The sequence below is a fragment of the Brevibacillus fulvus genome (assembly GCF_016908525.1).
GTDB lineage: Bacteria > Bacillota > Bacilli > Brevibacillales > Brevibacillaceae > Brevibacillus_G > Brevibacillus_G fulvus.
Genome location: NZ_JAFBEB010000012.1, coordinates 1 through 57,671, shown reverse-complemented (window position 1 = coordinate 57,671; position 57,671 = coordinate 1). Strand labels below are relative to the sequence as shown.

52 protein-coding genes (1 of these 52 running past the window's edge) are annotated in these 57,671 nt (G+C 50.0%); 44 read left to right on the top strand and 8 right to left on the bottom strand.

The window, feature by feature from the left end; all coding sequences use genetic code 11:
* The 4 genes in view from JOD01_RS15350 to JOD01_RS15335 are tightly spaced (at most 15 nt apart) and all read left to right on the top strand, a layout consistent with a single transcriptional unit that may run on beyond the window.
* On the top strand, window positions 1-444 hold the 3' portion of the coding sequence (locus JOD01_RS15350) for an SDR family NAD(P)-dependent oxidoreductase (RefSeq protein ID WP_239565486.1). 300 nt of this gene lie to the left of the window's left edge; only the last 444 of its 744 coding nucleotides appear in the window; its start codon lies beyond the left edge, outside the window; it ends in the stop codon at window positions 442-444.
* On the top strand, window positions 441-1,838 hold the full coding sequence (locus tag JOD01_RS15345) for an AMP-binding protein (RefSeq protein ID WP_204519193.1): 1,398 nt from the start codon (window positions 441-443) through the stop codon (window positions 1,836-1,838). The genes JOD01_RS15350 and JOD01_RS15345 overlap by 4 nt, the downstream gene beginning before the upstream one ends.
* Before the next feature lie 4 nt (window positions 1,839-1,842).
* Complete coding sequence (locus tag JOD01_RS15340; protein ID WP_204519192.1) at window positions 1,843-2,907, top strand: LuxE/PaaK family acyltransferase; 1,065 nt, start codon at window positions 1,843-1,845, stop codon at window positions 2,905-2,907.
* A 15-nt stretch (window positions 2,908-2,922) separates the two neighbouring features.
* The gene (locus tag JOD01_RS15335; RefSeq protein WP_204519191.1) at window positions 2,923-4,155 is read left to right on the top strand and encodes an acyl-CoA reductase; all 1,233 of its coding nucleotides are present in this window, start codon (window positions 2,923-2,925) and stop codon (window positions 4,153-4,155) included.
* Between the two features lie 77 nt (window positions 4,156-4,232).
* Here JOD01_RS15335 and JOD01_RS15330 read toward each other — a convergent pair whose 3' ends face one another.
* Window positions 4,233-4,436, bottom strand: a complete 204-nt coding sequence (locus JOD01_RS15330; protein ID WP_204519190.1) for a polyribonucleotide nucleotidyltransferase — start codon at window positions 4,434-4,436, stop codon at window positions 4,233-4,235.
* A 174-nt stretch (window positions 4,437-4,610) separates the two neighbouring features.
* Between JOD01_RS15330 and JOD01_RS15325 the strand changes: the two genes are divergently transcribed.
* From JOD01_RS15325 to JOD01_RS15305, 5 genes are all read left to right on the top strand, one after another.
* Window positions 4,611-5,426 carry a motility protein A gene (locus JOD01_RS15325; RefSeq protein WP_204519189.1) on the top strand — a complete coding sequence of 272 codons (816 nt, stop codon included), beginning with the start codon at window positions 4,611-4,613 and terminating at the stop codon, window positions 5,424-5,426.
* The gene (locus JOD01_RS15320) at window positions 5,416-6,195 is read left to right on the top strand and encodes an OmpA/MotB family protein (protein ID WP_204519188.1); all 780 of its coding nucleotides are present in this window, start codon (window positions 5,416-5,418) and stop codon (window positions 6,193-6,195) included. Before JOD01_RS15325 ends, JOD01_RS15320 begins: the two co-directional genes overlap by 11 nt.
* A 304-nt stretch (window positions 6,196-6,499) precedes the next feature.
* The gene (locus JOD01_RS15315) at window positions 6,500-7,345 is read left to right on the top strand and encodes a basic amino acid ABC transporter substrate-binding protein (protein ID WP_204519187.1); all 846 of its coding nucleotides are present in this window, start codon (window positions 6,500-6,502) and stop codon (window positions 7,343-7,345) included.
* An 84-nt stretch (window positions 7,346-7,429) separates the two neighbouring features.
* Window positions 7,430-8,104 carry an amino acid ABC transporter permease gene (locus JOD01_RS15310; protein ID WP_204519186.1) on the top strand — a complete coding sequence of 225 codons (675 nt, stop codon included), beginning with the start codon at window positions 7,430-7,432 and terminating at the stop codon, window positions 8,102-8,104.
* 92 nt (window positions 8,105-8,196) lie between these two features.
* Window positions 8,197-8,394, top strand: coding sequence for a cold shock domain-containing protein (locus JOD01_RS15305; protein ID WP_204519185.1), 198 nt, complete (start codon window positions 8,197-8,199; stop codon window positions 8,392-8,394).
* A gap of 80 nt (window positions 8,395-8,474) precedes the next feature.
* On the opposite strand, the gene JOD01_RS15300 is transcribed toward JOD01_RS15305, so the two are convergent.
* Window positions 8,475-9,548 (bottom strand): HD-GYP domain-containing protein, encoded by a 1,074-nt coding sequence (locus tag JOD01_RS15300; RefSeq protein WP_204519184.1) that lies wholly within the window; start codon window positions 9,546-9,548, stop codon window positions 8,475-8,477.
* Window positions 9,549-9,696: 148 nt separating this feature from the next.
* On the opposite strand from JOD01_RS15300, the gene hpf reads away from it, so the two are divergent.
* From hpf to argH, 15 genes are all read left to right on the top strand, one after another.
* Entirely contained in the window at window positions 9,697-10,245 is a 549-nt protein-coding gene (hpf, locus tag JOD01_RS15295; protein ID WP_204519183.1) for a ribosome hibernation-promoting factor, HPF/YfiA family, read from the top strand.
* 156 nt (window positions 10,246-10,401) lie between these two features.
* Window positions 10,402-12,921: an accessory Sec system translocase SecA2 gene (gene secA2 / locus JOD01_RS15290; protein WP_204519182.1), complete on the top strand. Its 2,520-nt coding sequence runs from the start codon at window positions 10,402-10,404 to the stop codon at window positions 12,919-12,921.
* A 157-nt stretch (window positions 12,922-13,078) separates the two neighbouring features.
* A protein-coding gene (gene prfB / locus JOD01_RS15285; protein WP_204519181.1) for a peptide chain release factor 2 occupies window positions 13,079-14,198 on the top strand; the annotation gives its coding sequence in 2 pieces (ribosomal slippage) (window positions 13,079-13,159 and window positions 13,161-14,198; 1,119 coding nt in all).
* Window positions 14,199-14,224: 26 nt separating this feature from the next.
* Window positions 14,225-14,500, top strand: a complete 276-nt coding sequence (locus JOD01_RS15280) for a YciI family protein (RefSeq protein WP_204519180.1) — start codon at window positions 14,225-14,227, stop codon at window positions 14,498-14,500.
* Window positions 14,501-14,582: 82 nt separating this feature from the next.
* Window positions 14,583-14,984 carry a cytochrome c551 gene (cccB, locus tag JOD01_RS15275; protein ID WP_204519179.1) on the top strand — a complete coding sequence of 134 codons (402 nt, stop codon included), beginning with the start codon at window positions 14,583-14,585 and terminating at the stop codon, window positions 14,982-14,984.
* A 156-nt stretch (window positions 14,985-15,140) separates the two neighbouring features.
* Window positions 15,141-16,178 carry an N-acetyl-gamma-glutamyl-phosphate reductase gene (argC, locus tag JOD01_RS15270; protein ID WP_204519178.1) on the top strand — a complete coding sequence of 346 codons (1,038 nt, stop codon included), beginning with the start codon at window positions 15,141-15,143 and terminating at the stop codon, window positions 16,176-16,178.
* 13 nt (window positions 16,179-16,191) lie between these two features.
* Window positions 16,192-17,001 (top strand): acetylglutamate kinase, encoded by an 810-nt coding sequence (gene argB / locus JOD01_RS15265; protein ID WP_204519177.1) that lies wholly within the window; start codon window positions 16,192-16,194, stop codon window positions 16,999-17,001.
* Window positions 16,998-18,185, top strand: coding sequence for an aspartate aminotransferase family protein (locus JOD01_RS15260; RefSeq protein ID WP_204519176.1), 1,188 nt, complete (start codon window positions 16,998-17,000; stop codon window positions 18,183-18,185). Before argB ends, JOD01_RS15260 begins: the two co-directional genes overlap by 4 nt.
* A 156-nt stretch (window positions 18,186-18,341) precedes the next feature.
* The gene (locus JOD01_RS15255) at window positions 18,342-19,448 is read left to right on the top strand and encodes a carbamoyl phosphate synthase small subunit (RefSeq protein ID WP_204519175.1); all 1,107 of its coding nucleotides are present in this window, start codon (window positions 18,342-18,344) and stop codon (window positions 19,446-19,448) included.
* Window positions 19,441-22,683: a carbamoyl phosphate synthase large subunit gene (locus JOD01_RS15250; RefSeq protein WP_204519174.1), complete on the top strand. Its 3,243-nt coding sequence runs from the start codon at window positions 19,441-19,443 to the stop codon at window positions 22,681-22,683. Before JOD01_RS15255 ends, JOD01_RS15250 begins: the two co-directional genes overlap by 8 nt.
* Window positions 22,628-23,599 carry an ornithine carbamoyltransferase gene (gene argF / locus JOD01_RS15245; protein ID WP_204519173.1) on the top strand — a complete coding sequence of 324 codons (972 nt, stop codon included), beginning with the start codon at window positions 22,628-22,630 and terminating at the stop codon, window positions 23,597-23,599. Before JOD01_RS15250 ends, argF begins: the two co-directional genes overlap by 56 nt.
* Before the next feature lie 426 nt (window positions 23,600-24,025).
* The gene (locus JOD01_RS15240) at window positions 24,026-24,577 is read left to right on the top strand and encodes a DUF5317 family protein (RefSeq protein ID WP_204519172.1); all 552 of its coding nucleotides are present in this window, start codon (window positions 24,026-24,028) and stop codon (window positions 24,575-24,577) included.
* A complete protein-coding gene (locus JOD01_RS15235) occupies window positions 24,561-25,901 on the top strand; it encodes an HD-GYP domain-containing protein (protein ID WP_204519171.1) in 1,341 nt (446 codons plus the stop codon). Before JOD01_RS15240 ends, JOD01_RS15235 begins: the two co-directional genes overlap by 17 nt.
* Before the next feature lie 100 nt (window positions 25,902-26,001).
* Window positions 26,002-27,258: an argininosuccinate synthase gene (locus tag JOD01_RS15230; protein ID WP_204519170.1), complete on the top strand. Its 1,257-nt coding sequence runs from the start codon at window positions 26,002-26,004 to the stop codon at window positions 27,256-27,258.
* A complete protein-coding gene (gene argH, locus JOD01_RS15225) occupies window positions 27,255-28,700 on the top strand; it encodes an argininosuccinate lyase (protein WP_204519169.1) in 1,446 nt (481 codons plus the stop codon). Before JOD01_RS15230 ends, argH begins: the two co-directional genes overlap by 4 nt.
* A 125-nt stretch (window positions 28,701-28,825) precedes the next feature.
* Here the strand turns inward: argH and JOD01_RS15220 are convergent, their stop codons facing one another.
* Window positions 28,826-29,983, bottom strand: coding sequence for an iron-containing alcohol dehydrogenase (locus JOD01_RS15220; RefSeq protein WP_204519168.1), 1,158 nt, complete (start codon window positions 29,981-29,983; stop codon window positions 28,826-28,828).
* 447 nt (window positions 29,984-30,430) lie between these two features.
* On the opposite strand from JOD01_RS15220, the gene ftsE reads away from it, so the two are divergent.
* The 5 genes from ftsE (at window position 30,431) to JOD01_RS15195 (ending at window position 36,225) form a co-directional block, all read left to right on the top strand.
* Complete coding sequence (gene ftsE / locus JOD01_RS15215; RefSeq protein WP_204519167.1) at window positions 30,431-31,117, top strand: cell division ATP-binding protein FtsE; 687 nt, start codon at window positions 30,431-30,433, stop codon at window positions 31,115-31,117.
* Entirely contained in the window at window positions 31,107-32,003 is an 897-nt protein-coding gene (gene ftsX / locus JOD01_RS15210) for a permease-like cell division protein FtsX (protein WP_204519166.1), read from the top strand. The genes ftsE and ftsX overlap by 11 nt, the downstream gene beginning before the upstream one ends.
* Window positions 32,004-32,028: 25 nt before the next feature.
* Entirely contained in the window at window positions 32,029-33,225 is a 1,197-nt protein-coding gene (locus tag JOD01_RS15205; RefSeq protein WP_204519165.1) for a murein hydrolase activator EnvC family protein, read from the top strand.
* 91 nt (window positions 33,226-33,316) lie between these two features.
* On the top strand, window positions 33,317-34,792 hold the full coding sequence (locus tag JOD01_RS15200; protein WP_204519164.1) for a S41 family peptidase: 1,476 nt from the start codon (window positions 33,317-33,319) through the stop codon (window positions 34,790-34,792).
* Window positions 34,793-34,950: 158 nt separating this feature from the next.
* Window positions 34,951-36,225, top strand: coding sequence for a PDZ domain-containing protein (locus JOD01_RS15195; RefSeq protein WP_204519163.1), 1,275 nt, complete (start codon window positions 34,951-34,953; stop codon window positions 36,223-36,225).
* Window positions 36,226-36,280: 55 nt separating this feature from the next.
* Here JOD01_RS15195 and JOD01_RS15190 read toward each other — a convergent pair whose 3' ends face one another.
* On the bottom strand, window positions 36,281-37,609 hold the full coding sequence (locus tag JOD01_RS15190; protein WP_204519162.1) for an MFS transporter: 1,329 nt from the start codon (window positions 37,607-37,609) through the stop codon (window positions 36,281-36,283).
* A 175-nt stretch (window positions 37,610-37,784) separates the two neighbouring features.
* A complete protein-coding gene (locus JOD01_RS15185; protein ID WP_204519161.1) occupies window positions 37,785-38,699 on the bottom strand; it encodes a flagellar hook capping FlgD N-terminal domain-containing protein in 915 nt (304 codons plus the stop codon).
* 173 nt (window positions 38,700-38,872) lie between these two features.
* On the opposite strand from JOD01_RS15185, the gene uvrB reads away from it, so the two are divergent.
* The 15 genes from uvrB to hisIE all read left to right on the top strand — a co-directional run bounded on the left by uvrB (window position 38,873) and on the right by hisIE (window position 53,866).
* Window positions 38,873-40,849, top strand: a complete 1,977-nt coding sequence (gene uvrB, locus JOD01_RS15180) for an excinuclease ABC subunit UvrB (RefSeq protein WP_204519160.1) — start codon at window positions 38,873-38,875, stop codon at window positions 40,847-40,849.
* Window positions 40,850-40,865: 16 nt separating this feature from the next.
* Window positions 40,866-43,733: an excinuclease ABC subunit UvrA gene (uvrA, locus tag JOD01_RS15175; RefSeq protein ID WP_204519159.1), complete on the top strand. Its 2,868-nt coding sequence runs from the start codon at window positions 40,866-40,868 to the stop codon at window positions 43,731-43,733.
* Between the two features lie 25 nt (window positions 43,734-43,758).
* Entirely contained in the window at window positions 43,759-44,400 is a 642-nt protein-coding gene (locus tag JOD01_RS15170) for an HD domain-containing protein (protein WP_204519158.1), read from the top strand.
* Window positions 44,401-44,412: 12 nt separating this feature from the next.
* Window positions 44,413-44,772, top strand: a complete 360-nt coding sequence (locus JOD01_RS15165; protein ID WP_204519157.1) for a phage holin family protein — start codon at window positions 44,413-44,415, stop codon at window positions 44,770-44,772.
* A gap of 148 nt (window positions 44,773-44,920) precedes the next feature.
* Window positions 44,921-45,853: an HPr(Ser) kinase/phosphatase gene (hprK, locus tag JOD01_RS15160; protein WP_204519156.1), complete on the top strand. Its 933-nt coding sequence runs from the start codon at window positions 44,921-44,923 to the stop codon at window positions 45,851-45,853.
* A gap of 16 nt (window positions 45,854-45,869) precedes the next feature.
* A complete protein-coding gene (locus tag JOD01_RS15155) occupies window positions 45,870-46,364 on the top strand; it encodes an acyltransferase (protein ID WP_204519155.1) in 495 nt (164 codons plus the stop codon).
* 108 nt (window positions 46,365-46,472) lie between these two features.
* The gene (locus JOD01_RS15150) at window positions 46,473-47,156 is read left to right on the top strand and encodes a hypothetical protein (protein ID WP_204519154.1); all 684 of its coding nucleotides are present in this window, start codon (window positions 46,473-46,475) and stop codon (window positions 47,154-47,156) included.
* A 192-nt stretch (window positions 47,157-47,348) separates the two neighbouring features.
* Window positions 47,349-48,524 (top strand): ATP phosphoribosyltransferase regulatory subunit, encoded by a 1,176-nt coding sequence (locus JOD01_RS15145; protein ID WP_204519153.1) that lies wholly within the window; start codon window positions 47,349-47,351, stop codon window positions 48,522-48,524.
* Complete coding sequence (gene hisG / locus JOD01_RS15140; RefSeq protein ID WP_204519152.1) at window positions 48,524-49,174, top strand: ATP phosphoribosyltransferase; 651 nt, start codon at window positions 48,524-48,526, stop codon at window positions 49,172-49,174. The genes JOD01_RS15145 and hisG overlap by 1 nt, the downstream gene beginning before the upstream one ends.
* Before the next feature lie 24 nt (window positions 49,175-49,198).
* Window positions 49,199-50,500, top strand: a complete 1,302-nt coding sequence (gene hisD / locus JOD01_RS15135) for a histidinol dehydrogenase (protein WP_239565485.1) — start codon at window positions 49,199-49,201, stop codon at window positions 50,498-50,500.
* A 1-nt stretch (window position 50,501) separates the two neighbouring features.
* Complete coding sequence (gene hisB / locus JOD01_RS15130; protein WP_204519151.1) at window positions 50,502-51,098, top strand: imidazoleglycerol-phosphate dehydratase HisB; 597 nt, start codon at window positions 50,502-50,504, stop codon at window positions 51,096-51,098.
* Window position 51,099: 1 nt separating this feature from the next.
* On the top strand, window positions 51,100-51,720 hold the full coding sequence (gene hisH, locus JOD01_RS15125) for an imidazole glycerol phosphate synthase subunit HisH (RefSeq protein WP_204519150.1): 621 nt from the start codon (window positions 51,100-51,102) through the stop codon (window positions 51,718-51,720).
* Window positions 51,717-52,454 (top strand): 1-(5-phosphoribosyl)-5-[(5-phosphoribosylamino)methylideneamino]imidazole-4-carboxamide isomerase, encoded by a 738-nt coding sequence (gene hisA / locus JOD01_RS15120; protein ID WP_204519149.1) that lies wholly within the window; start codon window positions 51,717-51,719, stop codon window positions 52,452-52,454. Before hisH ends, hisA begins: the two co-directional genes overlap by 4 nt.
* A gap of 3 nt (window positions 52,455-52,457) precedes the next feature.
* Complete coding sequence (gene hisF, locus JOD01_RS15115) at window positions 52,458-53,216, top strand: imidazole glycerol phosphate synthase subunit HisF (RefSeq protein WP_204519148.1); 759 nt, start codon at window positions 52,458-52,460, stop codon at window positions 53,214-53,216.
* Window positions 53,213-53,866 carry a bifunctional phosphoribosyl-AMP cyclohydrolase/phosphoribosyl-ATP diphosphatase HisIE gene (hisIE, locus tag JOD01_RS15110; RefSeq protein WP_204519147.1) on the top strand — a complete coding sequence of 218 codons (654 nt, stop codon included), beginning with the start codon at window positions 53,213-53,215 and terminating at the stop codon, window positions 53,864-53,866. The genes hisF and hisIE overlap by 4 nt, the downstream gene beginning before the upstream one ends.
* A gap of 67 nt (window positions 53,867-53,933) precedes the next feature.
* Here hisIE and JOD01_RS15105 read toward each other — a convergent pair whose 3' ends face one another.
* From JOD01_RS15105 to JOD01_RS15095, 3 genes are all read right to left on the bottom strand, one after another.
* Window positions 53,934-54,959, bottom strand: a complete 1,026-nt coding sequence (locus JOD01_RS15105) for an NADH:flavin oxidoreductase/NADH oxidase (protein ID WP_204519146.1) — start codon at window positions 54,957-54,959, stop codon at window positions 53,934-53,936.
* Window positions 54,960-55,106: 147 nt separating this feature from the next.
* Window positions 55,107-56,594, bottom strand: coding sequence for an aldehyde dehydrogenase family protein (locus JOD01_RS15100; protein WP_204519145.1), 1,488 nt, complete (start codon window positions 56,592-56,594; stop codon window positions 55,107-55,109).
* 207 nt (window positions 56,595-56,801) lie between these two features.
* Window positions 56,802-57,059 carry a hypothetical protein gene (locus JOD01_RS15095; RefSeq protein WP_204519144.1) on the bottom strand — a complete coding sequence of 86 codons (258 nt, stop codon included), beginning with the start codon at window positions 57,057-57,059 and terminating at the stop codon, window positions 56,802-56,804.
* Window positions 57,060-57,671 lie beyond the last annotated feature (612 nt).

Here is a 57,671-nt window from a genome sequence, read left to right as displayed (position 1 = left end):
ATGGTTACGCAAGCGCAATTCCAAAACACGATGAACGTGAATGTGCAAGCCGCCATTTTTCATATGCAATATGCGGCCCGCTTGATGATGAGAAAAAAAAGCGGCTCGATTATTAATATCAGCTCGATTATGGGACAAGTCGGAAACGCCGGACAAGTTGTCTATGCCGCCAGCAAAGCGGCTGTCGTCGGGGCGACGCGGTCAGCTTCGAAAGAACTGGCGCCGTTGAATATTCGGGTAAACGCCGTTGCGCCCGGTTTTATTGAAACGGATTTGACCAACCAGCTTTCCTCGCAAAAATACGCGGAAAAAGTGAACGGGATCAAAATGGGCAGGGTTGGTACGGCCGAAGAAGTCGCCAAAGTCGTTTTATTTCTCAGCAGCGATTGGTCCTCTTATGTAACCGGACAGGTGATCGGGGTGGACGGAGGGATGATCGTATGAGTTTTTGGCTGCTGCAGCACGATCAGGGGCGGCCGGCGCTTATTGACGAAACGTCGGGCAACCGCTTTTCATACGGCGAGTTGGCTGCCTGCGTTCAACAATTTGCCCGTCAATGGCCGAGTTCTGAAGGGAAAAAGCTGGGTTTTATTTTGTGCAGAAATGAGTGGGAACCGATTGTTGCCTATCTGGCCAGTCTTCAAGCCGGTCATGCGGTTTCATTGTTGAGTGATTCCATTCACCCTGATTTGCTGCAGGTCTTGCTTGAGCAATACAAGCCCGATTGGATATTTGCCCCGAACGAAATCGGTTTGGACGCGACATATGAAAGAGCCAACCTTTCGGAACGGTATACGATGTGGAATCGGCTGTCTTCAGAGCAGAGCAAAACGGGTATTCATGAACAGTTGGCGGTCTTGCTGTCCACCTCGGGGACGACCGGCAGTCCCAAATTGGTGCGTCTTTCTCACCGCAATATTCAGGCGAACGCCGAATCAATCGCTCAATATTTGGGGCTCACACCGCTTGAAAGACCGATTACCACGCTGCCCATGCAATATTCGTACGGACTTTCCGTCATTAACAGCCATTTGCAGGCGGGAGCAACCCTATTGCTGACGAATCATAGTGTTACCAACAAGCAATTCTGGGACTTTTTCCGGGCGCATGAGGCGACGTCGCTCGCCGGCGTTCCTTTTATTTATCAGTTGTTTGAACGATTGCGGCTGCAAAATCTTGATTTGCCGTCATTGCGCACGCTGACGCAAGCAGGGGGAAGATTGGACACCCGCTTGGTCAAGCATTTTCACCAACTGGCAAGGGAAAAGCAATGGCGATTTTTTGTGATGTATGGCCAGACGGAAGCGACCGCACGCATGAGTTATGTACCATATGAACAGTTGGACGGCAAGGAAGATTCGATCGGAATGGCCATCCCGCAAGGCAAGCTTAGCATTGATGAAGCGACGGGTGAATTGATCTACCACGGTCCAAATGTGATGATGGGATACGCGAACAATCGGGATGATCTGCAAAAGGCGGATGAATTGCATGGTGTGCTGCACACAGGCGACTTGGCCAAACAGGATGCCGATGGCTATTTTTATATTACCGGCCGGCTGAAACGATTTATCAAGCTGTTTGGATTGCGAATCAATTTGGACGAGGTTGAGCGGGCGCTGGAATCGACTGTTCCCGTACAGGTCGTTTGTGTGGGCAATGATCAGAAACTGGTCATCGTCTTGGAAGACGAACAGTACAGTCAGCAAGTGAAGCAAGCGGCGATCGAGATGTTCCAATTGCACGCATCAGGTATCCAGGTTCAGGTTGTTCCATCCATCATTCGTACACCCGCAGGAAAGGTTGATTACCCCAAAATGGCAGAAAGGGTGATGTGACCGTATGGACGTATTTTTTAACCATGTCTATGATCTGGATCAACAGAAGAAACGCGATTACTTGCTGAAAGAATTGAATCAAACGATCGCCTGGCATTATGCCAACAGCAGCCCATACCAAAAACTGCTCGACACGCTGGGGTTGCATAAAGAAGAGTTTAATCGTCTGGACGAGCTGCCAATGCTGCCTGTCCAATTGTTCAAACTTGCTGATCTTTATACGGGGCCGCGTGAACAGATTATCAAAGTGCTGACATCCAGCGGCACAACTTCCCAGCAAGTTTCCAAGATTCATCTCGATCGGGAAACCTCCCTTTACCAAACAAAGGCGCTCGTTTCCATTGTCAGTTCCTTTATCGGTTCGCAACGGTTGCCGATGATTATTCTCGATACAAAATCGGTTTTGTCGAAGCGAAGTTCGTTTAATGCCAGAGGAGCGGGGATTCTCGGCTTTTCCAATTTCGGACGCGATCATCTGTACCTGTTGGATGACGATTACAACATCAAATGGGACGAACTGGAACAATTCAGGGCAAAGCATCAAGGGGAAAAGATATTGTTGTTCGGGTTCACCTTCGTGATCTGGAAGTATGTTTACCAAGCCGTTTTGGCGCAAAACAAAACGTTTGATTTCGGCGACAGCATCTTGTTCCACGGGGGCGGCTGGAAAAAGTTGGCCGATGAACAGGTGGACAATTACAAATTTAACGAATTGCTTCGTAAACAATTGGGGATACGTTCTGTGCATAACTACTACGGCATGGTCGAGCAAGTCGGGTCCATTTTCATGGAGTGTGAGCAAGGATACATGCATGCGCCCAGCTTTTCCGAGGTCATCATTCGTGATCCGGTCAGTTTGGAGGTTCTCCCGGCAGGCAGGGAAGGTCTTGTGGAAGTGATCAGCGTTTTGCCGAAAAGCTATCCCGGCAACGTCTTGTTAACCGAAGATTTAGGCACGGTGTTTGGAACAGATACGTGCAATTGCGGGCGAAAGGGAACTTTCTTTTCGATAAAAGGGCGGTTGCCCGCGGCTGAGCTGAGAGGCTGCAGCGATGTTTACGCAAATTAGGAAGGGGGGACAAACGTGCTGCTATTACTCAATCAACAAGATCCGACGTGGAAAGAGCGGCTCGCGGACAAAGTAAGCCAGTCTTTGCTGAAACCGTTTGATGAGTCCATTTTGCAATTTTTACATGAGTTGTCCAAAACCATCTTGCGTGACAAAACGATGCGGCTCTATCCGGAATTGATGGCAATGGCTCATTGGCTTCGTCCTGTCCATTTAAAGGAAATTCAGCAGCAGTATGCACGCTTGGAAAAAGCGGATACGATTCTTCTGCCCAGGGGAGTTGTTCTGCATTTTGCTCCTTCCAATGTCGATACCATCTTCATTTATTCCTGGGTTCTTTCCATGCTCGTAGGCAATATCAACATTGTCCGACTGTCGCAAAATCGCGGTCCGCAGATCGAAGTTTTGCTGTCGCTCTTGCAGCGATTGCTGGAGAAAGACGAGTATGCCGCGATCAAAAGCCGTACAGTAATCGTCAGCTACGACCATAATGAGGCGATTACCGCCTATCTGTCTTCGTTGTGCCAAATGCGAGTCATTTGGGGCGGAGACGAAACTGTCAAACGAATTCGTTCCATTCCGCTGCCTCCGGCGGCAACCGAAATGGTGTTTGCGGATCGGTTTTCCTGCGCCGCGCTGTCTGCCGAAGCCGTGTTGGAACTGGAAGACAAACCGTTACAGGAATTGCTCCGGAATTTTTACAATGACGCTTTTTGGTTTGATCAATTGGCCTGTTCCTCTCCCAAACTGGTTTGCTGGGTCGGAGCCAAGGAAGAACGTATCGTTGCGGCCAAGGATAAATTTTGGCGCGGCTTGCAACAAATCATTCCGGAAAACAGTCCGCTGAAAATACCGGCGGTAGGGATCAAGCGGATGACGGCTGCTTATCATTACGCCACTCTGCCAGCCGCACTGCAGGCGTCTGTATCGGGAACGGAACTCCCTGCGCGTGTTCAAATCGCTCGGCTTGAGCCGGAAATGAGGGAGATGCATTGCGGGGCCGGGCTGTTTCTGGAATTGCATGCCGGATCACTGTCGGAGTTGGCTGAACAGTTAACGCTGAAAGACCAAACGCTGACTGTATTCGGTTTTGCGAAAACAGAGTTGGTTCAATTTGTCCGGTCTGCTCCAAGACGAAGTGTTGACCGAATTGTTCCAATCGGGCAAGCATTGGATTTTTCCCCCGTGTGGGACGGGTACAATTTGCTGCAATATTTTTCTCGGGAAGTTGCAGTGAACGTATTATAACCAGCGAGCAGAAAAAACGCAGATCGCCTCACCACCTGTCTTCCTTGAATCAGGTGTCGGGCGATCTTTTCCTTGCCTTACGCTTTGATGTCAATCAGGTTTCCTGAAGTCGGATGGGGCGCCTGGACAGCGTTCTGAATGCTGGCTTGCGTTTCAGCAAAATTTTGCAGCATAACGGTTGCTTCCGCAGCTTGCATTGAATTGGCCGATTTGAGCATATTCAGGCTTAAAGTTTGCTGCAGCTGTGTGACTTGCATGCTCATGCCACTGAAGAAATCCATTCGTTTCACCTCCTTTATGCTTGATGAGAGTTTACTTTCCTTTATCGACAATGCTGGAAATTCCTTTTACTACTAAATAGATTCGTTGCTCGTTTCTCTCTTTTCTCTGCTATAATGTTACTATTCAAATTCGACAAATTTTTTGTTTTGATCCAAAAGTAGGCAGGTGACCGTATGCTTTCAAGTAAGAGAAGATCGCTTCTCCTGATCGGAGCGGTGATCATCATTGTGGTGCACGCTGTATACCAAAATGGCAATATAGCAGAGCTGTTCAATCTGGCAGCGATTGAGCTGGTCGCCTTGGCGATCATTATTTCGTATGCGATCAAACGGAAACACCTCCAGCTGCGCGCGTTGGTCCGCCTGTTGATCCACGGAAATCAGGGGAATCTGGAAGAAACAATCAAACGTTTCTATTATTATGCCTTGGTGCAAAAAGAGCAGGGAGCTCTTACGCTGGAAAAAGAATTGGAGAAAGAGTCGGACTCGTTTGTCCGCCGCGGCAGTTTGTTGGCTCTGGAGGGCGTGCCGGAAGATGAACTGCGGCTGATTCTGGAAAACGAGCTGAAAGGAGAGCAGTATCGCTATCAGCAGATGGGCGGGTTCTTCCGGTTGATCAGCTTGCTTGCGCCCGGAATGGGTCTGGTCGGCACGTTGCTGGGGATGACCGGCGTATTGAAGACGTTATCCGATTTTACGTTGACGGGGCAAAATTTGAGTTCAGCGGTCGTGGCTACGCTCTACGGCGCTTTGCTGGCCAATTTGTTGGCCTTGCCTTGCTATTATCGGTTGATGGATATTTATGACCAGCAGATGTTTGAAAAAAAGCTGTTCATCGAAGGGTGCATTGGTCTGCAACGGATGGAAACGCCGCGCATTTTGTTTGAGAAGCTCAACTCATTTTTGCCAAGCGATCAAAAGCTGGTATTGATCAAGGAAGCGGGCAGCCGCAAAGGAACGATCGAAAGGCAGGCCAATTATGCAGGATGATCGGATGTATGACGAGAAAGAACTGGAAAAGAGCTGGCTGATCAGTTACAGCGACCTGTTTACTCTGCTTTTTGTGATCATCGTGATCGTGGCCGCCGCGCACAGTTCGCGCTTGAGCGCCCAAATGGAAAATGTGAAAAAGGCGGAGGCAGCCCAGCAGGAGTCAATGAAAACGGCCATCGCAAGCAAAGAAATCCTCGATCTGCAAAAGCTGCAGCTGCAGCGGGAAGTGGCGCAGTTGGAAGCGAAACGCGATGCGTTGGTGTCCATGGGCAGCCAGCCGCAGACGGCTGCACAAGAGCAGCAGACGGAGGATACCGCCCCCTTGGCATCGGAGACGGTAAAAGGACAGTTGGCGGAAGCGCTGAAGACGATGAATGTGCCTTTTACAGAGACGGAAGAGGGGATTTCCATCCGATTGGCGGAGAACGTTACGTTTTCCAGCGGTTCCGCTGAGCTAAAGGAAGAGGGAGCCCAGCAGATCGATGCCATCGCCACTGTTCTGCAGCGCTTTGAACAACCGGTTCGCATAGAAGGTCACACGGATGATCAGCCGATTGTGCACAGTTCTTATCCGTCCAATTGGGAATTGTCCGGAGCGCGGGCGTTTGCCGTAATGCGGCGTCTGGTCGATCATGACGGATTGCCTGCCGCACGATTTGTTGTGGCGGGGTTGGGCGATTCAAAACCGTTGGTGGATAACTCCAATGAGGAGAATCGGGCGCTCAACCGACGGGTAGAGATAATCATCGTGACGCGTGAACCATAATATTTTTTTGGAAAATCCTTTCTTTTTAGAAAGGATTTTTATTTGATTAAGGAGAATATTCACTCAATAATAGTATTATCGGAATAATCTTCCTATTGCGTTTGGCCTGGGCAAGCGGGGAGGTTGACCGATTTATCCACAGTTCGACATTTCTCCACAGGATTAGCAGGGAACAACCTGTGGATAATGTGAATAACTCTGTGGAGAACGCATATTTCCAGTCTGTTCTCTGTGGATATTTATGGGGAAAAAGATTTGGGGATGCGTGAAAGTAGAGAAAAGAGACTGTTAAGGGGGTAGTTGGATGAAACTGGGGAAAAAGTGGTTAGGTGCTTTCACATTGACAGTTGGTCTTGGTATCTTGTTGGCAGGATGCGGTTCAGCAGGCAGCGGGCAATCGGCACCGGCTGGCGGGACCGATACAGCCGCAAGCAATCAGGCCTCGACGGCAACTACGGCAACAACAGCGGCAGCAGATAAGGTGTATCAGGTGGGTACTGATGCAGCTTACCCGCCGTTTGAGAAAATGGAGGGCGACAAACTTACCGGCTTTGACATGGATGTGATCCAGGCGGTGGCCGATGCGGCCGGGATTAAGGTCGAACTGAAACATACCGGATGGGACCCGCTGTTTAACGGCATCGATACGGGTACGGTTGATATCGGTATTTCAGCCATCACAATTACGGACGAGCGCAAACAGAAATATGATTTTAGCGAACCTTATTTTGAAGCGACACAACTGATCATGGTGCCGGAAGATTCCACTGTGCAGAAACTGGCCGATCTGCAAGGCAAAAGAATCGGGGTTCAGTCGGCGACAACCGGCGAGCAAGTCGTGAAAAAAGCGTTTGGTGACACATACGATGGTTTGAAAGGTTATGACGATACGCCTTCAGCCGTGGACGAACTGTTCAACGGACGGGTAGACGCTGTGGTTGCGGACAATGCCGTGCTGCAAGATTATGTAAAAAAATTGACCGACAAAAAGTTCAAGTTGATTAAAGATGATTCGTTTGAAACTGAAAATTACGGAATAATGGTCAAAAAGGGAAATGCCGAACTTTTGGGAAAAATTAACGAAGGCCTGAATAAGATTAAAGAAAACGGAAAATTGCAAGAAATCCATAAACAGTACTTCGGCGAATAATTGACGGATTGATCGCAAGGCGGGTACGTCGATCGGCGTACCCTTTTCCATTCGATCGCGATATCCAAGAAAGGAGGCACTCGTATGGATTGGGGAGTTATTGCCAAATATGAAGACTTATTGGTCAGATGCCTTTTCAACACGATCTTGCTGACAGTCGTCGCCACAATTTGCGGAACGATTCTTGGCCTGTTTATCGGCTTGGGAAAAATGTCGAAAAATCCCTTGTGGAAAGTGCCATCATCAGTTTATGTCGAATTATTCCGCGGAACACCGATGTTTGTGCAAATTTTGTTGATTCACTTTGCCTTTATTCCATCGATCTGGAATGCGGTGTTTCCCGATGCGGAGATTCCCGGCCCGCTGTTTTCCGGATTTGTGGCTTTGTCGTTGAATGCGGCGGCATACATTGCCGAGATTTTCCGCGCGGGGATTCAGTCGATTGATCCTGGCCAGATGGAAGCAGCGCGTTCGCTGGGCATGAAGACAAGCCTGGCGATGCGGCTGATTGTTTTGCCGCAGGCGTTTCTGCGGATGCTGCCGGCGCTGGGAAATGAGTTTATTGCCTTGCTGAAAGACTCGTCGCTATTGGCGGTCATTGCCACAGAGGAACTGGGTTATTTTGCATTCAGCGTAGCCAAGAATACTTTTGAACGTTATCCGCCATACTTAACTACAGCGGCTATTTATTTAGTCTTGACCTTGTTTCTTTCCCGTGTGGTCGTCAGAGGTCTGGAAAGGCGCTTTTCACCAAAATAGGGTGAATTTGACTTTCAAATAGCCGTAAGCTATATTCGACTCATGGGAGCCTATCTCATACAGTTTGCAAAAAGAAAGGAATGTATTTTCGCATGCAGGGTAAAGTAAAATGGTTTAATGCAGAAAAAGGTTACGGTTTTATCGAAAGGGAAGACGGTGGGGATGTATTTGTTCATTTTTCCGCTATTCAGACAGATGGATTTAAAACGTTAGAAGAAGGTCAATCCGTGGAATTTGACATCGTTGACGGCGATCGCGGCCCGCAAGCAGCAAACGTGGTCAAGCTGTAAGCGGAAGCGCTTTCCTATAGCTGAATGTGCATGGACCCTTATTGCCGAGGTATCGTTTTCGGCAATAAGGGTTTTTTTGTTTACGAGCGGGTCAACTGTTCAATGATCAGCGAGCGCTCTATCCGCAAGTCGACGTATTCTTCGCCGATCCGTACCAAAGGGCGCAGCGGCTCGTCTTTGTGGATCATCACGACTTCCGCTTGTTCTCCGTTGCTCAAGATCGCTTCCGCGCCAATATAAAATTGGAGAATGTAGTGGATGAACGGGGTGACAATCTCTGGATTCAACTGACCTTGAAAGGTGAGTTGAGAAACCGTTTTGGCCGCTTCAAACGGAGACAGCCGTTTTCTGTAAACGCGGTCGGCACTCAATGCATCAAAAACATCGGCTACACTGAGAATTTGCACGTAATAAGGAATATCGGGCTCCTTGCGTCCTTCCGGGTAGCCGGAACCGTCCAAACGTTCGTGATGAAGCAAAGTGCCGGACAAAATGGTCTCGTCCGTTATCCCGGAGGCTCGCAGCAAGTGAACACCCCACGTCGTATGCTGCTTCATAATCTCAAATTCGTCATCGGTCAACTTGCCTGCTTTTAACAAGATCTCGCTTGGCACCAGCATTTTGCCGACATCGTGCAACAGACCGGTTTGTCCGATCAAAATCACTTCTTCCTGCGGAAATTTTAGCAATTTTGCGATCAGCGCGGCCAAAAGCCCGACATTGACAGAATGCCGGTATGTATAATCATCAGCGCCTTCAATTTCATGAAGGAGATGCAAAAAGCCGACTTTTTCCAAAACATTGTCCATCAGCGGATAAAAGTATTTAATCAGCTCGATCAGCGATGGGACGGGTCCCTGCGAGAATTGCTGAAATAGTTCTTTTGTTTGCTGCAAAGCGTGTACGTATTGTTTGCCTGCTTCTCCATAATTTTTTTCGATGGCATGCTGTGAAAAGACAGAGGAATATCTCTCAGCAGAGTATTCTTTTGTTCGCAAAATGGAAACGCGTTCAACCTTGTGCGTCAACAGCAAAGTAATGTTTGCGTCATCCAGCAGCGTTCCTGACGGAAGCAGCAGCAGGCCGAAATTATTATGGACATCCTCGGCTAATATTTTGCCAGCAAGAGAATACTCAATCGAAACCGTTTCCATTTAATTACACCCCTCCATTTTAATCTAGCAGAGATGTAAAAATTTGTCGAGTTTTCGTTATGTATTAAGTTTTTGTAAAACGGTTGGCAGGATTATTCAGAGGAGCAGAGAATAATTATAGGCATAGACGGGAAGGAGGTTTGAAACCATGAAATTGAACATTCGTGGGGAGAACATTCAGATTACCGAAGCACTTCGAGATTACGTTGAGAAGAAAGTTGGCCGTCTAGACCGATATTTTGACAATCCGGTCCCGACAGAGGTTCAGGTAACACTGCGTGTCCTGCGGGGAGAAGGAACAATTGAGGTAACAATTCCGCTGCCCAACGTATTGATGCGAGCGGAGGCGACAGATTCTGACATGTACGCCGCAATTGATTTGGTCGTGGAAAAACTGGAGCGTCAAATTCGGAAACACAAAACAAAGCTCAGCCGCAAAATGCGGATGGCTGCCGGCAACAAGGTAGCGATTCGCGACGCTGAACCTGTCACCGTGATCGATCAGGATGAGGATGTGGAAATCGACATCGTTCGCATCAAACGCTTCAATCTGAAACCGATGGATGCGGAAGAAGCGGTGCTGCAAATGGATATGCTGGGACATAACTTTTTTGTCTATCAGAATAGCGAAACGAACCAAGTAAACGTGGTATATCGTAGAAATGATGGCAGATATGGATTAATTGAGCCAGAGTGATCCTGTCTTGGGAAATAATTTTTACGGGGAGTTGTCGATAAGGCGGCTCCCTTTGCTTGTGTTTGTCAATAGTCTTTTGCTAAAATAGGTTTTTAGATATACTGCATTGATAGCCAGATGGTATTCCCCCAGGGGAACTGTGGAAGGGGTGTCCCAATGTTAGGGATTGTAAAAAAAATATTTGGTGATAGTAACGAACGAGAAGTTAAAAAAATGTTCAAGCGGGTAGAGAAAATCAATGCGCTTGAGCCGGAAATTGCCGCTTTGACCGATGAACAGCTAAAGCAAAAGACTGCAGAATTTAAAGAACGTTTGGCGCAAGGAGCCAAGCTGGATGATATTTTGAACGAAGCGTTTGCCGTGGTGCGTGAATCCTCCAAACGTGTACTGGGCATGCGCCATTTTGATGTTCAGTTGATCGGCGGGATGGTTCTTCAGGAAGGACGCATCGCTGAAATGAAAACAGGGGAAGGGAAAACCCTTGTTGCCACTTTGGCCACCTATCTGAATGCACTGCAGGGGAAAGGCGTGCATGTCGTCACAGTTAACGAATACCTGGCCGAACGTGACTCCAAAATCATGGGTGAGTTATACAATTTTTTGGGGCTGACCGTTGGTCTGAACAAGCATGGCTTGTCCGCCGAGGAAAAACGTGCTGCGTATCAATGTGATATCACGTACGGGACGAATAACGAGTTTGGGTTTGACTACTTGCGCGACAACATGGTGCTCTACAAAGAGCAGATGGTACAGCGCCCGCTTTATTTTGCGATCATTGACGAAGTGGACAGCATTTTGATTGACGAAGCCCGGACGCCTTTGATTATTTCCGGTTCCGCCAATCGTTCTACCGAGCTTTACTACATCTGCGCCCATTTCGTGAAACGGCTGGAAGCGGAAACCGATTATACCATCGATGAAAAACTGAAAATCGTTTCGCTGACAGATGAAGGGGTGTCAAAGGTTGAAAAAGCATTCAACATTGACAACCTGTACGATACGGCTCATTTGACCTTGAACCACCATATTACGTCTGCTCTGAAGGCGCAGGTGCTGTTCAAGAAAGACGTCGATTATGTTGTGCAAAACGGCGAAGTTATCATCGTCGATGAATTTACCGGCCGGTTGATGGTGGGGCGTCGTTACAGTGACGGGCTTCATCAGGCGATTGAAGCAAAAGAAGGGTTGAAGGTGCAAAGCGAGAGTATGACGCTGGCAACGATCACCCTGCAAAACTATTTCCGGATGTACAAAAAGCTGGCCGGGATGACAGGTACGGCGAAAACGGAAGAAGAAGAATTCAAGAAAATTTACGGATTGGACGTAGTGGTGATCCCAACCAATCGCCCGGTTATTCGTCAAGACTTGCCGGACTTGATCTATAAAACCGAGGCGGCCAAATATCGCGCTGTTGTCCAGGATATCGTCGAACGTCATAAAAAAGGGCAACCGGTCTTGGTAGGGACGATCTCCATCGAAAACTCCGAGCGGCTGTCCCAGATGCTCAAACAAAAAGGCGTGCCCCACAATGTGCTGAACGCCAAACATCACGAACGGGAAGCGGAAATTGTTGCACGCGCCGGTCAGTATGGCGCCGTGACGATTGCCACCAACATGGCGGGACGCGGTACCGACATTCAACTTGGAGAAGGCGTGGCAGAACTGGGCGGTCTGCATATTTTAGGGACGGAACGGCATGAGAGCCGCCGGATTGACAATCAGCTGCGCGGACGTGCCGGCCGTCAAGGGGACCCCGGGTCATCGCAATTTTTCCTGTCGCTGCAGGATGAATTGATGCGTCGCTTTGGTGCAGAAAATATCATGAACATGATGGATCGTTTGGGCATGGAAGAGGATATGCCGATTGAAAGCCGCCTTGTCTCGCGCGCTGTCGAATCTGCGCAAAAACGGGTGGAAGGCAGCAACTTTGATGCTCGTAAAGTCGTGCTGCAGTATGACGACGTGATGAATCAGCAGCGGGAAGTCATCTACAAACAGCGTCGCCATGTGCTGGAAGAGGAAAACTTGCGCGATGTTGTAATCAATATGATTTTCAGCGTGATCGAGCGAAATGTCGCTTCCTTCTGTCCGAAAGAAGAAGTACCGGAAGAATGGGATCTGCAAGGATTGGTCGACATCGCCAACAACACCTATCTGCGTGAGGAAATTCAACTGTCGGCGCTGAAGGGCAAGGAAGCCGAAGAGATTGTTGAATTGCTCAAAGCGGAAGTGGAACGGCAGTATCAACAACGTGAAGAGGAATTCGGGCATAATATGCGCGAATTTGAGAAAGTGGTCGTGCTTCGTTCCGTCGACAGCAAATGGATGGATCATATCGATGCGATGGAACAACTGCGTCAAGGGATTCATTTGCGTGCTTATGGCCAAACCGATCCGTTGCGTGAATACCAGTTTGAAGGCTTTGAAATGTTCCAGAACATGATCGCCAACATTGAAGAAGAAGTGGCGATGTATATCATGAAGGCGGAAATCAGCCAAAACCTGGAGCGTCAGGAAGTCATCAAAGGACAAGGTGATGGGACTCCGGCGGTAAATACCTCGGGACCATCGGAACGCCCGGTCAGCTCAACCTCCGGTGACGCCGATCCGAAAAATCGGGCGCAACGGCGGGCACAAAATCAAGAGAAAAAGCGGCAGCAAAAGAAAAACAGCTAATGAGGCAATTCCTTGGCAAACACCTGTCCTCCGCATACGGAAGAGCGGGTGTTTTGTCTTTTTGCCCGCTTTTCGCCTGATGTTGATGGCTTGCGCTCGAGTGAAAATAAGCTACAATGATTAAATAGCAAACACTATCGAAAAAGGTGGTTTTTTCATGGCTTTAATTGACTTTGCGGATGTCAAGCAAGAGATGTCCAGCATGGCTAAGCGTTTAGCAGATATTAGGGGGTCTCTTTGACTTACCTGTCAAGCAGGAACGAATTGGCGAATTGGAAGAACGCATGCTCGCCCCTGATTTCTGGGATGACAATGAAGCGGCGCAGCGAACGATCAGCGAGCTGAACGCGTTGAAGTCATCGGTAGACACGATGAAAAAGTTGGATCAGGCCTACGAAGATTTGCAGATCATGCTTGATTTGGCGATCGAGGAGGAAGATGCCTCGCTCATCCCTGATCTTTACGAAGGTGCGCAAGCATTGAAAAAGGAATTTGAAAGCTTTGAACTGGAATTGCTGTTAAGCGATCAGTACGACAAAAATAATGCCATCCTGGAGCTTCACCCCGGAGCCGGCGGTACAGAATCGCAGGACTGGGCGTCCATGCTGTTGAGAATGTATAACCGCTGGGCAGAAGCGAAAGGCTTCAAGGTGGAAACGCTCGACTACCTGCCGGGAGATGAAGCGGGGATCAAAAGCGTTACATTGTTAATCAAGGGCCATAATGCCTACGGTTATTTGAAGTCGGAAAAAGGGGTGCACAGACTTGTCCGCATCTCCCCGTTTGACGCATCCGGTCGCCGTCACACCTCGTTTGTCTCCTGCAACGTCCTGCCGGAAATCGATGATGATACCCAGGTGGACATTCGCACGGAAGACTTGAAGATTGACACGTATCGCTCCAGCGGCGCCGGTGGCCAGCATATTAACACGACGGATTCCGCGGTTCGGATTACCCACTTGCCGACCGGGATTGTCGTCACATGCCAAACAGAGCGGTCCCAGATCAAAAACCGGGAGCGGGCAATGAAAATGTTGACCGCTCGCCTGTTTGAACGAAAACGGGAAGAACAGGAGAAAACGCTGGCAGCCATCCAGGGTGAGCAAAAAGATATCGCCTGGGGCAGCCAGATCCGTTCCTATGTGTTCCATCCGTATAGTTTGGTCAAAGATCACCGGACCAATGTGGAAGTAGGGAATGTGCAAGCGGTGATGGACGGAGAAATTGACGTGTTCATCGATGCCTATTTACGTTCGCAAATCAACGAAGACAAATAGAGCGTTTCGGGAAGGGAGCAAGCTGCATGCTGTATGCTGCGCTGTTGACAATCATTGATCAAGAGTTGAATGCAAAAGTACGACCGGCCCATCTGGAGTATGTGGATCAGCTGTTTCGAGCGGGGAAGGTCGTCATGGCTGGTCCGTTTACCGACAAACAGGGCGGCATGGTAATTTACAAGGCAGACAGCATGGCGGAAGCGCAGGCGTTGGCCGAAGCCGATCCGGTGGTCAAGGAAGGCGCGCGAACGCTGGAGTTGCGGGAGTGGAGCCCGTTGGAGCTGCCGCTCGCTAACGGATAGACGGGTGCGGCCAAGGGGAATAAACTGGGCGTGTTGAGGGATACTTAACGGAGAAACCAATCACCTTTAAGGAGGAAACAGCATGAAGCGTTTTCCGCTCTATCTGGTGGCCGGCGCCATGGTTATCCTGTTAAGTGCTTGCGGCCAAGGTGGACAGCAAACCCAACCTCCCGCAAATAACAACAACAATGCGAATGCGCCAGCCGGAAACGGCAATGCAACAACACCGCCCTCCACAGCGCCGGCTGGGGGAGGCAATTATGACGCAGCCCAGGCGGAGGCTTTGTTTAAAAACAATTGTTCCAGTTGCCACGGGCAAAACCTTGAGGGGGCAGTCGGGCCTAACTTGCAACAAGTCGGATCAAGGTACAGCAAAGATGACATTTTGGGGATTTTGCAAAATGGTAAAGGGGCAATGCCCGGCGGTCTCGTTTCAGGTGACGATGCGCAAACGATCGCTTCCTGGCTGGCGGACAAAAAATAACGGTTTCAAACAAAAGCAGTTGATTTCGCAATTCAAGCGAGATCAGCTGCTTTTTTTGTCCGGACAGCCGTTTTCCGCTTTTTCTTTACAAAAAGATTGTAATTTGTTTGAATGTTTATTAATATCTATGTATAAAAATTCAATGGAGAGTGACTTATGATTCGTGTTGGCATCGTAGGGGCAACGGGATACAGCGGGGTGGAATTAATCAGACTGTTGGCAAACCATCCGCATGTGGCGGTTCATCGTTTGTATTCAAGCTCTGCGGAAGGAGAGGCGTTGGCAGGGGTATTTCCTCATTTGCACCAGGTACAGCTCCCCTCGCTGGAAGCGATTGATCCGCAGCAGATGGCAGACGATAACGATCTGATCTTTCTCGCCACTCCTGCGGGAATTAGCGCCAAATTGACGCCGCAACTGGTGAACCGGACCCGTGTAATTGACTTGTCAGGAGATCTTCGCCTCAAGTCGGCGCAGCTTTATCAGCAGTGGTACAAAAAAGAGCCGGCTGAGGGGGGGCTGCTGGAAGAAGCGGTTTACGGCTTGCCGGAATGGAATCGCCAGAAGATTGCATCCGCTCGCTTAATCGCAAATCCAGGCTGTTATCCAACCGCTAGCTTGCTGGGATTGCTGCCTTTGGCCGAGACCGGGCTGGCGGACATGCGCAGTTGGATTATCGATGCGAAATCGGGAGTGTCAGGAGCCGGCCGCTCCGTCTCGCTTGGCGTGCATTTCAGTGAAGTAAACGAGAGCGTCTCAGCCTACAAGGTCGGCAAGCATCAGCATACGCCGGAAATTGAACAAGAGCTGAGCAAGATAAGCGGGGAGGAAGCGCTGATTCAGTTTACGCCCCATTTGATACCGATGACGCGCGGCATTCTTGTGACCGCATACGGGCGGCTGCGCTCTTCGATTGACGCCGAACAATTGCAGGCGTTGTACGAGAAGGCATATGAGCAGGAACCGTTTGTCCGCGTCCGCAAACCAGGCAGCCATCCGCGCACAAAAGAGGTATATGGTTCCAATTACTGCGACATCGCTGTACATCATGACCCGCGCACAGATCGGGTGATTATCCTGTCTGTCATTGACAATGTGATGAAGGGAGCGGCTGGCCAAGCTGTGCAAAATATGAACTTGATGTTTGGATTCGCCGAAACGGCCGGTCTGACTCAATTGCCTGTTTTTCCGTAAAGGGGGAAGAGCCATGAAGTCGCGTATTGTGATCAAATGCGGAGGGAGTACGATGGATCAGCTGCCTCCGGAGTTTTTTCAGACGATTGCCCAAATTCAAGCAAAAGGGGCGGAACTGATCATTGTCCATGGCGGTGGTCCGGCAATCAACGCCCGGTTGAAACAGCTGAATATTGAACCGCAGTTTGCCGATGGGCTGCGCGTTACCTGTGCGCAAACGATAGAAGTGGTGGAAATGGTATTGGCAGGAACGATCAACAAGCAACTGGTGCGAGCATTGTTGTCGGCTGGTGCCTCGGCGCTGGGAATCAGCGGTATGGATGGGAGGATGCTGGTTGCCAGACAAACAGCGCAGCCGATCGGCCTGGTTGGTGAAATCGAGCAAGTAAATCCGGAGCCGATTTTTCATGCTTTGTCGGGCGGATATATACCAGTGATCGCGCCATTGGGATTAACTGCATTGGCCGACCAGGCGCTGAATCTTAATGCCGACACTGCCGCCGGCGCAATCGCGGCCCGAATTCGCGCGGAAAAGCTGCTGATGATTACCGATGTGCCAGGCATTCTGCAAGTTCGCAACGGCGAAAAACAGCGATTGGCGCATACGAATCCGATAGAGATCGAACGAATGATATCCACCGGTGAAATCCACGGCGGCATGATTCCCAAAGTAAGGGCAGCTTGTTCCGCGCTCGGGCAAGGTGTCAAGGAAGTCGTCATTTGTCAGGGAACCACAGCGGATTTGCTGGCAGCTGCCGCAGGCAATCCAGTGGGGACCTCCATTACCGCGGAAACCCCGATTACAGGAGGAGCGAAAAGATGAAAACAGAAGCTGCTGTTACCCATTTGATGAATAACTATTCAAGATGGCCGATTCACTTGGTGAAAGGAAAAGGCAACAAAGTTTGGGACAAAGACGGGAAGGAGTATCTTGACTTTACTTCCGGCATCGGCGTCAACTCGCTGGGGCATGTGCACGATGCGGTGACTCGGCAACTGCATCAACAGTTGGATACGCTTTGGCATTGTTCCAATCTGGTCCATGTTCCCCAACAGGAGCAGCTGGCGGAGAAATTGGCTCAGCTGTCGGGATTGGACCGGGTGTTCTTTTGCAACAGCGGGGCGGAGGCAAACGAAGCGATGATCAAGATCGCCCGCCGCTACGCGCAAAAAGTGAAACAGGAAAATCGCTTTGAAGTCATTACCTTTCAGCAATCATTCCATGGCCGAACGCTCGCTACATTAACCGCAACCGGACAAGAAAAAGTAAAAGACGGCTTTGCGCCTTTGCCGGAAGGGTTTATCACCGTTCCTTACAATGATATCGAGGCGGTGCGCTCGGTGCTCTCGGACAGAACTTGTGCGGTTATGCTGGAACTGGTGCAGGGAGAAGGGGGCGTTCACCCGGCCGATCCGGAGTGGGTGAAACAATTGCGGCAACTTTGCGATCAGCAAGGGATACTGCTGTTGGTTGATGAGATTCAGACGGGAATTGGCCGCACCGGCAGCTGGTTTTGTTATCAACAGTACGGCATCAAGCCCGACGTCATCTCCATGGCCAAAGCGTTGGGCAACGGTTTTCCCATTGGCGCGATTGCCGCTAGCGAAACCGTAGCGCAAGCCTTTTCCCCCGGTACGCACGGAACGACCTTTGGCGGCAATCCGTTGGCTGTGACAGCCGGATTGGCTACACTGACAGCAATGGAACAAGAAAATGCGATTGCCAAGGTAAAGGAACTGCATCAGTTGATCATCGAGCGTTTGCAAGCGTTGCAAGCGGCTGTGCCCGATTTGGTGCCGGCGATCCGCGGCAAAGGACTGATGTTAGGAATTCAGCTGACCGTCCCGGTTGATGCAATTTTGGCGGAAGCGCGCAACAAAGGGCTATTGCTGCTGCAAGCGGGACCGCAAGTCATTCGGTTGCTGCCATCCTTCATCACCACAAAAGCGGAGATCGACCAAATGGCGGAGATACTCGAGGAGGTTATTTTAGGAGCGAACGGCTGAAGCCGCTATGCGAGTTCGTTGAACGCTTGGAGGCGGACTTGCCGCGCAAAAAACAAATTGCATTTTTATGGACTTGAATGTATATTAATACAGTGTAATGTATAAATTTACGGATAAACCGAGCAACAATGCTTACGATTGGGAGGAGATGGGGAGTTGAATCTGTATAACAAGTCTTATGGACCGGGTTATCTGACACTGGAGGACGGACAGGTGTTTACTGGCACACTGTATGGAGCTCCCATGGCGGGGTTCGGAGAGGTGGTGTTCCAGACCGGAATGACCGGATACCAGGAGGTCATGACAGATCCATCTTTTGCCGGACAAATCGTTACCTTTACTTACCCACTGATTGGAAACTACGGGATCAATGATGTTGACAATGAAGCGCTGCGTCCAGCTTTGGCGGGCATGCTCGTCAGCGAACTGTGCGAGCAGCCGAGCCACTATCGCGGCAAATATTCGCTGGCAGATATTGCTGAGCATTATTCTTTTCCGATTTTGGCCGGAGTCGATACACGGACCATCACCAAGTTGGTTCGTTCCGAAGGAGACGTATTTGGCGTCATCGCCGATTGTCCGTTGACCGTCGAGCAGGTAGCGGGCTTTCGCACCAAGCACCGCAAAAAGTCGTTGGTCGCCAACGTTTCCCGGCCGCAAACCGAGCGTTTTTCCGGTAACGGTGAGCATGTGGTTGTCCTCGATCTGGGCATGAAACAATCGATTCTTGATGCACTGCTGGCCAGAGGCTGTCGGGTAACTGTTGTCCCCTTTGACACAACATTCGCCCAATTGGAAGCATTGCAACCGGATGGGCTGGTCTTGACGAATGGGCCCGGTGACCCTGCTGATTTGCGCAACTATTGTTCAGAGTGGCGAAAAGCGGTGGAACGGTTTCCGACGTTGGGCATTTGTCTTGGTCATCAGATGATCGCTTTGATGTATGGAGCGCAAACCGGACGCCTGGCCTACGGTCATCGCGGCAGCAATCATCCGGTCAAAGAGTTGAATAGCGGAAAAGTATATATTACCTCGCAAAATCATGGGTATGTCGTGAAAGAGGAAACGCTGGATAAGCGCCAGTTAACTGTCACGTATCGCAATGTAAACGATGGGACAGTGGAAGGGTTGCGTCATCTGGAACTTCCTATCATGAGTGTTCAGTTTCATCCCGAGGCACACCCGGGCCCAAGCGATACCTCTTTTATCTTTGATCAATTTTTGCAGATGATGCGAATCATGGGAGCGAAGCATTATGCCTAAGATGGAACATATAAAAAAAGTACTGGTGATAGGCTCGGGCCCGATCGTGATCGGGCAGGCAGCCGAATTTGACTACTCCGGGGCCCAAGCTTGTCTGTCTCTGCGAGAAGAAGGCGTCGAGGTCATTTTGGTCAACAACAATCCGGCCACCATTATGACAGATGAGCAGGTAGCCGATAAAGTATATCTGGAACCGCTCACGGTGGAGTCCGTCAGTCGAATTATTCAACAAGAGAAGCCGGATGGATTGTTGCCGACCCTTGGCGGTCAGACCGGCCTTAATTTGGCGGTTTCCTTGGCAGAGGCGGGGGTTTTGGAAAAATACGGGGTCGCTTTGCTGGGAACGCCGTTGGAAACGATCAAGAATGCAGAGGATCGTGAACTGTTCAAACAACTCATGAAACAAATCAATGAGCCTGTACCGGAAAGTGAGACGGTAGAATCGGTCGCAGCGGCGTTGGCTTTTGCGGAACGGATCGGTTACCCCGTAATTGTCCGTCCGGCCTTTACCCTTGGGGGCGCGGGCGGGGGCATTGCCGAAAATGCCATGCAATTGCAGCGGGTAGCGACCACCGGACTGGAAGCCAGCCCGATTGGGCAAATTTTGGTGGAGCGAAGCATTAAAGGCTGGAAAGAGATCGAATACGAAGTGATGCGTGATCAAAATGACACCTGTATCATCGTCTGCAATATGGAAAATATTGATCCGGTCGGCGTGCATACGGGAGACAGCATCGTGGTGGCTCCATCGCAAACGTTGACCGACCAGCAGTATCAGATGCTGCGGAGTGTCTCCACCAAAGTCATTCGGGCATTGGGAGTTGTGGGCGGCTGCAATATTCAGTTTGCGCTTGACCCGCACTCCGATCAGTACTATTTGATCGAAGTAAACCCGCGGGTGAGCCGTTCCAGTGCGCTCGCCTCCAAGGCGACCGGCTATCCTATTGCCAGAATCGCGGCGAAATTGGCCCTTGGCTATTATCTGGATGAAGTGCTGAATCCGATCACCGGCAACACATATGCCAGCTTTGAGCCAATGCTCGATTACGTCGTGGTCAAAATTCCGCGGTGGCCTTTTGACAAATTTAAAAGCGCAGACCGTTTGCTGGGCACACAAATGAAAGCGACGGGCGAAGTTATGGCTATTGCTCGCAACTTGGAGACTGCCTTTTTAAAAGCGGTGCGCTCCCTGGAACTGGGAGTTGTCCATCCGGAGCGCCCGGAGCTGGCTGCTCTGTCTGCGAAGGAATTGGATCAACTGCTGCGTGATGCTACGGATCAGCGTTTGTTTGCCTTGTTTGAAGCGATCCGCAGGGGCTATGGCGAACGGCAGTTGGTGGAACTGACCGGTATTGATCCGTTTTATTTGCGCAGTTTCGGCAAAATTGTGGCATGTGAACAGAAATTGCGCAATGGCGGGTGGTCAGAGCTTAGCAATCAGCAGCTTGCTGAAGCGAAACAGCTCGGTTTTGCTGATCAGACGCTCGCACAGTTGCTGCAGGTCCCCGTGGAATCCGTCCGGAACAAGCGCAAGGAAGCGGGGATACTTCCTGTTTATAATATCGTCGATACGTGCGCTGGCGAGTTTGCCGCGAAAACCCCTTATTATTATTCCGCCTGGAGAGGCATGGATGAGGTAACAGAGCTGACCGGAAAGAAAAAAGTGCTGGTGCTGGGCTCCGGTCCGATCAGGATTGGGCAGGGCATCGAGTTTGACTATTGCTCCGTTCATGCGGCCAAGGCGCTGCAAAGAAGCGGGATAGCGGCTGTAGTCATCAACAATAATCCGGAGACGGTGAGTACCGATTATGAGACGGCTGATCATCTTTATTTCGAGCCGTTGACAGTAGAAGATGTGCTGAACGTTGCCGACCGCGAGCAGGTGGAAGGCGTCATGGTCCAGTTCGGAGGACAGACGGCGATCAATTTGGCCGAATCGTTGAGCAAGGCCGGGTTGCCCATCTACGGAACGCCGCTGGAAGCGATCAATCGAGTGGAGGACCGCGAGCTTTTTTATGAGCTGCTGCGGCGGCTGGATATCCCGCATATTCCCGGCGCGGGGGTCACTTCGCTGGAACAGGCGCTGCATACGGCTGAACAGATTGGCTATCCGGTATTGCTTCGCCCTTCCTATGTGATCGGCGGCCAAGGGATGGAAATTGTCCGGGATCAGCCGGAGTTGAGCAAAACCGTTGAAGCATGGCTGCATGCGGGGCAATCGGAAAAGTTCTTTCCCTTGCTGGTAGACCGGTTTATCGCGGGGCAAGAAGTAGAGTTGGACGCGGTCAGCGATGGCGAGGACGTCTTGATTCCCGGCATTTTCGAACATGTGGAAAAGGCGGGGATTCACTCCGGTGACAGCATCGCATTGTTCCCAGCGCCAGGGTTGACAGCGGAACAAAAAGCGACGTTACGTTTATACACCGAGCGTATTGCCAGGGAATTGGGGGCTGTCGGCTTAATCAATATTCAATTTGTGATCGGACCAGAGCAAATATATGTACTGGAAGTGAATCCGCGGGCTTCGCGAACCGTACCGATCACGAGCAAAGTAACCGGGATTCCAATGGTGGAATTGGCGGTTCGCGCACAATTAGGCGAAAAACTTCGCGAGATGGGCTATGGGACCGGATTGTTGCCGGACATTCCCTTTGCCGTCGTGAAAGCCCCCGTCTTTTCAACGGTCAAATTGCCAAAAGTGGACCCGGCGCTTGGACCGGAAATGAAATCAACCGGCGAAGTTTTAGGGTTGGGACGTTCCTTCACGCAGGCGGCGGCCAAGGCGTTTGCTTTTCAGCAAAAGGCCAAAGCGGCGCTTACCAGGGAAGACGTTTGCTTGCTATCGCTGGCGCAAAAAGACAAAGTTGCGGCTTTGGCCACCATCCGGGAATTGAGCGGCCGGGGGATTCGCTTTGCCGCTACTTCCGGTACGGCCAGATGGCTGGAGGAAAATCAATTGGCGGTATATCGCAAGATCGAAACGGAACAAGACTTTTTGCAAGTCTTGCAGGAGGAGCCGGTCTCATTGGCTGTGATTACAGCGACGAAGGGAAACCGCCAGGAACGGACAGGGTTTGCTCTGCGCAGTCACGCGCTTGGCAAAGGAATCCCGCTGTTTACGGTGTGGGAGACTTTCCGGTTCTTTGTAGAGACTATGACGGGAAAAGGAAGTGACGAAGATGGAGCCTGTGAAGACATTGGCACCTTATCAAAACGTATCGTTAGCCAACTTTAAGGGAAAGGACCTGCTGCGGATCGACGAATTCAAGCCGGAAGAGCTGCTCTATTTGCTTGACCTGGCGAATCGGCTCAAACAGAATCAGAAAAGCGGGCAAGTCTATCAACCGTTAAAAGGCAAGACATTGGGCATGATTTTTTCCAAGTCTTCTACCCGCACCCGCGTCTCCTTTGAGGTAGGGATTTACCAATTAGGCGGGCTGGGATTGTTCCTCAGCGACAAGGACTTGCAGCTGGGCCGCGGCGAACCGATCAGCGATACCGCCAAAGTTCTCTCCCGTTATGTCGATGCGATCATGATTCGGACCCATGCGCACGAAGACGTCGAGGAATTGGCGCGCCATGCGACCATTCCGATTATCAACGGTTTGACCGATCGATTCCATCCTTGCCAGGCGCTCGCCGATTTGTTGACGATCAAAGAGCACAAAGGAAAACTGCAAGGGATCAAACTCGCCTACGTGGGCGATGGCAACAACGTAGCCAACTCGCTCATATTGGCGGCGGCGATGCTCGGATTGCATGTGCGGATAGCCACTCCGCAAGGCTACGAACTGTCGTCCGACATTGCCGAGTTGGCCGCATCATATGCGGAAAAAAGCGGAGGCAGTTTGCTCGTTACCAATAATCCACAGCTGGCGGCAAGCGATGCTGATGTGATATATACAGATGTATGGACGAGTATGGGGTATGAAGCGGAAAATGAAGTCCGGTTGCAAGCATTTGCCGGCTATCAAATCAACGAAGCGTTGGTCAAACTGGCCGCACCGGATTATATTTTTATGCATTGCCTGCCGGCTCATCGTGGAGAAGAGGTAGCTGCTGAGGTGATCGACAGCATTCATTCGGTCGTCTTTGATCAGGCGGAAAACAGGCTGCATGCCCAAAAAGCTGTCATGAATGCGGTAATGTAAAATATTAAATAGGACTAAATACCTACTCAATAATTGAAGCAAAACTACTAGATTTCGAATATTGCCGAAAATTGAGATTTTGGTATAAAATTCCTCTTAGGAAGAACTATGAAATATAGGCTGTAACTGATCGCTTGGCCTATATGGAGTGAGTAGCGAAATCACCTTCCTGTTGCCCAGGGAGAAGCGAAGAAACACAGACTGTACATGGTCGCTTGGTCTGTGCGGAGCAAATAGCGAACCCACCTTCCTCTTTAAATTCTATTAAGGAGGGACATGAAATGAAGAAATTGTTCATGGCTGTGCTTTTGGTTGCTGCAATCGTAGCAGCTACTTCGGCAAACTACCATTTTGGTTGATAAGCTGCAAGTCTGAAAAAACACCGCTTGTATAAGTGGTGTTTTTTCCACAAGAGGGGGGTTTTTCGTGTTACTCGACGTTATAGCGATCTCGTTTTTGATCGCCTTTCTCAGAGGAGGCAGGATCAAGGATATTCCCAAGTTTTACAGATTGTATTTGCTGGCAATCAGTATCATACTTCAAGTATGTGCAGGCATCTGGCATGAAATAGCAGGGATTTTTATCTCTCTTTCCTACTTGTTCATCCTGCTGTTCTTCTTCTTCAACAAACAGCATGAGGATATACGCATTTTTTTATTGGGCTGGTTTCTGAATGCTCTAGCGATTTGGAGCAATAAAGGAAGAATGCCAATCGATCTGGAACAGGCAAAGAAGCTCCCTTATGATTTGGAGCCGGTGATCAACGGGACGAATTTTAAACACAGCGTATTGACAGAAGCGACAAATTTGCCGTTTTTGACTGATATTATCTACATGCCTGTGATTATACCCCGTGTGATAAGTATTGGCGACTTGTTTATCATGTTAGGTGCTTTTTTGTTAATTCAGCGATTAATGAACAAGCCGATTTCTTTAATACATCTGCGGGAAGGTAAAAATTATGCGGCTAAAGGCTGAACATACGCAAAAATTGAAGGGGATAATCGTCCAGTTTGGATTCACGATCGCTGGATTGCTGATCTTGATTCAAGCAACCGCTGCTTGGCAGACGCGCGAGCACTGGATGGTCCTCTTTACATATACCCTTTTAACACTCATCTTTTCATTTGCGCCCATGAGAACACTTAATTCTACGATTACGCTGAACAATGCGGTGATTTTTACGGGAATTTTGCTGTACGGTGCTTGGGTGGGGGTATGGACAGCCTTAATCGAAACATTAATCATTGCTTTTCTGGTTCGTTTTCATCTGATCAAAGCGCTTGCAAATACCGGCCAACTCTTGTTGACGATTTGGCTGGTCGACTTTATGCAGCGGGTACTGATCGAGTACCACGTCAACAGCATGATCTCTGACATGATCCTGGCTGTTGTTTACTGGTTGGTCAATATTGTGTTGTGCGCAATTGGCATATCGTATTATTTCAAGTTAGCCTGGTTTTCGACGGTTAAAAACTTGGCCAAAGGGACAACCTTGATTTACTTGATCCTCATGCTGACCGGCGCCATCGCTGTTCGGCTGGTGGAAGGATACGGTCTCTTGGCTCTGCTTCCGATTATAGCCGTAATTGCTGCCTTCAATGGGGTGGTACGGCAATATTTTAAAGGTCTGGACAATTTGAAGGCCAAAGTCGATGAAATCAAAGCGTTGAATCGCTCCTTTTTAACTGCAATGGCAGCGTCCATTGATGCCAAGGATCAATATACCAGTGGCCATTCACAGAGAGTGGCTCACTGGGCCAAAGAAATTGCTGTCCTGCTTGAGCTGCCTCCGGAAAAGATCGAAGAGGTTTACTTCGGCGGGATTTTGCATGATATTGGGAAAATTGGAATTGAAGATGAAATTTTAAATAAGGATGGAAAATTAACACCGGAAGAATTCAATCGAATCAAGCAGCATACGGTGATTGGATATGAAATATTGAAGCAAGCAGGCGTGTTTCAGAATTTGCTGCCGGCGATTCGTTCCCACCATGAACGCATCGACGGGCGAGGGTATCCCGATCGGTTGAGAGGGGAAAATATCCCGCTGATGGCCAGAATTTTGGCCATCTCTGATGCTTTTGATGCGATGGTCTCCAATCGGCCATACCGGGAAGGGGTGCCTGTGGCGGAAGCGCTGTGCCGCATCGAGGAGGGGTATGGAAGCCAGTTCGACGAAGAGATTGCCAAGTTGTTTGTCAAGTATATTCGCGAATTGCCTCCGGAAAAATTGAAAGCATACATACGGCAAGGGGAACAAACGGAAAAGGAAGAGTTTTTGGAGAAGGCACTCAGCTAAGAGTGTCTTTTTTTGTTGCAAACCGAATTATTGTTGTATTTTTATAAATTAATACGTATAATTAAACACAGATGATTTTATAGAACAGGGAGAGGTAAACATGGCAAAAGAGAAGATTGTCTTGGCATATTCCGGAGGATTGGATACATCGGTGGCCATCCGCTGGTTGCAAGAAACATACAATTACGATGTGATTGCGGTTACGTTTGATGTAGGGGAAGGCAAGGATCTCGATTTCGTGCAAAACAAAGCCTTGCAAGTAGGGGCGATTAAATCGGTCGTTGTTGATGCCAAGGAGGCTTTTGCCAACGATTATGTTTTGCCGGCCTTGAAAGCCAACGCCTTGTATGAAGGCAAGTATCCCTTGGTTTCTTCCTTGTCTCGTTATTTGATCTCCCGCGTGCTGGTGGAGATTGCCGAAAAAGAAGGAGCGGTCGCTGTTGCGCATGGTTGCACGGGGAAAGGCAACGATCAGGTGCGGTTTGATGTCTCGTTCACAGCGCTAAACCCCAATTTGAAGATTGTCGCGCCGGTTCGTGAATGGGGCTGGACGCGCGATGAAGAAATCCAGTTTGCTCAAAAACATAATATTCCGATTCCGATTGATTTGGATAATCCGTTTAGCATTGATCAAAACTTGTGGGGCAGAAGCTGTGAATGCGGTGTATTGGAAGACCCATGGGCGGCTCCGCCGGAAGAAGCGTACGAGTTGACCAACTCGATTGAAAATGCGCCGGATCAACCGGAAGAAATTGAAATCACCTTTGTGAAAGGCGTCCCGACCGCGCTGAACGGGGAAGAAATGCTGCTGTCCGAATTGATCTTGAAGTTAAACAAAATTGCGGGAAAACACGGGGTGGGACGGATCGATCATGTGGAGAATCGGCTCGTGGGAATCAAGTCGCGTGAAGTGTATGAAACCCCTGCCGCCACTACACTTATTTTAGCACATCGCGAATTGGAATTCCTGACCCAACCGCGGGAAGTGGCCCATTTTAAACCGATCATTGAGCAAAAAATGGCGGACGTCATTTACGAAGGGCTATGGTATTCGCCGATCCGCAGTGCGTTGCAAGCATTCATTGAGGAAACGCAGCAAAATGTCACCGGTGTCGTCCGCGTAAAACTGTTCAAAGGAAATGCGACGGTCGTTGGCCGCAAATCGCCTTCCACGCTGTATAGCCACGAACTGGCTACCTATAATGCAGGCGATCAGTTTGACCATCAGGCTGCGCTCGGCTTTATCAAGCTGTGGGGATTGCCGACGAAAGTTTATGCGGAAGTGAATGAAGGCGCCTTGCAGGCAAAAGAGAAAACAGCGCTGAAGATCAACGAAAAGGATGCGATCAAGCAATGAAGCTGTGGGGAGGCCGCTTTACCAAACCGACAAATCAACTGGTAGATGAATACACTGCCTCGATTTCGTTTGACCAGATCATGTGGCGGCAAGATATTGTCGGCAGCCTGGCCCATGTGGCCATGTTGGGCAAATGCAGCATTTTGCCTATGGATGAAGTCAAGCAAATCATTGCCGGGTTGAAAAAAGTAAAAGAAAAAATCGAAAATGGGCAAGTGCAATTTTCGACTGCGCATGAAGATGTACATATGAACATCGAGAAGCTGCTGATTGATGAAATCGGGCCGGTCGGGGGCAAACTGCATACAGGCCGAAGCCGCAATGATCAGGTTGCGCTGGATATGCATTTGTATCTGCGCGAAAAATTGATGGAGATCATTCAGCTAACCGTCTATTTGCAAAAAGCTTTGCTGGAGCAAGCCCAGTTGCATCTGGATACGGTGATGCCGGGCTATACGCACTTGCAGCGGGCGCAGCCGGTGTTGCTGGGCTATCATCTGATGGCCTATGTCTCCATGCTGCAGCGGGACATCGAACGAATGCAGGAAAGTTGGAAACGGGTCAATATCTTGCCGTTGGGGGCGGGAGCGCTGGCAGGAACAACTTTTCCAATCGATCGGGAGTTCGTTGCCGATCTGCTGCAATTTGACGGAATTTATGTGAATAGCATGGATGCGGTGAGCGATCGGGATTTCATTGTGGAGTTTTTGGCCAACGCTTCGTTGCTGATGGCCCATCTTTCGCGGTTATGTGAGGAATTGGTCATCTGGAGCAGCCAAGAATTTTCTTTCATCGAACTTGACGATGCGTTTTGTACCGGGTCTAGTATCATGCCGCAGAAGAAAAATCCTGACGTTGCCGAACTGGTTCGTGGCAAAACCGGCAGAGTCTACGGCAATCTGATCGGCTTGTTAACGGTGTTGAAAGGGCTGCCGCTTGCCTATAACAAAGATCTGCAAGAAGACAAGGAAGGCATGTTTGATACGGTTACGACCTTGCACGGCGCCTTAGGCCTGTTGACGCCGATGATCCAGACGATGCAGGTAAAACGGGAGCGGATGCGCCAGGCGGTGACAAACGATTTTTCCAATGCGACCGATTTGGCAGACTATCTCGTGCGCAAGGATATCCCATTCCGGCAAGCGCATGAAATCGTAGGAAGGGCCGTCCTTTACTGCATCGAGCATAAAAAGTATTTGCTCGATTTGACACTGGAGGAATTCCGCAGCTTTTCCGACAAGATCGAAGAAGATGTGTATACGGCGCTGGCAGTCGAGACGGTAGTCAACGCCCGCAGCGCCCAAGGCGGCACAGCCTGCAGCCAGGTTGCAAAACAAATTGAGACCGGGAAAACGTGGACAGAAGAGACGATGGTGTGGATTGAGCGAAACAGTCAGAAAGTGATGATCGAATCGCTGATCGATGTCGGATCACCTGCCTGAGCGAATTGTCCGCCGGCGACAGCTGCCGGCTGGATGACATAAGAAAGAAAAGCGGGGTTATTCCCAAGCAGTTTACCACTGTTTGAGAATAACCCCCTTTTTGCTCTTAGTATGCGGCTTAGCGATTACAAGCTCATCCGCAAAATCTCCGCGACATCTTCCGCTTGGAGCTTTTTAAAATTGCCAATCGGTCCAAACGGTACGGCTTTTTGTGCCATTTCCTCGATTTTTTCATCCCCGATTTTGTAATCAGCCAAACGGGTAGGCGCGCCGATGCGCTTGAAGAATTCCGAAGTTTTGGCGATGCCCTCCTGCGCGATTTCATCATCCGATTTTCCTGCCGGATCGACTCCCCAGACTTGAATGGCAAAGCGTTTGAAACGATCCACATTTTCCTTGTAAACGTATTTCATCCAGTTCGGGAAAATGATCGCCAACCCTCCGCCGTGCGGAATATCATAAACAGCACTGACGGCATGCTCAATCGAATGCGTAGCCCAGTCCGTCACCACCCCAACCGGAAGCGTGCCGTTCAGGGCCATCGTCGCGCTGTACATCAGGTTGGCGCGAGCGTCGTAATCGTGAGGATTTTCGATCGCTTTTTCCGCATTTTCGATTACAGTCAACAAAATCGATTCGGCAATGCGGGTTTGCAAAGGAATATTTGGCGTATGCGAAAAATATTGCTCAAATACGTGTGACATCATATCGCAAATGCCATAAATTGTTTGGTCCTTCGGCACGCTAAACGTATTTTCCGGATCAAGAATGGAAAAAGACGGGAAGGTCGTACTGCCGCCATGCTTTTGCTGGGTTTCCCAATTGGTAATGACGCTGCCTCTGTTCATCTCCGAGCCGGTTGCGGCCAAGGTGAGGACAGTTCCCAATGGCAGCGCATTTTGCGGAACGGCTTTGCGGGTATAAAAATCCCAAACATCTCCCTCGTAGACTGCGCCAACGGCAACGGCTTTGGCCGCATCGATCACACTGCCTCCGCCTACCGCGAGAATCCAATCGATCTTCTCACTCTTGCACAGCGAAATTCCTTTATTCACGGTGGACAAGCGCGGATTTGGTTCGACACCGGACAACTCCGAGACTTTCGCCCCTTTTTCGCCGAGCAGCGAAAGTATTTTATCGTACAGGCCGGTTTTTTTAATGCTGCCGCCGCCATATACAAGCAGCACATTTTTTCCGTATTTGTCTACCTTGTCTTTCAGGTGAACAATCTGGCCCTTACCAAAAATTAATTCGGTGGGATTATGGTAAATAAAGTTTTCCATCGTATGTACCTCCGTATAAAATGTACTTCCCCTTTATTTTAACCCAATTTGTCTTCATCCTTCCAATTTGTAGTGCAAGCAGAGAACTGGGAAGCGGCTGAAAAATACAGGAACTTTGACAAGTTTCGTCTCTACAAGAGAGAATCGACAAGAAATGAGAGATTTGGGGGATAACAATGCGGCAATCCAATGTTATAATGAAAGAGATAGTGTATTGGGTCGTATTTTGTCTTTCTTTTGAGACAAAACGGATGAACAGTCGAATAATCGTCACCTGTCCAACAAGACTGCCGCCGTTCAATGAAGGTTTGTAAACGGGGATTAATGGGTTACACAGGAAGTTCAAATGAACATATAGAGAATATGACGGGGAAGCCCTTTCTTTTTGATGACAACTTCAGGGTTAAACAAATTTTGCACGATAATTGTAGCTGGGATGTGAATCTTTTGATCGAAATGTTTGATGTGTGGAAAACCTATCCGAACGGAACCAATGCGCTCAAAGGGATCAATATCCGCATTGAGAAAGGCGAATTTGTCTACGTGGTTGGTCCGAGCGGTGCGGGAAAGTCTACGTTCATAAAATTGATGTATCGGGAAGAAAAGCCGACGAAAGGACAAATTTTTCTTGGCGGATTCAATGTGAGCCGCATCAAGGAACGGCAAATACCGATTGTCCGCCGTAGCATCGGCGTCGTCTTTCAAGATTTCAAACTGTTGCCGACTTTGACCGTTTTTGAAAATGTCGCATTTGCCATGGAAGTCATTGAAGCCCCGACGAAATTGATCAAACCGCGTGTGATGGACGTTTTGGGGCTGGTGAAGCTGAAACATAAAGCAAAAATGCTGCCGGGCGAACTGTCCGGCGGTGAACAGCAACGGGTTGCCCTGGCCAGAGCATTGGTCAACAATCCAGGCATCATCATCGCGGATGAACCGACCGGTAACCTTGATCCCGAGACGTCGTGGGAAATCATGAAACTGTTCGAGGAAATCAATCAGCGCGGCACAACCGTTGTGATGGCGACCCATAACCGGGAGATCGTCAACACGATCCGTAAACGGGTGATCGCGATCGAGGGCGGTCAAATCGTGCGCGATGAGCAGAGAGGTGACTACGGTTATGAAGATTAGAACGCTGGGACGCCATATTCGTGAAGGTGTAAAGAACTTGGGGCGTAACGGCTGGATGACTTTTGCCTCGATCAGCGCGGTGATGATTACCCTGTTGATTTTGGGAGTCTTTTTAATTCTCGCCCTCAACGTCAACTACATGGCGCAAACCATTGAGAAACAAGTGGAAATTCGCGTATTTCTCGATGTGCTTGCTGATAAAACTGCCGTGACCCAAGTTGAAGGACAAATTAAAGCGATTCCGAATGTCAGCAGTGTACAGTTTATTGACAAGCAGCAAGGTCTGAAGCAGTTCAAGGAAAGCCTTGGTGAAAAAGCGTACCTGTTTGACGGATTGGAAGAGGAGAATCCGCTGCCCGATTCGTTTGTCGTAAAAACGGCGAAACCGGAAGATACGCCGGCTGTTGCCAAACAAATCAAAGCGTTCAACCATGTGGAAAATGTCAATTACGGAGAGGGCACGGTCGAGCAGCTGTTCGCGACGACGCGCATGGTTCGCAACATTGGCATCGTCTTTATCGTGGCGCTCGGCTTTACCGCCATGTTTCTCATTGCCAATACGATCAAATTGACGATCGTCGCACGCCGGCGGGAAATCGAAATTATGAAGCTGGTGGGTGCGACCAACTGGTTTATCCGTTGGCCGTTCTTTGTCGAAGGGCTGTTGATGGGCGTGTTGGGTGCGGTTATACCGATCGCGATCCTGCTGGCCGGCTATTACTATTTGCTCGATTCGGTGCAGAACAATTACATTACGGCTTCTTTGTTTAAACTGTTGCCACTGTTTCCGCTTGCCAACCAAGTGGCGCTTTTGTTAATTTTGATCGGCGCATTTATTGGAATCTGGGGGAGTCTGGTTTCGGTTCGCCGTTTCCTGCGTGTTTAATCTTTTCGGTTTGGGGAGGAGAAAGATGAAAAAACGAATCGTATTATCCGTAATCGCGACCGCTCTGCTGGTTGCAACCGCCGAACCGACAACGGTAGGATTGGCGGCCAGCAATGCGGCCTCCATCGAGAAAATCAATCAAGAGATCGCCAAAATTAAGCAAAAAGAAAAAGCGCAAAAACAGCAACTAAGTTCGGTAAAAAGCCAAATCAAAAACGTGCAGCAGAAAAAAGAAGATTTGGAAGATCAGCTGATGGCGATCGATCTTCGCCGCGATGAAACGCAAAAAAAGTTGGACAAGCTAGAAAAGCAGATTGACGAAACCGAGCAAAAAGCGGTGGAAGCACAGCAACAGCTGGATGAAGCGCAAGAGCGGGTGGACAAGCGCGAAAACCTGCTCAAGACACGCGTCAAATCGATGTACGAACGCGGGTCGATTTCCTATTTGGAAGTTTTGCTCGGCTCTTCCGATTTCGGCGATTTTCTCACCCGGATGGATGCCTTGCGGTTGATTCTCGACCAGGACACTCGCATTTTGGAGGACAACATCAAGGATAAAGAGACGATTGCCCAGAAGAAAAAAGAAGTGGACGAGCATCTGGCCAGCTATTCCAAAATGTACGCTGAGGCGGAAAACTTGAAAGCCCAGCTCGATCAGCAGTATAAAGAAAGTATGGTTGTAAAGGCGCAGCTGGAGAAACAGGAAGAGGAACTGCAAGAAATTGCCGAGGAAGAAGAACAGCAACTGCTGGCGATCGCCAATGAGCGTGCGGCTAAAGTCGCGGAATTGTCCCGCTTGCAATCGGTTAGCAACTATAAGGGCGGAAAGCTTGCCTATCCGATTCCGCCTGGCAATTATCGCATCTCTTCTGGCTTTGGATTGCGAAAAGATCCGTTTACGGGCCGTTCAGCTGGGCATAATGGATTAGATATGGCAGCTCCACGAGGTACAGCGATTCATGCAGCGGCAGATGGGATTGTCATTGTGGCTGGTTATGTGAACGGTTTTGGAAACACGGTGATGATCAAACACGATTCTCATATTACGACCTTGTATGGGCATATCCGTGAAGGCGGTATTATGGTCAAGGTTGGGCAATTTGTCAAAGCGGGCGACAAAATTGCGGAAGTCGGCATGACCGGCCGCGCGACGGGAAATCATCTCCACTTTACTGTCTACAAAGATAATGTGGCCGTTGATCCAAACCTCTATTTGCCGTAACCTGGTCTGCCATACAAATATTGTGCGCCCGGTTTGCATACACTAGCTGCATAGTTTTCTTCCGGGTCACAAAGGATGGTGCATATCATACATGAAATGGAATGGACGATCGGTCTTTTCAATTGTAATTGTTTCGATGATCGCCAGCAGTCTGGTGACGATGGCTTTTATGCAGGCAGGCAACAACAATGCCACCGGTGCGGTTACTGCGGCCTCGGAAAACCTTTTTTCCATGGGGAATCAAAAATATCCGGCCGAGTTTTCCAAACTGAACGATGCTTTCCAAACGATTAAACGCGACTATATCCAGGAGATTTCCAATGACCAGCTCGTCGAAGGGGCGATCAACGGGATGATCGAGTCGCTGGATGATCCATATAGCAACTATATGGACCCTGAGTCAGCCAAAGAATTTAACTCTTCGCTGCAATCGACTTTTCAGGGGATTGGAGCAGAAGTGACGATGCAAAATGAACGGGTCACGATCGTGACGCCGATCAAAGGATCTCCTGCGGAAAAAGCCGGCTTGCGTCCGAATGACGTGATTCTCAGTGTAAACGGAGAATCGCTGGACGGTTTGGACTTGCAAAAAGCGGTCATGAAAATTCGCGGGCCCAAAGGTTCCAAAGCCGTGTTGAAAATTCAGCGCGAAGGTGTCAGCGAGCCGTTGACGATCGAATGCATCCGCGATGATATTCCAATGGAGACCGTCGACAGCGAAGTGATTGAGAAAGGTTCAAACAAGATTGGCCATATCACGATGAGCCAGTTCTCAGTGGATACGGCACAGCATTTTACCGAACAGCTTGCCGATCTGGAAAGCAAGGGAATTGACGGTTTGGTCATCGACGTCCGCGGCAATCCGGGCGGTTATTTGCTGGCGGTGAAAGAAATTGGCGAGAAGCTGGTGCCGAACAAAGGCTTGATTGTTAAGATCGTCTATGGCGATAAGTCCAAGCAGTCGGAAGAGTTCCGTTCGACACTGGATCAAGCCAAACCTTATCCGATTGTCCTGCTTGTTGACGGCGGCAGTGCCAGCGCCTCGGAAATTTTGGCAGGCGCTTTGAAAGAGAGCGGCGGCTATAAACTGGTAGGCGAAAAAACGTTTGGAAAAGGGACCGTGCAAAGCACGATGGAGATGTCCGACAGCAGTCAGTTGAAATTGACGATCGCCAAATGGTTGACGCCAAATGGTGAATGGATTCACCAAAAAGGGATTGAACCTGACGTGAAAGTTTCCCAACCGGCGTACTTCCAGGCGACACAGATTCCGAAAGATAAAACGTTGAAACGGGATATGTCCGGCGCCGACGTGAAAAACGTTCAGGTGATTCTCAACGGCTTGAAGTTCCCGACCGGCCGCAATGACGGATATTATGACCAGGGTACAGAGGAAGCGGTCAAACGATTCCAGGCAAGCAAAAAACTTCCGGTGACCGGTCAAATTGACAAAAATACGGCTTTTGCCATCGAAGATGCGATTCGTGAGCAAATTGCCAATCCGAACAACGATTTGCAGTTGCAAAAAGCGATCGAAGTCGTACAGCAACAAATCGGGACAAAATAAGACAATTTCCGAAGGCAGGGAAATGATTCGCTTTTGTAGAAATAAACCACGGTAAACCAACCGTGGTTTTTTCCTTGTTGTCTGCAAACGATCAGTTGATTTGCCATAGATAGAGGAAGCAGCGAAGCGGCAAAGTATCCAAAAAGGGAGTGAAGTTCATGACATATGACGGTTGGGAGCAAACGGGTCATCTGTTGGTCAGTTTCGGCCAGTTCTTTCTCAATCCAATGTTGTATCTGTTCGTCTTGTTAATCTATCTGCATTACCGCAAGCAAATGCTTTTGGAGCGTCAATTGTTTGCGGCCAAGCTGCAGTCTCCCTTTGCCCAAACGATGCGTTCCATTGGCATGGGCCTGGTCGGCGGTCTTTCCGTTTCCCTTGTCTCAGCCGGATTGGGTATTGTCATTCATGCGCAAGACTTGTGGATGCTATGGATTTTGGCTATCTGTCTCGCGTTCGTCAAAATCAGGTTTTTATGCTTCGCATATGCTGCCGGTTTGCTGGGGATCGTGAAAAGCATTGCTTCTCTGTTCCCACGGGGGGCGGAGACGACAGGCATCGGAACCGTCTGGAATCTATTGCAGGAAACGAATGCCGTTTCCTTATTGGCTCTCGTCGCCGTCCTGCACTTGGCGGAAGCCTGTTTGATCAGAGGAAATGGCGGACGGGATGCTTCGCCGCTGTTTATCGAAGGGAAACGGGGCAGGATCATCGGTGCCTATCAGCTTCATTCCTTTTGGCTGACTCCCTTGGTCTTGTTTGTCCAGGCGCCGGAGGACGGTTTGGCGCTCTCGCTTTATGCAGGCTGGCCGCTGTTTGCTGAGGGGACATCTGTCTTGCAGTTGATGTTTTTGCCGGCGGTTACGGGCTTTTCCGATTTGACCCAGACGATGACGCCTTGGGAAAAATCGCGCGTATCCAGCAAGCAGCTGATCTTGTATGCGCTGCTGTTGCTTGTTCTGGCATATGCCGCGGCCCAATTTGCTCCATTGTTGCCAATTGCCGCTCTGTTTGCGATCTTTGGCCACGAAGGCTTGCTTTGGTTAAGCCGCTCGTTGGAGCACAGCCGTTCACCGTATTTTATCCAGTCATCGCAAGGGGTTAAGGTGATGGCGGTTATTCCGGGAACGCCTGCTGCGGAAATCGGTATTCTTCCGGGGGAAATTATCGTCAAAGTGAACGGCGCAATGGTCAAAACTAAAGAAGACTTTTATCCGGCCTTGCAGATCAATCCGGCCTTTTGCAAGATGGAAGTGCTGACACATGGTGGGGAAATCAAATTTGTCCAATGTGCCATATATGCAGGGAATCATCATCAATTGGGCATTATCGTCGTTCCGGATTCGACGACACAGTTGTTTGTTGATATCCGTCGCTCCAGTTTGGTTCAGCTATTAAAACAGCGATTGGAAAAGTTAAAGCTGGGGGCATAAAAAAACTCCGTACGGTCTGGTCGAACAACCAGCCTCGTACGGGGTTTTTTGTTTGTTATGTTTGGTCCGCTTCGGCGCCCGTCGTTTCCCGAATGAAAAAGGAAGAAGCGAACGCAACCAGACTGGCGATCAACCCATACAGGAACAAGGAATGAATGCCGACAAAGAAGTCAGCCGCTTTGGTAAAGAACACGCCCATAATAATGACTCCGATGGCAGTCCCGATATTGCGTGCGAACATTTGCAAAGAAGTAGAAATCCCCTTGAGGTGCGGATCAACCAATTGTTGCGAACCGATGGTCGTCACGGTTGTTAACAGACCAAAAGCCATCCCTTGCACAATCATCACGACAAACACGTACCAGAATCCTTTGCCTTCATCGAGGAAGAACAGAATAATTCCTGAGAGGACCAGCAAAACATTGGCCAGGATGATTAACGGCCGGTAACCATAGCGCAAAATCCATTTTCCCGCCGGTACCGCTACGGACATCCAGCCGATCGAACTCCCCAGCAAAGATACCCCGCTGACAAACGTGGAATAGCCTTCCTGCTGCAGAAACAGCGGCACATAGCTGGAAGTCCCAAACAGAGCGACACACGACAAAAAGGAATTGGCTAACATCCAGGCAACGGCCCGATTATGAAACAGTCGCATCGGCATGATCGGGGCCGGATGACGGCGTTCATAGACAAAAAACAGCAGCAAAAAGATAATTCCGAGCACAGCGTAGAGCACCTGTTGACTGCTCACGACCGTCGTCAGCAAAATCAGACTAACTCCGATGGCAAACAGCACGGTTCCAAGATAATCAATGGCCGATTTTTTGGGTTCATACACTTCCTTGTAAGGCATAAGCAGCAGCAATGAGATGATGCAGATGGGGATATTGATATAAAAAATCCAACGCCAGCTAAGCACTTCGACAAAAACAGAACCGAGCAGCGGAGCGAGAATCGCCGATAAGCCCCACATCGCGGAAAACAGAGCCTGAATTTTGCCGCGTTGGCTGACCGAAAACAGGTCGCCGGCGATAATAGCGGGAAACGGCATCAAAATTCCCGCTCCGACACCTTGAACAGCGCGGAAAATGACCAGCTGCAGCATCGTATTCGAATACCCGCACAAAAAGGAACCGATCAGAAATAAGATCAACCCGAGCCCAAACACTTTCTTACGGCCAAAGATGTCGGAAATTCTTCCGGCAATCGGCGAGACAACCGTTGAGACGATCATGTAGGAAGCGAAGCTCCAGGCATACAGTTCAAAGCCACCCAATTCTTTGCTGATAATCGGCATAGTAGTGTTGATAATCGTTGTATCCATGGAGCTGACAAGCATCGCCAGCACAATGCTGGCCATAATGGAGATTCTTGCGTTCATCAATGAATACCTCATTTTCTTTTTTAACTTAATTGTATCGTAAGTATAAAATACACCTGGCCGCTTGTAAACTCTCTTGTTTTTGCGAAGCAAACAGAAAAAAAGCTTACATCAGCAACAATCGACGTTTGTCATTGCTAGTGTAAGCTTGTGGCCAGACTTTTATTTCATTCCGTCAATTGGCGGATTCCAAACCGATTACAGCGCTGGGCGAAATGCGGGCGCCGTTGTCCAGCACGAGTTCAACCATGTCGTTTTTCATGCTGATCGCATTGATCGCCGCGGTCTCTTCTTGCTTCGTCGTGCTGCCGTCGGAATTGGTAATTTCATTCATATAGGTAGCAAGGTATCCGACTAACTGAGCGTATTGCATGGCATTGTTGACCTGCGTATCCGATTGGATGGTTAATCCGTTGATTGCGTCCGCGGTTACAGTCTCGCCGTTATCCAGTTGATAGGAAAGTTGCCCGTTTTTCAGTTCAATGCCGCTGATGACGGCCTCTTTCGTTTCATAGGAGGTCGTCACATCGTCGGTAGTGGAAGAATCATTGTCGGCATCCACGGTAGTCGCGGTTTGATAGCTGATCCGCTGGCCAATCATCTGCATCGACTGGATCGCATTGTTGACCAGGCTGCCGTTGCTCATACCGGTTGATTCCAACCCTTTGATATTTTCTTTCGCGACAGTGTCCTCGCCGATAGTAAAGAAAATGTCGCCGTCGTCCATTTTCACGCTGCTGATCGTACCGGTTTTCTCCTCTTTGCTGCCGTCGGAGTAGGTTACTTCGTAAGTGGCGGTTTTTCCGATCAGGCTTTCATACTCTTTCACATTCAGCAGATTGCTGTTGGAATCTTTCACGATCGTTTCGATGTTGGTCAACCGTTCGACCATCGTCATCAGCGCCGTCTGCTCCACAAATTGCGAGTTGTCCATCGGGGACAGCGGGTCCTGGTTTTTCAGCTGTTCAATCATTAATTTGAGAAATGATTGATTATCAAAAGTGTCGGTTGTATATTCCTTCTGATTTTTATATTGTTTGCTTTCCGGTATATAAGGGGTAGTGCTGGTGCTGTTTACAGAATCGGCCATCTCCGGGTTCCTCCCCATTGTATGCTGCGTCTGTTGAATGCAGACTTGTGTTCCTTCTCTATATCGGAAAAATGCATGAAACACATGAGACAAACATTTGTTCGAATTCCAGGCTTATTTTTTTGATGATTGTGATATAATGTTGAGGAATAGGAACAAGGAGGAACGGCCAAATGGATAGGTTTCAATTGGTTTCCGAATACCAGCCTTCTGGAGACCAGCCAACCGCTATTGAACAGTTGACCGCAGGGGTGCTTGCCGGCAAACGGCATCAAACTTTGCTGGGGGCAACGGGAACAGGGAAAACCTTCACGATGGCACAGGTCATCGCCCGTGTCAATAAACCCACCCTGGTCATGGCCCACAACAAAACTTTGGCGGCGCAATTAGCTGCCGAGTTTCGCGAGTTTTTCCCCCAAAATGCGGTCGAATACTTTGTCAGCTACTACGATTACTACCAACCGGAAGCATATATCCCGCAATCCGATACTTATATTGAAAAAGATGCGAGCATCAATGATGAAATTGACAAGCTGCGCCACTCGGCGACGAGCGCCTTGTTTGAACGGCGCGATGTCATAATCGTCGCCTCGGTTTCCTGCATCTACGGCTTGGGTTCTCCCGAGGAATACAAGAACCTGCTGTTGTCATTGCGGGTCGGCATGGAAAAAGGACGGGACGAGATTTTGCATCGGCTTGTCGATATTCAGTACAATCGCAATGATATTAACTTCACGCGTGGGACGTTCCGCGTACGCGGCGATGTCGTGGAAATTTTCCCTGCGTCTCGCAGCGAGCAAGCGATTCGCGTGGAGTTTTTTGGCGATGAAATTGAACGGATTACCGAAATTGATGTGTTGACCGGAGAAATTTTGGGAACGCGCGACCATGTGGCGATTTTTCCTGCGTCCCACTATGTAACCGGTGAGGAAAAGATGAGGCTGGCCATCGCCAGTATTGAAGCGGAACTGGAGGAACGGCTGGCTGAACTGCGCGATGCCGGGAAACTGCTGGAGGCACAGCGGTTGGAGCAAAGAACGCGCTATGACCTGGAAATGATGCGGGAGATGGGGTTTTGCTCCGGGATTGAAAACTACTCCCGCCATTTGACTGGACTGCCGCCTGGTCATCCGCCCTATACGTTGCTGGACTTTTTCCCGGATGATTTTCTGCTGATCGTCGACGAATCGCACATGACCTTGCCGCAAGTGCGGGGCATGTACAACGGCGACCGCGCCCGCAAAGATGTGCTGGTGGAGCATGGATTCCGTTTGCCGTCCGCCCGCGATAACCGTCCGCTTACCTTTGAAGAATTTGCAAACAAAGTCCGCCAGGCGATTTACGTTTCGGCAACACCGGGACCTTATGAGCTTGAACATACGCCGGAAATGGTTGAACAAGTGATTCGCCCAACCGGCCTGATTGACCCTACGATCTCGGTACGGCCGATCAAAGGCCAAATCGATGACCTGATTGGCGAAATTCAAGCGACGATCGCCAAGGATGAACGGGTGCTGGTGACCACTTTGACGAAGAAAATGGCCGAGGATTTGACCGATTACTTGAAGGAGATCGGGATTAAGGTGCGTTACTTGCATTCCGACATCAAAACGATCGAACGGATGCAAATTCTCCGCTCCTTGCGCTTGGGCGAGTTTGATGTGCTTATTGGCATCAATTTGCTGCGGGAAGGGCTCGATTTGCCGGAGGTATCGCTGGTCGCGATTCTCGATGCAGACAAGGAGGGCTTCCTGCGAAACGAGCGCTCGCTGATTCAGACAATCGGCCGCGCCGCCCGGAATGCCGAAGGTCGGGTCATCATGTACGCTGATAAAATGACCGATTCGATGGCGGCGGCGATTCGCGAGACGGAGAGACGGCGCGCCATTCAGACCGCTTACAATGAAAAACACGGCATTACTCCGCAAACGGTGAAGAAGGCGGTGCGCGAGGTGATCGAGGCCACCCGTGTCGCCGAGGAGAAAGCGGATTATTTGCCGCATGCCGAATTCAAGAAGATGCCGAAAAAAGATCGCTTGCAGGTGATCGAACGAATGGAAGAAGAGATGAAGGAAGCAGCACGAAACCTGATGTTCGAACGCGCGGCCGAATTGCGCGACCTGATTTTGGAATTGAAAGCCGAACTTTAAGGAGAGGAACGAATCCATGCCACTTGAACATATCGTCGTTAAAGGGGCGCGTGCTCACAATTTAAAAAATATTGATGTGACGATTCCGCGTGACAAATTCGTCGTTTTGACCGGTTTGTCCGGATCGGGTAAATCGTCATTGGCGTTTGATACAATCTATGCCGAAGGCCAGCGACGTTATGTCGAATCGTTGTCCGCCTATGCCAGACAATTTTTGGGACAAATGGACAAACCGGACGTTGACTCGATTGAAGGACTGTCGCCGGCCATATCCATTGATCAAAAGACGACCAGCCGCAATCCGCGTTCAACGGTGGGCACGGTAACGGAAATTTATGACTATCTCCGGTTGTTGTACGCGAGAATCGGCAAGCCGGTATGTCCGGAGCATGGCATTGAGATTCAGTCGCAAACGATTGAACAAATGGTCGATCGCGTTCTGGATTATCCGGAGCGGACGCGTTTGCAAATTCTCGCTCCGCTGGTTCAGGGCCGCAAAGGAGAGCATGTCAAGCTGCTGGAGGATATTCGCAAGCAGGGCTTCGTTCGCGTGCGGGTTGACGGGGAGACTCGCGATCTGTCGGAAGAAATCAAGCTGGAGAAAAACAAAAAACACAGCATTGAAGTTGTAATTGACCGGATCGTCGTGAAACCGGATGCCCGAGCCCGGGTGGCTGATTCATTGGAGACCGCTTTGCGGCTTGCTGACGGAAAAGTGATTGTCGACATTATTGACCAGGAAGAACTGGTCTTCAGTGAAAAGCACGCCTGTCCGATTTGCGGTTTTTCGATCGGCGAGCTGGAACCGCGAATTTTCTCCTTCAATAGTCCGTTTGGCGCTTGTCCGGAATGTGATGGCCTTGGCATGAAGCTGGAAGTCGATCCCGAGCTGGTCGTGCCGGATGTGACCAAATCGCTTTCGGAAGGAGCGATCGCAGCCTGGGAGCCAAAATCATCGACATACTATCAGCAATTGCTGGAATCGGCTTGCCGCCATTTCGACATCCGCATGGATATTCCGTTTGAGGAATTGCCGGACGAACATGTGAAATTGCTGCTGTATGGCAGCGACGGCGAGAAAATCCAGTTCCGCTATGAAAACGAGTTTGGCCAGGTGCGGGAGGCCAATGTGCCGTTTGAAGGGATCGTTCCCAATTTGCAGCGCCGCCATCTGGAGACAAGCTCTGATTACATCCGGGAAACGATCGAAGATTATATGGCGCAAAAGGCTTGTCCGGTTTGCAAGGGGCAAAGGCTGCGCACGGAAAGCCTGGCTGTCAAGCTGAACGGGATCAATATCTCGGAATTGACCGATTTGTCGATTGTCGACGCGCGCAATTTTGTTGATACATTGGAACTGAATGAAAAGGATGCGAAAATCGCTGCCTTGATTTTGAAAGAAATTCAGGCCCGTTTGCAATTTTTGATCGATGTCGGACTTGATTACTTGACGTTGAGCCGGGCAGCGGGCACCCTTTCCGGGGGAGAAGCGCAGCGGATCAGGCTGGCCACGCAAATCGGCTCCAGCTTGATGGGAGTCTTGTATATTCTTGATGAGCCCAGCATCGGCCTCCATCAACGGGATAACGCCCGCCTGATCAAAACGCTGGAGCACATGACCAAACTGGGCAATACGCTGATTGTCGTGGAGCACGATGAAGATACGATGCTGGCTTGCGACTATATTATCGATATCGGGCCGGGAGCGGGGATTAACGGCGGACAAGTCGTAGCGGCCGGCACGCCGCAGGAAGTGATGCAAAGTCCCCACTCGTTGACGGGCGCTTATCTCAGCGGCCGCAAGTTTATTCCTGTTCCGCTGGAGCGACGGAAACCGACCGACAAGTGGATTACGGTGGAAGGTGCCAAAGAAAACAACCTGAAAAACGTCACCATGAAAGTTCCGCTCGGGTTGTTTGTGGCGGTGACTGGTGTATCGGGTTCCGGAAAAAGCACGCTGGTCAACGAAATTTTGCACAAAGCGCTGGCCCGCGATTTGAACGGCGCGAAAGCGAAACCGGGCAACTACCGCCGGATCAGCGGACTGGAGCATTTGGACAAGGTCATCGACATCGACCAATCGCCAATCGGCCGGACACCGCGGTCGAATCCGGCTACGTATACCGGCGTTTTTGATGACATTCGCGATTTGTTCGCTTCAACCAACGAAGCGAAAGTGCGCGGTTACAAAAAGGGACGATTCAGTTTCAACGTCAAAGGCGGACGCTGTGAAGCCTGCAGCGGCGACGGCATTATCAAGATCGAGATGCATTTCCTGCCGGATGTTTATGTTCCGTGCGAAGTCTGTCACGGCAAGAGATACAATCGGGAAACGCTGGAAGTCAAATACAAGGGGAAAAGTATCGCCGATGTGCTGGAGATGACGGTTGAAGATGCGCTGGAGTACTTCCGCAACTTGCCGAAAATTGAACGCAAGCTGCAAACATTGCTGGATGTTGGGCTTGGTTACGTCAAATTGGGGCAGCCGGCAACAACGCTGTCCGGCGGCGAGGCTCAGCGGGTAAAACTGGCTTCGGAATTGTATCGCCGCAGCTCTGGCCGCACTTTGTACATTCTCGATGAACCGACAACCGGTTTGCATGTGGATGACATCGATCGTTTGTTGAAAGTATTGCAGCGGTTGGTGGAAAACGGCGATACAGTATTGGTCATCGAGCATAATCTCGATGTCATTAAAACAGTCGACTATGTGATCGATCTCGGTCCGGAGGGAGGAACCCGCGGCGGACAAATCATCGCAACCGGTACGCCGGAGGAGATCGCCAAAGCGGAACTGTCGTACACCGGTCGCTTTTTGGGGCCGGTTCTCGAACGGGATCGGGCGCGGACGGAAGCGCGAATGAATGAACTGATCTCCAAATAAACCGCGAAGCGAGCGAGGGGATACGATGACTGGATGGCAGCATTATGGGGAAACGCTGCAAGCTGCTTTGCCGAACAAGTTGCTGGCGCAAGCGAAGCGTTATTTTGATGGGCAGGACCCGGCGCATGACTGGTACCATAACTGGCGGGTGATGGTTCTTTGTGAGCGGATCGGCCAGGAAGAAGGCGCCGATATGGAAGTGCTGCGTTTGGCGGCTTTGCTTCACGACATCGGTCGCGCCGAAGAACGACGGACCGGTGAGTGTCATGCGGAAATCAGCGCGCGGGAAGCGGGGGGTTTATTAAAGAGCGAAGGTTACGGCGAAGCGTTGATCGCAACGGTGCAAAAAGCGATCTTGACGCATCGCTATCGCAAACAAAACCCGCCCGCCACCCTCGAGGAGCGAATCTTGTTTGACGCCGACAAGCTTGATTCCATCGGGGCGATTGGCGTGGCCAGGGCCTTTGCCTATTCCGGAGTGCTTGGCCAGCCGCTGCAATCGGATCAGCCGGATCAACATACGCCAGAACGGGAATTCCGCCGAAAACTGGTTACGATTAAGGAACGGCTGTTTACCCCGACAGCGAAACAGATTGCTGCGGAACGACACCGTTACATGGTGGAGTTTTTCGAACGCTGGCAGAAAGAGCTGCTCGGGGTTTACTAGGGGGAGAGAGAAATGGTTCGTTGGCTGATTCGGCTTTTGCTGAACGGGATCGCTTTGCTGTTTATCAGTTATGTGTTTGAAAACATCCGGATTGAGAGTTATGGCGTCGCCATCGTTGCGGCGTTTCTTCTCGGGCTGGTCAATACGCTGGTGCGGCCGATCATCCGTTTGTTGACCTTGCCGCTCAGGATGATGACATTGGGGCTGTTTTCCTTCGTGATTAATGCGATCACCTTTGCGTTGACTGCCGCACTGGTGGATGGCTTCGAACTGGGGGATTGGCCGCAATCGATTGTTACCACGATTTTGGCAGCGATTTTTATGAGCCTGTTGAGCAGGATGATCGACTTTATTGTGGGACGAAAACAATAGCGGAAGCGTGAAATTGGCGAAGAGGAGCTGCCGACAGAAATCGGCGGCTCCTTTTTCATGCAGAACAGTTGTCGTGAGCAAGGCGATTTCGATAGAATGAAGAAAACAAACCGCACAGAATCCAACACCCGCGAGAAAGGGGACAAACATGCGTAAGACAAAAGTGAGCCACGTCGTTGAACATTTCCATATGAAGGTGCTTAGCGGTGAAGAGGGCTTGGGCAGGGAAATTGCCGTAACCGATTTAAGTCGTCCCGGGTTGCAGTTGGCGGGCTACTTTTCCTACTATCCGGCCGACCGAATTCAATTGCTTGGCTTGACGGAAGTGAAGTTCTTTGAGACTCTCTCTCGCGAAGATCGCTTGCAGCGAATCGAATATTTGATGGCGGATGAAACACCCTGCATTGTTATCTCCCGCAACTTGCCGGTTGCCGAAGAGATTTTGCAAGTGTCTGAGAAAAAGCAAGTGCCTGTGTTGCAATCCCCGTTGGCCACCACGACGTTGGTCAGCAAGTTGACCAACTTCCTGGAGAATCGGTTGGCTCCCACTACGACGATTCACGGTGTTCTCACCGACATTTACGGCGTAGGGGTGTTAATCTTGGGAGCAAGCGGCATCGGAAAAAGTGAAGCGGCTTTGGAATTGGTCAAGCGCGGTCATCGGCTGGTGGCTGACGACGCGGTCGAGATTCGCCAAACACAAGGGGGACAACTGGTGGGCAGCGCTCCCGAATTGATTCAGCATTTGTTGGAAATCCGCGGGGTCGGGATTATCAACGTCATGACCATGTTTGGCGCAGGAGCGGTCCGCAGTATGAAAAATATTGCCATGGTCGTGCAACTTGAATTGTGGGAGCAACGCAAACAATACGAGCGTCTCGGACTGGATGAAGAGAAAATCAAAATTATGGATACGGAAATACCGATTATTACTATACCCGTCAGACCTGGGCGGAACCTTGCCGTGATCATTGAAGTGGCGGCGATGAATTTCCGGCTGAAGCGAATGGGCTTCAATGCAGCGGTCCACTTTACCCAAAGACAAGCTGAAGCGATTGAGGATAGCGACTCCGAACTGTAGAACAGGAGCAGTGCAGATGAGACAAACGAAAAGATACACCGTAAAGGGAGCCAATCCGCTGTGGCAGCTTTATCGCACCGTCAGTTTCTGGAAAGTGGTCAAAAACTTTGCGATCATACAAATCGCCCGTTATACACCGTTTCCTTCCTTAAAAAATTGGCTGTATCGGACATTTCTGCGAATGGAAGTAGGGGAGCATACAGCTGTGGCCCTGATGGTGATGATGGACATTATGTTCCCTGAACTGATCAAGATTGGCAGGAATTCGGTGATCGGCTACAACACGACGATCTTGGCGCATGAATATCTTGTGGAGGAATACCGATTGGGCGAAGTACGCATCGGGGACCGCGTTTTGATCGGTGCCAATTCTACGATTTTGCCGGGGGTGACGATCGGCGACGGGGCCATTGTCGCAGCAGGTACTGTCGTACACAAGGATGTGCCGGCCGGAGCGTTCGTCGGCGGCAACCCGATGCAGGTGATTCGTCAAGGAGATTCGGCACAGTAGCCAGGCTTGCGATACAACAGGAAGCGGAAGTGTTGTAGCCAGGAAAGTTTTGTCGTAAAATGGCAGTGTTTCAGAAAAAATGGCAGAAGGATGAAAGCGGAGGTTGGCATGAAAATTTGGTTTAAGGCATTATTGGTGATGGCGTTGCTCATTGGTACGGCGGTTTCGCCGGCATTTGCCGCCAGCAGCACCGGTAAGCTCACCGTCAAGTTGTCGACGGATTCAAACAAGAAAGTGTTTAATTTGGGAGATACGATTGAGCTGGAAGCAGCCTCTACCAAGAAAAGCGATCAGTTTACCGCCGGTTTTACCGTAAATGGCGATGCAGATGTGATCGAAGCCACCCATGAAATCTCGGGGAAAAAAGTCATTTCCACCGGTTCGTTTACACCGGACAAAGTTGGCACTTACAAGATCCACTATGAAATCAGTGCCGTCGATGCCAAAGGGAAAACCTGGCTGGGCAAAGTGGACAAGGAGATCAAAGTAGAAGGGGCCAAAATCTCGCTGTCGGCCAGTCCGTTGACGGCCACGATGAAACAGGGAGATCAGCTGTATTTGTTGGTAAAATATCCGGTTACACAGATTGACACGGATCAGAAGACGGAACTTTCCAGCAACTATCCTGAACTGCTGGACGAGCTTCCTTTGGCTGACGAGGAACGAGATGGCTTTTATCAGAAGTTGTTCGTCTTTACCCCGAAAAAGAGCGGTTCGTATAAGCTGACCTTCACGGTAAACAATGAGACCAGTCAGGGAGAAACGACGGTTTCCATCAGCGTCAAAAAATAAACAAGGCATTCAGGCTGTCGAGATAAACGCTCGGCAGCTTTTTTTCCTCTTTGCCGAACAACTTTTGAGAGCGATTACTGGTTTGAAAAGTGCGACAATTCTTGTTATCGTTGACCCTATCCGTATTTAGTGATAATCTTCTACTAACATACTTTACTTTGTTAGCAGACTAAAGCGTAGCGGAGGGATACGATGTCTAAGCCGTTGGTGTTTGAAAAACCGTTGGGAATGCGAGATATTCTTCCAGATTCACTAGCCAAACAGCGCCATCTGGAGTTGAAGCTGCGACATTGTATTGAGAAGTGGGGATACGAAGAGATTTTGACTCCTTCATTGGAATATTTTGATACAGTTGGGGCAGCCAGCGCCACGTTGGCTGATCGCATGTTTAAACTTCTCGATAAACAGGGACAGACGGTTGTATTGCGTCCGGATATGACGGCGCCGATAGCCAGGGTTGTCTCTTCCTTATATAAAGATGTTCCACTGCCGATTCGTCTGTTTTACCAAGCCAATATTTTTCGGGCTCAGGAAAAAGAAGCCGGACGAAACGCCGAGTTTTTTCAGACAGGCGTCGAGCTGATCGGCGACGCTTCCGTCGATGCCGATGCCGAAATGATTGCATTGGCCATCTTTTGTCTGCAGTCCGTAAATGTTCCTTCCTTTCGCATTGCCATCGGTCATGTAGACTTTGCAGATGGCCTGTTGGAGGAAATTGTACCGGATGAACGAGCGCAAGCCAAGCTGCGCCAGTTTTTATCCGATCGCGATTTTGTCGGCTATCGCCATTTGACGGATTCGCTTGAGCTGGATGGGCGGTCGCGCCACCGCTTGCATGCACTGCTGCAGTTGCGCGGAGGAAAAGAAAAAATTGCAGAAGCCAGAGAACTGACCGTCAATGGAAAAGCGCGCAAGGCTGTCGAAACGATCGCGCTTTTGTGGGAAGCGCTGGAAGCATATGGCTTGACTGATTACGTCCTGCTCGATTTCCAATTGACCAGCCATTTGAATTACTATACGGGAGTTATTTTCGAAGGGTACGCGGCCGATCTTGGATCACCGCTGGTCAGCGGCGGACGGTATGATCAGCTGCTGGCCCAGTTTGGGCGTCCTGCTCCCGCTACCGGCTTCGGCATTAAAGTTGATCGACTGATGCAAGTGACTGCGGTCGACGTGCCGACATCGTCCAAAACGTTGTTGATTTATGGAGCAGCCAATCGTCAGGAAGCGCTTATGCGGGCGCAACAGATGCGCAGCGCAGGAGCGATCGTCGTGACCCGACTGCTTGAACATCGCGGTGAGCTTGCTGTTTGGCAAGAGCAGGCGGATTGGACCATAATTGATTTGACGGAGGAGAGGGAAGGCTGATGAAACAGACCGATAACCTGCAAAAACTCACCATCGCCATGCCCAAAGGACGCATATTTGAAGAGGCGGTCGGTTTTTTGCAAGAAGCAGGGTTGCAGATCACCAGTGATTTGGCAGAATCGCGAAAGCTGATTATCCCCGTGCCGGAAACCAACCTGCAATTCATTTTAGCCAAGCCTACCGATGTCGCGACGTACGTTGAATACGGGGTGGCCGATGTCGGAGTGGTCGGCAAAGATGTGCTGCTGGAGGAGGAACGGGATGTTTACGAACTGCTCGATTTGCAAATCGGCTATTGCCGCATGATGGTTGCCGGCTTGCCGGGCTGGAAGCCAACAGAATCGCCGCGGGTGGCCAGCAAATATCCGAAAATTGCTTCCCGTTACTTCCGGGAGCAAGGCCAGCAAGTAGAAGTGATTAAATTGAACGGTTCCGTCGAACTGGCTCCAATCATCGGCTTGGCCGACAGAATCGTCGATATCGTTTCCACCGGACAAACTTTGCGGGAAAATGGACTGATCGAATTGGAGCACATTTGTGAAATTACGACCCGGTTGATCGCCAACCGCGCCAGCTACCGGATGAAAAGCGAAGCGGTTGATGACATTGCCCAAAAGTTTTTGCAAGTCATCCCCCGCAATCAAAAGTAAAAAACGAGAAGAAGGAGTTCTGTTATGATTCAAATTGTCGATTCAGCCAATTTTTCCACCAAACGCAGCATTGAGAACGGCACAAAGGAACAACAGGAAGCGGTTCGCGAAATTCTGGCCAAAGTTAAAGCGGAGGGCGATGCAGCGCTCCGTTTCTATACAGAAAAATTTGATCGGGTAGCGTTGGAAGAATTTCGGGTGACAGAGGCTGAATGGGCAGAAGCCGAAGGGCTCGTGTCCAGAGAGGTCGCTGAAGCCTTGCGGGAAGCTGCCGATAATATTCGCGATTATCATCAACGGCAGGTGCGCCAGTCCTGGTTTACCACGGGGCCAAGCGGAACGATGCTGGGTCAGCTGGTTCGCCCGTTAAAGCGGGTAGGTCTTTATGTGCCTGGTGGTACGGCAGCTTACCCCTCATCGGTTTTGATGAATGCGATACCGGCCAAAATCGCCGGAGTGCCGGAAATTGTCATCACGACTCCCCCTGGACGTGACGGCAAAGTGAATCCGGCGATCCTGGTTGCGGCAAAAATTGCCGGTGTAACGGAAATTTACAAGGTTGGCGGTGCCCAAGCGATCGCCGCGCTAACATACGGTACGGAACAAATCGAAGCAGTGGACAAAATTATGGGGCCGGGCAATATTTTCGTGGCGTTGGCCAAACGCGAGGTGTTTGGCTTGGTCAGTATCGACATGGTTGCTGGTCCGAGTGAAATTGTCGTACTGGCTGACGATACAGCGGAACCGCGCTATGTTGCCGCCGATTTGCTGTCGCAGGCGGAACATGATCGGTTTGCGTCCGCTGTGCTGGTCACTCCATCGCGGAAGCTGGCGGAAGCGGTAGCGGCGGAAGTGGAGCGGCAGGTGGCCTTGCTGCCGCGGCGCGAAATTGCCGAAGCTTCACTCCGCAATCACGGAGCTATCTGTCTGGTCAAAGATTTACAGGAAGGCTTCGCCGTGGTCAATCGCCTGGCTCCCGAGCATTTGGAGCTGTTGATTGAAAATCCGATTGAACAACTCGGTCTTGTGGAAAATGCCGGAGCGATTTTCCTTGGTTCATACAGCTCGGAACCTGTCGGCGATTATTTTGCCGGAACCAACCACGTGATTCCGACCAACGGGACGGCACGCTTCTCGTCGCCGCTGTCAGTCGATGATTTTGTGAAAAAGTCCAGCGTGGTTTATTACAGCAAGGAAGATTTGCGAAACAACGGGAAGAAAATTATGGCGATCGCCGAGCAGGAAGGACTGTCCGCCCATGCGCGGGCCATTGGCGAGCGATTGGCCGATTTGGATAAACTCGAGCAAAAAAAGGAGAGAGATTGAGATGGAGAGACAGACCAGAACAGCGCAAGTAGACCGACGCACCAATGAAACGGACATTTCCCTCTCGTTTGCAATCGACGGGGAAGGCAGCAGCCAATTGCAAACCGAGGTTCATTTCCTGAATCATATGCTGGATCTGTTCGCCCGCCACGGCCATTTTGATTTGCAAGTTCGGGCAAAAGGAGATATCGAAATTGATTACCATCATACCGTAGAGGATATCGGAATATGCTTGGGGCAAGCTTTGCGGGAAGCGCTCGGCGACAAAAAAGGAATCAAACGCTACGGCAACGCCTTTGTGCCGATGGACGAAGCGCTGGCGCAAGTGGTCGTCGATTTGAGCAATCGGCCGCATTTTGAATACCGCGCGGAGTATCCTTCCGCACAAGTTGGGCAATTCCCGACAGAGCTCGTCCATGAGTTTTTATGGAAACTCGCGCTGGAAGCGAGAATGAACCTTCACGTTATCTTGCACTATGGCCAAAATACGCATCACATGATCGAAGCGATTTTCAAAGCGCTGGGTCGCGCTCTGGATGAAGCAACCTCGATTGATCCGCGTGTCAAAGGAGTCCCATCAACTAAAGGGGTTTTGTAATATGATTGGTATTCTCGATTATGGCATGGGCAATTTGTACAGCTTGAGCAAAGCGCTGGAACGGCTTGGCGTTGGTTATGACTTTGTTTCCGATGCTGCCGATTTAGCGAAATTCAACGGCATTTTGCTGCCTGGTGTCGGGGCTTTTACGGATGCGATGCGACAGATTGATCAATTGGGCTTGCGGGAGGCGATCAACGAGTATGCCGCAAGCGGCCGTCCTGTACTGGGGATTTGTCTGGGCATGCAGCTGTTGTTTGACAGCAGCGAAGAACACGCGCCCAATGACGGACTCCATTTGCTGGCGGGGGAAGCGATTCGCTTTCGCGGGGATTACAAGGTTCCGCATATGGGCTGGAATCAATTGACGCTCCAAAATCCAGACCATCCTTTGTTGAAGGGGGTTAGCGACGGCGATTACGTTTATTTTGTCCATTCCTACCATATCCGTGTAAAAGACCCTTCAGTGTTGCTGGCGACCGCTGATTATTACCAGGAGGTAACAGCGATCGTCGGCAGCAACAATATTTTTGGCATGCAGTTCCACCCCGAGAAGAGCGGGGAGACAGGGATGCGTTTGCTGCGTAACTTTGTGAACCTATGTAAGGAGGAAGGCCGATGAGCTTTACCATTTATCCGGCGATCGATATCCGGGGAGGTAAATGTGTGCGGCTGTTTCAGGGAGATTATGCACAGGAAACGGTTTATGCCGACTCTCCGCTGGAAATGGCCAAAAGCTGGGTCAATCAGGGCGCTGCCTGGCTTCATCTGGTTGATCTGGACGGGGCAAAAGCCGGAGAACCAGTCCATCTCGAGCTGATCAGTTCGATTGCCCGGTCGGTGGAGGTGCCGATTCAAGTTGGCGGCGGCATCCGCTCAGAGCAGGACATTGCTCGCTACCTGGAAGCGGGGGTATCCCGGGTGATTCTGGGAACGGCTGCTATCGAAGATCGCCGGTTTACACAAAAAGTATTGGGCTTATACGGAGCAAAAATCGCCATCGGTCTCGATTGCCGCGGCGGATATGTCGCTACCCGAGGCTGGCTGACGACAACCGATATCGCTGCGGTCGAGCTGGCCAAGCAGCTGGCGGAATTTGGCGCAGAAACGTTTATTTATACGGACATCGCGCGGGATGGGACTTTGACAGGACCCAATCTTGCCGAGATTGTCGGATTGGCCAAAGCAACCGGCAAACAGGTGATTGCATCCGGCGGTGTAAGTGTAACCGGGGATTTGCTTTCGTTGGCAGAGCATGAGGGCGACGGGGTAACGGGAGCGATTGTTGGCAAAGCGTTGTATACAGGGGCGATCGATTTGCAGCAAGCGATCCGCCAAATTGAGGAGAGTGTCTGATAAATGTTGGCCAAGCGGATTATTCCTTGCCTCGATGTAAAGGATGGACGAGTCGTCAAAGGCGTGCAGTTTCTCGGATTGCGAGATGCTGGCGATCCGGTCGAGCTGGCGGACAAGTACAGTCAGGAAGGAGCCGACGAGTTGGTCTTCCTGGACATTTCCGCTTCCCACGAAGGACGGAAGACGATGGTAGAGGTCATCGAGCGGACAGCGGCCAAGATTACCATTCCGTTTACCGTAGGCGGAGGGATCATCAGTACGGAAGATATGAAGCGAATATTGCGGGCAGGTGCAGATAAAATCTCGCTGAACACCGCAGCGGTGTTGCGTCCGGAATTGATCAGCGAAGGGGCGTCCATCTTTGGATCGCAATGCATGGTAGTGGCGATCGATGCCAGACGTGTCGCCGACGACAAATGGGAAGTGTATACGCACGGTGGACGCAATGCCACCGGCCTGGATGTGATTGCATGGGCGAAGCGGGCCGAGCAGCTGGGAGCCGGAGAAATTTTGCTGACCAGCATGGATGATGACGGCGAGAAGAAAGGATTTGGTCTTGCCCTTACCAAAGCGGTTTCCGAAGCGGTCGGCATTCCGGTGATTGCTTCTGGCGGAGCGGGAGCGGTCGAGCACTTTTATGAAGTGCTGAATGAAGGCAAGGCGGATGCGGCGCTGGCTGCTTCCATTTTTCATTATGAGGAAACCTCAATTGCTTCGGTGAAAAGTTACTTGATTGAGAAAGGGGTCGTGATTCGGCCATGACCGACAATATAGCGTGGGATCAACTTCGGTTTGGTCCAGACGGATTGATTCCGGCGGTGATTCAAGATGCCGTCAGCAAAGAAGTATTGACGCTTGCCTACATGAACCGGGAATCACTGGAGAAATCGTTGGCAACCGGGGAGACGTGGCTTTGGAGCCGCTCGCGTCAGGAACTTTGGCACAAAGGAGCTACTTCCGGGAATACTCAGCGGATTACGGCGATTTACTATGACTGCGACGGGGATGCTCTGGTCGTGCAAGTGATCCCGAATGGACCTGCTTGCCACAAGGGGACGTACAGCTGCTTTACGGAACAGCTTCCACTGTCGGGGCAAGAAACGGCAGAGGCAGTGGATCGCGGCAACGGTCAGCGCTTTGCCATTCTCAATGAGTTGGAAAAGCTGATCGCCGCGCGTGAGGCGGAAATGCCGGAAGGCTCCTATACTGCTTATCTCTTTGAGAAAGGCGTAGATAAAATCCTCAAAAAAGTGGGAGAAGAAGCCGGAGAAGTGATCATTGCCGCCAAAAACCGGAGTCACGAGGAACTTCGCTACGAGGCCGCCGATCTGTTGTTTCACTTGCTTGTTTTGCTGCGGGAGCAGAAGTTGCCGCTCGATCAGGTATTGCGCGAGCTGGAGAACAGAAGATAGGTTGAACATGGAAAAACGCCCTTCGCTTTCAAAAAGACGAAGGGCGTTTTGGTGCTGTCTCTTCGGTTTAGAACGCCACCTGATATTGTTTGGGCGCCGCTTCTTTGGCGCTGGTGGATACCGCTTGCAAGGCGTGCAGGGCCCAGTACGGGTCGCGCAGCATACCTCTGGCTACTGCCACCAGATCAGCGTCTCCGTTGGCGATAGTCGCCTCCGCCAGTTTCGGATCATCGAGAATTCCGACCGCAATGACCGGGACTTGCAGCGCCTGTTTGATTGCCCGCGCAAATGGCACCTGGTAGCCTGGATAATTGCCGGGTTTACGTTTGCCGGCAGGTCCTTCTCCGCCGGAGCTGACGTGGAACATATCGATGCCGGCTTCCTTATAACGTTTGCAGATCTCGATGCTATGATCCAGATCGTAGCCGCCGTCGATATATTCAACCGCCGAAACACGCATGATCAGTGGCATGTCAGCGGGGATGACGCTTTTGATCGCTTTTGTTACTTCAACGCCGAACAGGGCCAGGTCTTTGCCGTATTCGTCCTGTCTGTTGTTGATCGCTGGTGAGTGGAACTGATGGATTAAATAGCCATGGGCACCGTGAATTTCGATCGTATCCACGCCGGCTTCCACCGCTCTTCTGGCAGCCTCTTTGAATTTCTCTACCATTTGCTTTACTTCCGCTGTGGTTAGGGCGCGAGGTTTTTTCGCATTTGCGTCGACCGGAATATCAGAAGGACCGACCGGCACGGCGGCGTCTTCCGCTTTTCTCCCGGCGTGAGCAATTTGGATCGCCGTTTTTGCGCCATATTTTTTGATTTCAGAAATGATCCGGGCAAATGCCGGCGTATGTTCATCTGACCAAAGTCCCAGATCAAAATCGGTGATTCGGCCATCCGGCTCCACATCGGTCATCTCGATAATAATGAGGCCGGTGCCGCCAACTGCTCTCGATACATAATGAACGAAATGCCAGTCCGTCGGCTTTCCATCTTTTGCTTCCACCGAGTATTGGCACATCGGCGGCATGACAATCCGGTTTTTCAACTCCAACCCTTTTAACGTAAAAGGTTCGGCTAAATATGCCATCGTGAAACCCTCCTATCGCAATATGTATGGTTTATTTTGTGCTTATTATACCCATAATCACTTACATAATGAAAGCAATGAGGTGCTTTGAAGTGCGCACAGTAAAACAAGGAGGAAGTCTTTCCTCCTTGTTTCATCTGATTTGTGTTATTCAGGAATGTAAGGCAATTCGCCCACTTTTGGAATGTTAATGACATGTGTTTCAACGTAACCGAGCAAACCTTCGGCACCGTATTCGCGGCCGATTCCGGATTGTTTCACGCCGCCAAACGGGAAGCGGACATCCAGTCCTTGCACGGCAGCGGTATTAATCATCGTCGTTCCGGCTTCGATCCGCCGCGCGACACGGATCGCATGCTCCTCGTTTCCCCAAACGGAGCTGGTCAGACCATAGATGCTGTTGTTCGCCAAGGCGATGGCCTGTTCGTCATCATCGAAAGGCAGGATAGGCAATGTCGGTCCGAATTGTTCCTCCACGACGATGGGATCATTGTAATCAACGCCGAGCACCAAAGTAGGCTGCATAAAGTAGCCCTTGTCAAACAGCTCGGGAGAAAGCACACGGCCCAGTGGAATAACTTTGGCTCCGCGTTTTTTCGCATCATCGATCAGGCTTTGCACAAATTTGACTTGTCCGGCATTGTTTACGGCCCCAATGGTTACATCCGGATGGAACGGGTCGCCGACGCGAATCCATTTGTTCGCTGCCTCCACATATTTTTCTACGAATTGATCAAAAATGGAGCGATGGACATAAACGCGTTTGGCGATCATGCAAATTTGGCCGGCGGTGAGGAAGTTGGCGATAACCATCCGACGCATGGCGCGCTCATCATTCACGTCAAAGTCATCGAGAACGATGGCGGCATCGTTTCCCCCCAATTCCAGCGTCATGTTTTTTATCGTATCGGAGGCTGCCTTGATAATCGACTTGGCTGTTTTGGTTCCTCCGGTAAAGGCGATTTTGCCGACTTTCGGGTTTGTGGTTAATTCTACGCCCACTTCTGCATCTCCATGGACCATGTTGAGAACTCCCGCCGGGAATTCTTCGGCAATTAATTCGATTACTTTGCTAACCGCTAACGGCGCAAACGGGCTTGGTTTCAATATCATTGTGTTTCCGGTCAACAAAGCCGGTGCTATTTTGATTGTCGAAAGGGAAATCGGGTAGTTCCACGGAGTGATGGCAGATACGACGCCAATTGGATCATAAGTAGTGATCGTTTTGCCATTTTCGTGTTCTTGGACTTTATCCTGGAGGATGTCCACGGCGGTCTGACAGGCATGCTCCATCCACATGATCGAAACAGCAAATTCACCTTCAGCATCGTAAAGGGCTTTACCATGTTCGCGGGAGAGCAATTTTGCCAATTCCGGTGTAGCTGCTTTCAATTTGGCGATAGCCCGTTGCATCCGGTCGATGCGTTCTTTTAATGGAGTTGCTGCCCATGCCGGAAATGCCGCAGCGGCGGCATCAATAGCTGCGACAGTTTCCTCGCGTGTATTCAGCGGACCGTATCCGACGATTTCGCTTGGATTGGCCGGATTCTCGCGGGGATAGAGTTTGTCGGTGGTTACTTTGGTACCGTTTATGATCGCTTGGACGACAATGGGTTCATTTGTATAGTTTTTCATTTAAAAAACTCCTTCAGTGAGTATATTTTGTATATTTACTAACATTTTTTCTTTATAATAAAATTGTTACAAAAATGTGTCAATCGTTAAAGTGTTTTTTATGATACAAGGCACTGGGGATGGTTGCAAGGTTTAAAAGAACTTGCCGCTTTGCGGCTTGAGTTTATTTGTCCTAAAGCATCAGTGATTATCGGGATCAGCAATGGATCAGGGCCGATGATCGTTAACCGGATTCTCCGGGATAAAAACCCAAGACAGTCTGTTCTCACTTACTGTATTAAATGATGCTGACTGAACATCGGTAGTTGGATAGTTGAGAACGGGACTTTGCCAAACCGAAAACAGGGAAGGGCTTTTATAGACGTGCACATCATCCTTACTGTCATGAGTAAGGGCATTTGCCGAACCGGCAAAGCCGAGAGAAGCAACGATTGTCGTTGTAGCGATAATAGCTTGGAATTTCATTTTCTAAACACCTCTGTTCGTTTTTTTGCAAAAGAGATTTTCAGCATGGTGACGGACTGTTGTTCAATACCATGTTAATTTTTTCTGTCAAACTGATATTATGGCGTATTGATATGACTGTCAATACTTTATAAATATAAAAGTTTAATTTGTTATCAAACAGATTTGGAATCTTTCAAATGGGGGAGCCGCAACTATCATCTATATGCCGCAACTATCATCTATATATGGAAGAGAAGATATGTGGCCCTTCCTTCGGGCGAAACACGGAGTCGTCGTTGGGAGTGCGGTTATTACTCAGAGCATAAACACTTTGTCTTCAGTCTGAATTGTTCAATTGTTTATCTGATTTTGTATATACTATTGATTTATAGTAGTGTGATATGTTATATTGCACTACGGAGCTTTTGCATGAGGATTTAGTGGTTGTTTCTTGCAACTGCGATTTTAAATGAAATTATCTATTGACAGTAGTTTTTAGTTGTGATATATTTAATCTTGTTCTTTTGAAGTGTTGTTAAAAATGTTCTTTGAAAACTGAACAGCGAAACGTTTGAAGTGATCAAATCACAAGCCAAGCAATTTCTTTTTGAACCAAAGATCAACACTTAA

Bases quoted from the DNA above. Each gene is read 5' to 3' on its own strand.
- JOD01_RS15195 (WP_204519163.1), top strand. From the start codon at position 34,951: ATGACATATGACGGTTGGGAGCAAACGGGTCATCTGTTGGTCAGTTTC.
- ftsX (WP_204519166.1), top strand. From the start codon at position 31,107: ATGAAGATTAGAACGCTGGGACGCCATATTCGTGAAGGTGTAAAGAAC.
- JOD01_RS15315 (WP_204519187.1), top strand. From the start codon at position 6,500: ATGAAACTGGGGAAAAAGTGGTTAGGTGCTTTCACATTGACAGTTGGT.
- JOD01_RS15235 (WP_204519171.1), top strand. From the start codon at position 24,561: ATGCGGCTAAAGGCTGAACATACGCAAAAATTGAAGGGGATAATCGTC.
- JOD01_RS15220 (WP_204519168.1), bottom strand. From the start codon at position 29,983: ATGGAAAACTTTATTTACCATAATCCCACCGAATTAATTTTTGGTAAG.
- JOD01_RS15200 (WP_204519164.1), top strand. From the start codon at position 33,317: ATGAAATGGAATGGACGATCGGTCTTTTCAATTGTAATTGTTTCGATG.
- JOD01_RS15205 (WP_204519165.1), top strand. From the start codon at position 32,029: ATGAAAAAACGAATCGTATTATCCGTAATCGCGACCGCTCTGCTGGTT.
- hpf (WP_204519183.1), top strand. From the start codon at position 9,697: ATGAAATTGAACATTCGTGGGGAGAACATTCAGATTACCGAAGCACTT.
- JOD01_RS15185 (WP_204519161.1), bottom strand. From the start codon at position 38,699: ATGGCCGATTCTGTAAACAGCACCAGCACTACCCCTTATATACCGGAA.
- JOD01_RS15330 (WP_204519190.1), bottom strand. From the start codon at position 4,436: ATGGATTTCTTCAGTGGCATGAGCATGCAAGTCACACAGCTGCAGCAA.
- hisH (WP_204519150.1), top strand. From the start codon at position 51,100: ATGATTGGTATTCTCGATTATGGCATGGGCAATTTGTACAGCTTGAGC.
- JOD01_RS15150 (WP_204519154.1), top strand. From the start codon at position 46,473: ATGAAAATTTGGTTTAAGGCATTATTGGTGATGGCGTTGCTCATTGGT.
- JOD01_RS15325 (WP_204519189.1), top strand. From the start codon at position 4,611: ATGCTTTCAAGTAAGAGAAGATCGCTTCTCCTGATCGGAGCGGTGATC.
- cccB (WP_204519179.1), top strand. From the start codon at position 14,583: ATGAAGCGTTTTCCGCTCTATCTGGTGGCCGGCGCCATGGTTATCCTG.
- secA2 (WP_204519182.1), top strand. From the start codon at position 10,402: ATGTTAGGGATTGTAAAAAAAATATTTGGTGATAGTAACGAACGAGAA.
- uvrB (WP_204519160.1), top strand. From the start codon at position 38,873: ATGGATAGGTTTCAATTGGTTTCCGAATACCAGCCTTCTGGAGACCAG.
- hisA (WP_204519149.1), top strand. From the start codon at position 51,717: ATGAGCTTTACCATTTATCCGGCGATCGATATCCGGGGAGGTAAATGT.
- hisG (WP_204519152.1), top strand. From the start codon at position 48,524: ATGAAACAGACCGATAACCTGCAAAAACTCACCATCGCCATGCCCAAA.
- argF (WP_204519173.1), top strand. From the start codon at position 22,628: ATGGAGCCTGTGAAGACATTGGCACCTTATCAAAACGTATCGTTAGCC.
- JOD01_RS15300 (WP_204519184.1), bottom strand. From the start codon at position 9,548: ATGGAAACGGTTTCGATTGAGTATTCTCTTGCTGGCAAAATATTAGCC.
- uvrA (WP_204519159.1), top strand. From the start codon at position 40,866: ATGCCACTTGAACATATCGTCGTTAAAGGGGCGCGTGCTCACAATTTA.
- JOD01_RS15100 (WP_204519145.1), bottom strand. From the start codon at position 56,594: ATGAAAAACTATACAAATGAACCCATTGTCGTCCAAGCGATCATAAAC.
- hisIE (WP_204519147.1), top strand. From the start codon at position 53,213: ATGACCGACAATATAGCGTGGGATCAACTTCGGTTTGGTCCAGACGGA.
- JOD01_RS15145 (WP_204519153.1), top strand. From the start codon at position 47,349: ATGTCTAAGCCGTTGGTGTTTGAAAAACCGTTGGGAATGCGAGATATT.
- JOD01_RS15155 (WP_204519155.1), top strand. From the start codon at position 45,870: ATGAGACAAACGAAAAGATACACCGTAAAGGGAGCCAATCCGCTGTGG.
- JOD01_RS15095 (WP_204519144.1), bottom strand. From the start codon at position 57,059: ATGAAATTCCAAGCTATTATCGCTACAACGACAATCGTTGCTTCTCTC.
- JOD01_RS15165 (WP_204519157.1), top strand. From the start codon at position 44,413: ATGGTTCGTTGGCTGATTCGGCTTTTGCTGAACGGGATCGCTTTGCTG.
- JOD01_RS15320 (WP_204519188.1), top strand. From the start codon at position 5,416: ATGCAGGATGATCGGATGTATGACGAGAAAGAACTGGAAAAGAGCTGG.
- JOD01_RS15280 (WP_204519180.1), top strand. From the start codon at position 14,225: ATGCTGTATGCTGCGCTGTTGACAATCATTGATCAAGAGTTGAATGCA.
- JOD01_RS15190 (WP_204519162.1), bottom strand. From the start codon at position 37,609: ATGAACGCAAGAATCTCCATTATGGCCAGCATTGTGCTGGCGATGCTT.
- hprK (WP_204519156.1), top strand. From the start codon at position 44,921: ATGCGTAAGACAAAAGTGAGCCACGTCGTTGAACATTTCCATATGAAG.
- hisB (WP_204519151.1), top strand. From the start codon at position 50,502: ATGGAGAGACAGACCAGAACAGCGCAAGTAGACCGACGCACCAATGAA.
- argH (WP_204519169.1), top strand. From the start codon at position 27,255: ATGAAGCTGTGGGGAGGCCGCTTTACCAAACCGACAAATCAACTGGTA.
- JOD01_RS15260 (WP_204519176.1), top strand. From the start codon at position 16,998: ATGAAAACAGAAGCTGCTGTTACCCATTTGATGAATAACTATTCAAGA.
- JOD01_RS15340 (WP_204519192.1), top strand. From the start codon at position 1,843: ATGGACGTATTTTTTAACCATGTCTATGATCTGGATCAACAGAAGAAA.
- JOD01_RS15345 (WP_204519193.1), top strand. From the start codon at position 441: ATGAGTTTTTGGCTGCTGCAGCACGATCAGGGGCGGCCGGCGCTTATT.
- hisF (WP_204519148.1), top strand. From the start codon at position 52,458: ATGTTGGCCAAGCGGATTATTCCTTGCCTCGATGTAAAGGATGGACGA.
- hisD (WP_239565485.1), top strand. From the start codon at position 49,199: ATGATTCAAATTGTCGATTCAGCCAATTTTTCCACCAAACGCAGCATT.
- JOD01_RS15305 (WP_204519185.1), top strand. From the start codon at position 8,197: ATGCAGGGTAAAGTAAAATGGTTTAATGCAGAAAAAGGTTACGGTTTT.
- JOD01_RS15310 (WP_204519186.1), top strand. From the start codon at position 7,430: ATGGATTGGGGAGTTATTGCCAAATATGAAGACTTATTGGTCAGATGC.
- JOD01_RS15250 (WP_204519174.1), top strand. From the start codon at position 19,441: ATGCCTAAGATGGAACATATAAAAAAAGTACTGGTGATAGGCTCGGGC.
- argB (WP_204519177.1), top strand. From the start codon at position 16,192: ATGAAGTCGCGTATTGTGATCAAATGCGGAGGGAGTACGATGGATCAG.
- JOD01_RS15105 (WP_204519146.1), bottom strand. From the start codon at position 54,959: ATGGCATATTTAGCCGAACCTTTTACGTTAAAAGGGTTGGAGTTGAAA.
- argC (WP_204519178.1), top strand. From the start codon at position 15,141: ATGATTCGTGTTGGCATCGTAGGGGCAACGGGATACAGCGGGGTGGAA.
- JOD01_RS15230 (WP_204519170.1), top strand. From the start codon at position 26,002: ATGGCAAAAGAGAAGATTGTCTTGGCATATTCCGGAGGATTGGATACA.
- JOD01_RS15170 (WP_204519158.1), top strand. From the start codon at position 43,759: ATGACTGGATGGCAGCATTATGGGGAAACGCTGCAAGCTGCTTTGCCG.